Source organism: Pseudoduganella sp. GW821-FHT12E03 (assembly GCF_058807115.1).
This window is the reverse complement of record NZ_JBXAQJ010000014.1, coordinates 141,032-184,807: the sequence shown is the minus strand read 5'-3', so window position 1 is coordinate 184,807 and position 43,776 is coordinate 141,032. Positions and strand designations below refer to the sequence as shown.

The 43,776-nt window shown below is 68.3% G+C and carries 31 protein-coding genes (1 of these 31 running past the window's edge); 20 read left to right on the top strand and 11 right to left on the bottom strand.

The annotated features are described in order from the left end of the window. The 14 genes from AC1RRC_RS29270 to AC1RRC_RS29205 all read left to right on the top strand — a co-directional run. Positions 1-348: hypothetical protein (locus AC1RRC_RS29270; protein ID WP_493059211.1), on the top strand; the 348-nt coding region annotated here is incomplete at its 5' end. Between the two features lie 155 nt (positions 349-503). After that, entirely contained in the window at positions 504-692 is a 189-nt protein-coding gene (locus AC1RRC_RS29265; RefSeq protein ID WP_493059209.1) for a hypothetical protein, read from the top strand. An 8-nt stretch (positions 693-700) separates the two neighbouring features. Further along, positions 701-1,807 carry a phage late control D family protein gene (locus tag AC1RRC_RS29260; protein WP_493059208.1) on the top strand — a complete coding sequence of 369 codons (1,107 nt, stop codon included), beginning with the start codon at positions 701-703 and terminating at the stop codon, positions 1,805-1,807. Continuing rightward, positions 1,804-2,460, top strand: coding sequence for a phage baseplate assembly protein V (locus tag AC1RRC_RS29255; protein ID WP_493059207.1), 657 nt, complete (start codon positions 1,804-1,806; stop codon positions 2,458-2,460). The genes AC1RRC_RS29260 and AC1RRC_RS29255 overlap by 4 nt, the downstream gene beginning before the upstream one ends. Next, positions 2,454-4,256, top strand: a complete 1,803-nt coding sequence (locus tag AC1RRC_RS29250) for a hypothetical protein (protein ID WP_493059206.1) — start codon at positions 2,454-2,456, stop codon at positions 4,254-4,256. Before AC1RRC_RS29255 ends, AC1RRC_RS29250 begins: the two co-directional genes overlap by 7 nt. Then, entirely contained in the window at positions 4,253-4,693 is a 441-nt protein-coding gene (locus AC1RRC_RS29245; RefSeq protein WP_493059205.1) for a GPW/gp25 family protein, read from the top strand. Before AC1RRC_RS29250 ends, AC1RRC_RS29245 begins: the two co-directional genes overlap by 4 nt. A 3-nt stretch (positions 4,694-4,696) precedes the next feature. Further along, complete coding sequence (locus AC1RRC_RS29240) at positions 4,697-6,949, top strand: putative baseplate assembly protein (RefSeq protein ID WP_493059204.1); 2,253 nt, start codon at positions 4,697-4,699, stop codon at positions 6,947-6,949. Between the two features lies 1 nt (position 6,950). After that, entirely contained in the window at positions 6,951-9,167 is a 2,217-nt protein-coding gene (locus AC1RRC_RS29235; protein WP_493059203.1) for a phage tail protein, read from the top strand. After that, positions 9,161-10,690, top strand: a complete 1,530-nt coding sequence (locus tag AC1RRC_RS29230; RefSeq protein WP_493059201.1) for a hypothetical protein — start codon at positions 9,161-9,163, stop codon at positions 10,688-10,690. The genes AC1RRC_RS29235 and AC1RRC_RS29230 overlap by 7 nt, the downstream gene beginning before the upstream one ends. Next, entirely contained in the window at positions 10,683-12,839 is a 2,157-nt protein-coding gene (locus tag AC1RRC_RS29225) for an ATP-binding protein (protein ID WP_493059200.1), read from the top strand. Before AC1RRC_RS29230 ends, AC1RRC_RS29225 begins: the two co-directional genes overlap by 8 nt. Positions 12,840-12,854: 15 nt before the next feature. Beyond that, positions 12,855-14,258: a hypothetical protein gene (locus AC1RRC_RS29220; protein WP_493059198.1), complete on the top strand. Its 1,404-nt coding sequence runs from the start codon at positions 12,855-12,857 to the stop codon at positions 14,256-14,258. Positions 14,259-14,310: 52 nt separating this feature from the next. Then, entirely contained in the window at positions 14,311-15,615 is a 1,305-nt protein-coding gene (locus AC1RRC_RS29215; RefSeq protein WP_493059197.1) for a hypothetical protein, read from the top strand. A 27-nt stretch (positions 15,616-15,642) separates the two neighbouring features. After that, on the top strand, positions 15,643-19,092 hold the full coding sequence (locus tag AC1RRC_RS29210; RefSeq protein ID WP_493059196.1) for a PT domain-containing protein: 3,450 nt from the start codon (positions 15,643-15,645) through the stop codon (positions 19,090-19,092). Between the two features lie 11 nt (positions 19,093-19,103). After that, the gene (locus AC1RRC_RS29205; RefSeq protein ID WP_493059195.1) at positions 19,104-26,435 is read left to right on the top strand and encodes an eCIS core domain-containing protein; all 7,332 of its coding nucleotides are present in this window, start codon (positions 19,104-19,106) and stop codon (positions 26,433-26,435) included. 61 nt (positions 26,436-26,496) lie between these two features. Here AC1RRC_RS29205 and AC1RRC_RS29200 read toward each other — a convergent pair whose 3' ends face one another. The 4 genes from AC1RRC_RS29200 to AC1RRC_RS29185 form a co-directional block, all read right to left on the bottom strand. Further along, positions 26,497-27,177 (bottom strand): hypothetical protein, encoded by a 681-nt coding sequence (locus AC1RRC_RS29200; RefSeq protein ID WP_493059194.1) that lies wholly within the window; start codon positions 27,175-27,177, stop codon positions 26,497-26,499. An 84-nt stretch (positions 27,178-27,261) separates the two neighbouring features. Further along, a complete protein-coding gene (locus tag AC1RRC_RS29195) occupies positions 27,262-28,128 on the bottom strand; it encodes a DMT family transporter (RefSeq protein ID WP_493059193.1) in 867 nt (288 codons plus the stop codon). A gap of 51 nt (positions 28,129-28,179) precedes the next feature. After that, a complete protein-coding gene (locus AC1RRC_RS29190; RefSeq protein ID WP_493059191.1) occupies positions 28,180-29,085 on the bottom strand; it encodes a hypothetical protein in 906 nt (301 codons plus the stop codon). A gap of 17 nt (positions 29,086-29,102) precedes the next feature. After that, entirely contained in the window at positions 29,103-29,924 is an 822-nt protein-coding gene (locus AC1RRC_RS29185) for a substrate-binding periplasmic protein (RefSeq protein WP_493059190.1), read from the bottom strand. 138 nt (positions 29,925-30,062) lie between these two features. On the opposite strand from AC1RRC_RS29185, the gene msbA reads away from it, so the two are divergent. Further along, on the top strand, positions 30,063-31,895 hold the full coding sequence (msbA, locus tag AC1RRC_RS29180) for a lipid A export permease/ATP-binding protein MsbA (protein WP_493059189.1): 1,833 nt from the start codon (positions 30,063-30,065) through the stop codon (positions 31,893-31,895). Here msbA and AC1RRC_RS29175 read toward each other — a convergent pair. Next, entirely contained in the window at positions 31,892-33,016 is a 1,125-nt protein-coding gene (locus tag AC1RRC_RS29175; RefSeq protein ID WP_493059188.1) for an AI-2E family transporter, read from the bottom strand. The genes msbA and AC1RRC_RS29175 overlap by 4 nt on opposite strands. 67 nt (positions 33,017-33,083) lie before the next feature. After that, the gene (locus tag AC1RRC_RS29170) at positions 33,084-33,992 is read right to left on the bottom strand and encodes a c-type cytochrome (RefSeq protein WP_493059186.1); all 909 of its coding nucleotides are present in this window, start codon (positions 33,990-33,992) and stop codon (positions 33,084-33,086) included. 138 nt (positions 33,993-34,130) lie between these two features. Here AC1RRC_RS29170 and AC1RRC_RS29165 point away from each other — a divergent pair, with 138 nt between their 5' ends. Genes AC1RRC_RS29165 through AC1RRC_RS29155 form a run of 3 tightly spaced genes read left to right on the top strand, consistent with a single transcriptional unit; the run spans position 34,131 to position 38,077 of the window. After that, positions 34,131-34,496 carry a c-type cytochrome gene (locus AC1RRC_RS29165; protein WP_493059184.1) on the top strand — a complete coding sequence of 122 codons (366 nt, stop codon included), beginning with the start codon at positions 34,131-34,133 and terminating at the stop codon, positions 34,494-34,496. A 3-nt stretch (positions 34,497-34,499) separates the two neighbouring features. After that, complete coding sequence (locus tag AC1RRC_RS29160; RefSeq protein WP_493059182.1) at positions 34,500-35,516, top strand: cytochrome c oxidase subunit II; 1,017 nt, start codon at positions 34,500-34,502, stop codon at positions 35,514-35,516. Beyond that, entirely contained in the window at positions 35,516-38,077 is a 2,562-nt protein-coding gene (locus AC1RRC_RS29155; RefSeq protein ID WP_493059219.1) for a cbb3-type cytochrome c oxidase subunit I, read from the top strand. Before AC1RRC_RS29160 ends, AC1RRC_RS29155 begins: the two co-directional genes overlap by 1 nt. Here AC1RRC_RS29155 and AC1RRC_RS29150 read toward each other — a convergent pair. Further along, on the bottom strand, positions 38,074-38,817 hold the full coding sequence (locus tag AC1RRC_RS29150) for a DUF481 domain-containing protein (RefSeq protein WP_493059180.1): 744 nt from the start codon (positions 38,815-38,817) through the stop codon (positions 38,074-38,076). The genes AC1RRC_RS29155 and AC1RRC_RS29150 overlap by 4 nt on opposite strands. A gap of 141 nt (positions 38,818-38,958) precedes the next feature. Further along, positions 38,959-39,723 carry an SDR family oxidoreductase gene (locus AC1RRC_RS29145; protein WP_493059179.1) on the bottom strand — a complete coding sequence of 255 codons (765 nt, stop codon included), beginning with the start codon at positions 39,721-39,723 and terminating at the stop codon, positions 38,959-38,961. Between the two features lie 153 nt (positions 39,724-39,876). Here AC1RRC_RS29145 and AC1RRC_RS29140 point away from each other — a divergent pair, with 153 nt between their 5' ends. Beyond that, entirely contained in the window at positions 39,877-40,809 is a 933-nt protein-coding gene (locus tag AC1RRC_RS29140; protein WP_493059177.1) for a LysR family transcriptional regulator, read from the top strand. Between the two features lie 7 nt (positions 40,810-40,816). Here AC1RRC_RS29140 and AC1RRC_RS29135 read toward each other — a convergent pair whose 3' ends face one another. Further along, a complete protein-coding gene (locus tag AC1RRC_RS29135; RefSeq protein WP_493059176.1) occupies positions 40,817-41,296 on the bottom strand; it encodes an Lrp/AsnC family transcriptional regulator in 480 nt (159 codons plus the stop codon). Here AC1RRC_RS29135 and AC1RRC_RS29130 point away from each other — a divergent pair. Continuing rightward, complete coding sequence (locus AC1RRC_RS29130) at positions 41,285-41,704, top strand: hypothetical protein (RefSeq protein ID WP_493059174.1); 420 nt, start codon at positions 41,285-41,287, stop codon at positions 41,702-41,704. The two genes, AC1RRC_RS29135 and AC1RRC_RS29130, sit on opposite strands and share 12 nt — an antisense overlap. 17 nt (positions 41,705-41,721) lie before the next feature. Here AC1RRC_RS29130 and AC1RRC_RS29125 read toward each other — a convergent pair whose 3' ends face one another. Together AC1RRC_RS29125 and AC1RRC_RS29120 are read right to left on the bottom strand one after the other, a co-directional pair. Then, positions 41,722-43,020, bottom strand: coding sequence for an NCS2 family permease (locus AC1RRC_RS29125; RefSeq protein WP_493059172.1), 1,299 nt, complete (start codon positions 43,018-43,020; stop codon positions 41,722-41,724). Between the two features lie 30 nt (positions 43,021-43,050). Beyond that, positions 43,051-43,776, bottom strand: partial view of an ABC-F family ATP-binding cassette domain-containing protein gene (locus AC1RRC_RS29120; RefSeq protein WP_493059218.1) — the final stretch only. Its footprint extends 948 nt past the window's final position; the window shows 726 of its 1,674 coding nt (coding positions 949-1,674); its start codon lies beyond the right edge, outside the window; its stop codon occupies positions 43,051-43,053.

Genomic DNA, 43,776 nt, shown 5'->3' with positions numbered 1-43,776 from the left:
GCGTCGCAGGGGACGGCGCGCGACCCCGTGCGCAATGGCCAGGCGCTGGCGCGGCAGGGCGGTTTGCAGGGGGCGATCGAACAGGTGCACGGCGCCGCGCAGCGCCAGAACGCCGCGGCCGCGCAGGCGGGCTTCGGGCGCGCCGGCAATGGCGCGGCGCTGGAAGGGCGGCCGTATGGCGCCGGGGTGCCGCTGCGGCCCAAGCGCGGCGGCGGCGGGCTGGCGGGAACGGTGGATGCGACGACGCCGGCGTGGCAAGCCTTGCCGGCCAACGTGGGCGGTGGCGCGGTAAAAACATTGGGCCGCCGTACGCCGGGCGGTTGTGGTTGCAATTGCAAGGGAAAGTGATTCCGTAGGGCGGTTTCCGCCCCCGGCGGAAGCCGCCATGCATGCGTTGCCACCAGCGCGCGCTGCGTCGCGGTGCGGGTATGGCGGCTTCCGCCAAGGCGGAAACCGCCCTACGGAGTCGAAGCCAACATTGTTGTTTGGGAGGAGGGGCCACCATGCCAGTCGCAATCGATCACGTTGAATCCGAAGTGGTGGTGGAAGGCGGCCGGGGCCAGGACAGCGCGGCATCCGCGCAGCGCACCTTGCCGGAGCCGCAACCGCTGCAGCGCTGGCGCGCGATCCGGCAGCAAGTGCAATGGGACCACGAGCGCACCAGCGCCATCGATTACGACCACGCCGACTGAGGAGCCCAATGCCGGACACCAGCCAACTGTTAGCCGACTCGGTCCTGCCCCGCTTTTATGTGGGCGGAGAAGAAAAGGGCGACCTCGCACGCGACGTGCTGCGCCTCGACATCGAGGAAGACACGCACGGGATGAAGCGCTTGCGCTGCGTGTTTGCCGCGATCGGTCCGCAGCGCAATGCGCGCGATGAACAGTTGCTGTACCAGGATGGCGCCATCCTGGACTTCGGTGTGCTGCTGGAAGTGGCGATGGGCCCGGCCAGCCTGCCCCGGACCGTGTTCAAAGGGCGGTTGAGCGCGCTGGAACTGGCGATGGAACAAAGCCATGAACCGGAAATCAGGATTTACGCGGAGGACAAGCTGATGCAGCTGCGCATGACACGCCGCTTTAAAACCTACGACAACGCCAGTCCGGCCGATTTGCTGCGCGAGATCGCGTCCGCCCACGGATTGCAGTCCGACGCGCAACTGGACGGCCCATCGATGGCGGCGGTGCAGCAATGGAACCAGAGCGACCTGGCGTTCCTGCGGGCGCAGGCGAAACGGCTGGCGGCCGATGTGTGGATCGACGGCGACACCTTGCACCTGGCGGCGCGCGCGCAGCGCCGGGGCAACCGGCTGACCCTGATCCAGGGCAACGATTTACTGGCGTTCGAAGCCCGCGCCGACCTGGCGCACCAGTGCACCGCCGTCAAGGTGGGCGGCTTCGACGATGCGCAGCAAGACGCCATCGACGAGGAGGCCGGCGCCAGCGCGGCGGCGGCGGAAACCTCGGGCGGGCGCGGCGGCCCGTCGATTATGCGGCAGGCGCTGGGCGAGCGCACCGGCTACCGCGTGCGCGAAGCGCCGTCCACCGATGGCGAGGCGCAGGCCTGGGCCAGGGCCGACATGCAGCGCCGCGCGCGCCGCTTCGTCACGGTGCGCGGCACCACGCTCGGCAGCCCCGGCATGACGGTGGGCAGCCTGGTGAAACTCGAGCGCATCGGCCCCGCCTTCGAGGGCGACGGCTATTACGTGACGCGGGTACAGCACAGTTTTGACCGGGAAAACGGCATGCGCACGCAATTCGAGGCGGAACGCGGCTGGATCGGCAACGGGGCCGGAGGCGCCGCATGAATACCGCCGCCGACAACGAAGAGGGACGCTGGTTCGGCGTCTATCCGGCCATCGTGGCGGACCTGGTGGACCCGCTCGGCACCGGCCGCATCCAGGTGAAATTCCCGTCGTTCGGCCAGGATGGCGAGGCCGTCACGGCGTGGGCGCGGCTGCTGGCGCCCTATGCGGACAATGGCCACGGGCTGCAAATCCTGCCGGAAGTCGAATCCGAAGTGGTGGTGGCGTTCGAGGCGGGCGACCCGCGCCGTCCGTATATCGTCGGCGCATGCTGGAATGGCAAGGCCAGGCCGCCGGAAGCGGCCGACAGCGCCAACAACCTGCGCACGTGGAAGACGCGTTCGGGCAGCCTGCTGCAATTCGATGATACGCAAGGGGGCGCGAAAGTCACCTTGTCGCTGGAAAGCGGGCACCAGGTGGTGCTGGACGACGCGGCCGGCGAAGTCTCGGTGGTGCACAGCAACGGTTGCAAGATCGTGATGGACATGGCGGGCAAGGTCACCGTGACCGCCACCGGCATGGTCGACGTCAATGCGTCGCAAGTCAACCTGCACGCGCCCACCGTCATGTGCGACAACCTGCTGCAATGCCAGACCCTGATCGCCACGTCGGTGGTGTCCACCAGCTATACACCAGGCGCGGGGAACGTATGGTGACTGCGGCGCACCCATGGAAACTGGCCGGCCCGTGGTACCGCTGGGAACATGCGGCGGTGCCGCGCGACGGCCGCAACAGCGTGCCCGCGCTGCAAAAATTCGCCGGCGCCGACTACATCGCCGGCTTCCTCGACAACCCGCAGCATTCGCTGCGCTTCGACGACACCGACGACGTGGTCAGCAACCTCGATTTCGTCAAGGCGGCGCCGGGCGGCGCGCTGCTGAACAAGGTGGCGACGCTGTTCCCGGTCGATGCCAACGGCAAGCCAACCAAGAGCAAGACCGACGCCTACCGTTCGCGGCTGGCGCCCAGCGACTTGCGCAAACTGTATTTGCCCGCGCACGACCGTCATTACCTGGTCACCTGTGAATTGCATTGCGATGTGCCGGGTTTCCCCAGCGTGCCGCGCAAGGAAGTGTGCCAGGCCGGATTTACCGTGCGCCGCCGCAGCGCCGTGGTGCCCAAAGGGCTGGAGGCGCAAGTCGCGGCGCAGGTGCACACGGTGCACACGGCGGAAGCCGATTATGCGGAATTGCTGACGCTCGATGAAACCGCGCGCCTGCACCATCTTGCGCCGGGCGAAGCCACTGCGATTGCCGCGCGCCAGCAGGCGCTGGCGCTGGCCGCCGGTGTGGCGTCGTGGCCGGCGTTGCTGGCGGCGCGGCGCGGCGCCGTGGCCAGCCTGCGCAAGGCGCTGCAGGCGTGGTATGCGCAGCATGGCGTCGATGTGAAGATCGAAGGCTGGTTTCCGCTGCAAGTGGGCGGCAAACCGTCGAAGACGCTGGGGCAGTGGCTGCCGTTGTCCGGCAGCGCGCGCCAGGCCGATCCGGAACTGGCCGGGGAATCTGTGTTTCCCCTGTATGCGCTGGCGCCCGATCCGCGCGATGCGCGGCATGACGCGGCGGGCCGCACCATGTATTACGGCGCCGTGCCGACCGCCAGCCTGACCCACGACACGGCCGGCCATCCGCGTTTCGACGACCAGGCGACCTATGAAATCTGGTGCTTCGTGCGCCGCCACAAGCCGTGCTGCCCGCGCCGCAACGTGACGCCGGACTGCAAGGGCGAGGTGGTGTGGGCGGCGCCGACCGAGGCTTACCGGCTGGCGCCGCCGTTTGACCTGGTGGGCACGTCGAACCGGCCCATCACCATCAAGATGCCGGATTTGCGGGAACTGGCGGCGCAGGCGGCCAGCCGTCCGCGCGGCCGTTTTTCGCCGGTGCGGGTGCTGCAGCCGCAGCACCTGTGCGCCAAGGTCAAGGATGGCGTGCCGCAGCCGTGCGATCCCGGCGGCGAAGCGATCTGCTTCTTTTCCATCCCCTTGATCACGATCGTGGCGCTGTTCGTCCTGAATATCTTCCTGCCGATTGTCGTGTTCATCTTCCAGCTGTGGTTCCTGCTGGTGTTCCGTTTTTGCATCCCGCCGCAAATCGCGCTGGGCGCCGGTGTCGATGCGGCGCTGGCGGCGCAGCCGCCCGGTGTGGACCTCGATGCGGATCTCGGCATCGAAGTCGAGGGCGTGGAAAAAACCGCGGCCGAAATCAATGCGCTGCTCAACACCAGCCTGGGTGGCAGGATTGCCGATGAAACCGGGGAAGACGCCGGTGACATCGAAGGCAAGCTGGCCGGTTTTTCCAACAATGCGCTGGGCGTGCTGTCGCAAAGCATGGAAGACGCGGAACGCTTGCCGGCCGATCCGGCGCAGGCGCCGCCCGATATCGGGGGCGCCGGCGCGCTGGAATATGAACCCCACCGCGACCGTGCGTGGTCGGCCGAGACCGGGAGCCGGGTATGAATGCGCCATTGTCCGGATTGCCGGGTGTCGCCGCCGGCCTTGCCACGGAGGGCGGGCTGCGCTATGAGCGCCTCGGCAAGGGCCAGGGCTTGCCGCTGGCGCCGGTCGATGGCCGCATGGCGTTCGCGTCGGGACCGGAAAAAGTCCGGCAAAGCATTTTCATCATCCTTGACACCGAGCCCGGTGAACGGGTGATGCTGCCGGAATTCGGCTGCGGCTTGCGGCGCTTCCTGATGCACCCGAATAACGGCGCCACCCGCGCGCAAATCGAGCGCGAAGTGGGCCTGGCCTTGCAGCAGTGGGAACCCCGCATCAAGGTCGCGCAAGTGGTGGTATCCGGCGCGGACGATCCGGCGCTACTGCTGGTCGAGATCCATTACCTTCACGCGGTGGACGGACGCAGGGATTCGCTGGTTTATCCGTTTTATCTGGAGTAGGCCATGCCCTTGATCATTCCAGTACTCGATGACCGCGGCTTTGAACAGTTGCGCAAGGAATTGGTGGACCGCATCCGCGTGTTCAATCCGGAGTGGACCGACCATAACCGCAGCGATCCCGCGATCACGCTGCTCGAGCTGTTTGCCTATCTTGGCGAAGGCTTGCAATTCCGCTTCAACCAGGTGCCGGAAGCGACGAGATTGGCGTTCCTGCGCCTGCTCGATGTGCCTTTGGCACCGGCCCGGCCGGCGACCGCGCTGGTGCGCTGCAAGTCGAAAGCGCCGGGCGGCGTGGCCGTGTATGGCGGCGATCAGGTCCGCGCGGGCAAGACCGTGTTTACCGTGCGCCACGATGCGGCACTGTGGCCGCTCGATTGCGTGGCCGTGGCGCGCCAGCGCCTGCTGGCGGAAGACACGGCGGCGGCGTTGCAGCAATTCGTGGCGGGACTGGACGCGGAATTGCACACGGCGGTGCAGGGCAGCATCGATGCGCTGGCGGCGGCGCAACCGCCGGGCGGGCCGGGTTTGCAGATGGTGGCGCCCTACCGCAACGCCGTGCTGGAGCCGGACGCGTCATCGCCGCCGGTGGACTTCGCCAACACGGTCGACGGTTGCGTATGGCTGGCGGTATTGAAGGATTATGACGGCCCCGATGCGCCGGCCGACGTGCTGCAACTGGCGCCGGGCCGCAACCTGGCGCTGTCGCTGGGTTTTGCGCCGGCGCCGGATTATCCAACCCTGGCACAGGTGGAAGCCTGTCCCGGCGCGGGCGGGCGGCGCGGTCCGGCGCTGGAATGGCGCGCCAGCGCGGCCGCGTTGAAAGCCGATGGCACGCCGCGCTACGTGCCGCTGCGGGTGGCGGCCGATACCAGCGCCGGCATGACGCAGGAAGGCGTGTTGCGGCTGGAATTGCCGGCCGACCTGGCGCAACTGGGCGTGCCGGCCGCGCCGCCGGAGCTGGCCGGCAGCGGCGAATTCCCGCCGCTGCTGGACGAGGCGCGCGCCGGCAAGCTGTGGTTCTGGCTGCGCGCCTGGCGCGGCGACGGCAGCCGCATCGGCAAGGTGGCGCTGCTGGCGCTCAATACGCTGGCGGTCGAGCAATCGGTGGCGGGCGCGGCGGAATTGCTGGGCTCCGGCAATGGCCAGCCGGGCCAGCAATTCCAGCTGGCCAACGTGCCGGTGCTGCCCGATGAGCAGCATCCGGTGCGCCTGCAAGTGGAAGAATCCGGCGTCTGGACCGACTGGGCCCGGCGCGGCGACCTCGACGCCAGCGATGCGCTGGACCGGCATTTCGTGGTCGATGCGGAAGCGGGCACGGTGGCCTTTGGTGAACGCTTCCCGCACATCGGCGAGCGGGTGCGGGTGCTCGGCTACCGCCATGGCGGCGGCGCGGCGGGCAATGTGCCGGCCAACGCGATCGCGAAATTCGGCGACCTGTCCGGGCCGCCGCCGTTGCCGCCGATGGGGCGGCCCGACGGCGGCGTCAAGCTGGCCAACCCCTTGCCGGGCCAGGGCGGCGTCGATGGTGAAACGCTGGAAGCGGCGCTGCGCCGCATTCCCGGCGAACTGCGGCGGCGCGGCCGCGCCGTCACCAGCGGCGATTTCCGCGAACTGGCTTTGACAACGCCGGGCGTGGAACTGGGCCGCGCCGAGTGCCTGCCGCTGTTCCATGCGCCGTCGCGGGGCAGTCCGCGCGCCGGGGTGGTCAGCGTCATGGTCTGGCCGGCGCGCGATGCGGCGCATCCAAACGCGCCCTTGCCGGACCGCTATCAATTGCGCCGCGTGTGCGAATGGCTCGATACCAAGCGTCTGGTCACGACCGAACTCTATGTGATTCCGCCGACGTATCGCCGGATTGCCATTGCGCTGGCGGTCAAGGTCAAGGATGGCTATGGCCTGGACGCGGTGCGCGACTGGGTGGAACTGATCTTGCGCCAATACCTGGCGCCATTGCCGCCATTTGGCCCGGAAGGCGAAGGCTGGCCGCTGGGCCGGCGGGTGCTGGACCGCGAACTGGAAGGGGTGGCGATGCAGGTGGAAGGTGTCGAATACGTGGAAGGCTTGCGGCTGGCGGGGTGGCAGGGCGCAACGTGGCAAGAACAGGCCGCCGTCGCCATGGCGCCGTGGGAAGTGCCGGAAGTGGCGGCCATCGCCGTGGTCGATGACCAGACACCGGTGCCGGACCCCGCGCGCGGCATCGAACCGCCGTTGACGGCGCCGGCGGTCCCGGTGCCGGTGTTCCGCGAGGAGTGCTGATATGCGCCTGGTCCCGGACAGCGGTACGGTCTTGATGCGCGGGCAGCCGCACTGGCTGCGTTGCGCGTTCCGCCAGGCGGCGCTGGTGGACGATATCGTCACCCTGGCGCCGCTCGACGAGGGCGAAGGCGGGGGCGGCATTCCGGCGGGCGAACCGTACACCGGCGGCTATGCGGGCATGGCGTTCGACCGCCATTGCCGTTTGTTCCATCCGGTGCCGGAAGAAGCGCGTATCGAGTACGTGTTATGGGGGAAAACCAGCGCGCTGGCGGTGCGCGACAGCACTCCGCACCCGTTCGAGCTGTCGGTGGCCGATGAAGCGCCCGGTGAAACCCTGCCGCAACGGCCGCTGGCGCTGGCCTGCGCGGCCGACTATCTCTATATTGCCGACCCGTTGGAACCCGCCGTGTGGCTGGCCGACAGCTGGCAGCAGGAAGTGGCGCGCCGCATCGCCATGCCGGCGCAGGCGCTCGACCTGGCGCAGGCGGGCGATGCGGTCTATGTCTTGCTGGACGCGGCGGGCGGACCCGGTGCGGCGCAGCAGTGGCTACAACTGGCACCGTGCGCGGAACCGCAGGCGCTGGACTGGCCCGCCGGTGTCATGGGCGCGCAGCGCCTGGCCGTGCTGGGAGATGGCCGCGCCTTTGTGCTGTGCCGCGCGGGGCGGCTTGACGCCACGGTGGTGTGCCTGCAACAGCCGTCAGTGGTGCTCGATGCGCCATACTGCACCGACCTGGCGGTGGCCGAGGAACATGCGGAATTCGGCGTCCTGTTCGTGCTGGCGCGCCGCCCCGCCGAGGCTTTTACCCGCTATCGCCTGCAAGGCAGGCACTGGGCGCCGCAAACCGCCTTGTCCGCCCCGCAGTATGACGGGCGCGGGATCGCGGTGGCGCCCGATGGCCGCATTGCTTATTGGACGGCGCGCGGCTTGCGCCATGCGGCGCCGGCCCGCACCGCCTATGAAGAGCAAGGCTGGCTGTTCGGCTTCGCGCTCGACTCCGGGCTGGACCAGAACCGCTGGGGTGCGCTGACGGTGGAAGCGTGCATTCCCGATGGCGCCAACATCCTCGTCCACGCGCTGACGCGCGACGAACTCGATTTCAGCGATCCGCTGCCACGCACGGCGCCAAGCGGCCAGGTGCAGGCGCCGATCGCCCAGCCGGCGTTGACACCGCTGCCGTCCACGGTGGAGTGGCTGGCGCGGCAGCAAGCGGGCCATCCTTTGTTCCGTCTTGACAGCGGCGGCGCCGACAGCCTGCGCCCGGTATTGGGCACGGCGCCGCAGGAAGGCTATGTCCTGTATGAAGCGCCGGTGCATGCGCCGCCGGGCCGTTATTTGTGGCTGGTGTTTGAATTGCGGGGCACGCGCAGCAAGACGCCGCGCCTGCGCAGCGCGCGGGCCGCCTATCCGGGCCACGGCTTGCTGCGCCATTTGCCGCGCACCCTGTGGCGCGAACCGCGCGCGGAAGACTTCCTGCACCGCTACCTGATGCCGCCCGCGGCCATGCTCGACCTGTGGGGCGCGGTGTCGGAGCAGCGCCAACGCCTGCTCCATCCCCATGCGGCGCCGCCGGAATGGCTGGACTGGCTGGCCTCGTTCATCGGCCTGGGCATGCAGCCGTGCTGGCCGGAAGCGGCGCGGCGGCAAATGATCGCCGAGGGTGCGCGCCTGTTCCGTGGCCGGGGCACGTTGTGGAGCCTGAAACGCATGCTGGAAATCCTGACGGGGGCGCAAGTGCTGATACTGGAGAAATTCCGCAGCCGGGGCGGCGGCGTGATCGGCAACCCGCAGGCGGCGTCGTCGCAGGCGGTGCTGGGTGTGGGTTTCCGCGTCGGCGGCGCCATCGCCAGCGGTGACTATGGGGCTGAGGCCGAGTTTGCTCCGGCCGCCGCGGTGTCTGTCGAACCCACGCTGTTCGACCAGTATGCGCACCGCTTCACCATCACGGTAGTCGCGAAACTCGGCGCCGAACAAATCACATGCGCGCGCCAGTTGGTGGAAACCCACAAACCGGCCCATACGCTGTTTGACCTGTGCACCGCCGATACCGGGGTACGGGTCGGCGTCGGATTGCACGTGGGTCTGGCGTCCGTGATCGGCGCCGGTTCCGGGTTCGACCAGGCCATCGTCGGCGACGCCGTGCTGGGCAAAGGGTATTTGCTGGGCCGGCCCGCGCTGCGGGGCGCGGCCGCGCCGGGGGGAGAGGGCGCATGCTGACTTTTCATATCGGCCGCTGGCAAAACACCTATCGCACCGGTTCGCCGCTGGCGGGCGGCCGCGCGGCCGAATGGGATGCGGGGCTCGGTGCGCTCGACGGCGAGCGGCTGGCGGCGGGGCTCGGCCTGGACGAATGGGTGCTGGTGCGCCGGCTCGACGTCAAGACCCGGCTCGGCGCCGACCATAGCCAGCTGCAGGCCGGCGATGCCTGGGAAAAAGCGCTGGCCGCGTCGCTGAAGGACGCGCTGGCGGCGGGCGGCGCCAACGTGGTGCGTTACCGCGACCGGCGCGACGCCGTGGCGGACATGGTGTACCGCGCGGCGGTGGGCGACGGCACCCGCGCCTGGGCCTGGCGGCGCATGGACTTGCTGCCGCAATGGAGCGGCGCGATGACCTTGACCGCCTTGCGCGAACACGCGTGGTCCGTGCTGGCGGCGGAACGCGAGGGTATCTGGCCCTTGCTGGTGCGCCTGCTGCGGTCGGAAGCGGCCACCGGGGCATTCACCGCGCTGGTGCGGGCGCTGCCGGAACCGCGCTGGCGCGACGTGTTGGCGCGGGCGCCGCAAACCCACCCGTTCATGGCCTGTGCCGGCGAAATCCGGCACGGCGACAGTGGCGGGGCGGCGGTCGCCTTCGATAGCCCGGGCGCCGGGGCGCTGCTGGTGTGGGCGCGCATCCAGCCGGTGCTGGCCAAGCGCCACGCCGGCGTGGTGGCGGTCATGCTGGCGGCGCTGGGCAGGGCGCAGGGCGTGCATGCGGCGCCGGCGCCACGGGCGGTGTTGCGGGCGGCGTACCAGGCGCTCGATGCGCTGTTGCCCGGGGTTGCACCACGGCCGGCGGCGCGTACCGGCGCCGGCCCGGGAGCCCCGGCCGGCGGGGCTGGCGCGGTGGCGGACAAGGCCGATGATGCGGCGGCGCAAAAAACCGGCAACGATGACTCCACGCCGCCAGCCATGGTTGCTTTCGATACGGCGGCCGCCACGCCGGACCAGGATGCCCCGGACGGCGGCGAAGAATTGCCCGCCGCGCCGGCGCTGCCCGATGCCGCCGCCTGGCATCCCACGTCGTGGGCCGGCCTGGTGTTCCTGCTGCAACTGGTGCCGGCCAGCGGCGTGCTGGCCCATCCGCACGCGGCCGCGCAATTGCCGGCTTTCCTGTGGCGCCTGGCCGTGGCGCTGGGCGTCCCCATGGGGGAAGCCGCGGTGCAAGCCTTTTGCGGCGGCTGGCTGCCGGGCGCGGTGGAGCGCGATGCGCCCGCCGCGCTCTGGGGCGAAGCCGACGCCCTGGCGCAGCGCACCGTCGCGGCATGGGAACAATGGCTGGCGCACAACGCGGCGGATTTGCATGTGCCCCGGCTGGCCGCGATTTGCCGGCGTCCCGGACGGATCCGATTTGAACCCGGCTGGATCGAAGTGCATTTGCCGCTGGACGCCGCCGATGCCCGCTTGCGGCGGCTGGCGCTCGATATCGATCCCGGCTGGCTGCCGTGGCTGGGATGCGTGGTGAGGATTTGCTATGACTGAACTGCCCGACCAGACTGAACGCCCTTCGCCCGCCCGGCTGGCGCAGCAGATACGCAAGCGCACGCGGGTGGAAGCGGCCGTGGTGGCGCTGCGGCTGTGCGTGGCGGTGGCGCGCCGCTTGGGCATGGCGCTGCCAGCCGAACTTTCGGCCGAATCTTCGGCTGAACCCTGCGCATCGCCGCTGGCGGACGCCATCGCGTTTGTCTTGCGCGAGGCGGCCAGCCATGAAGTCACCATGGCGTCGCTGCCGGCATGGGAAGCCGAACGCCTGCGCTGGCGCGCGCCGGACGACCTGCATCCGCTCAGCAGGCTGGCCGGGGTGGCGGCCGATACCGCCTGGAGCGGGCTGATTGCCGACCTGGTGCTGCTGGCCGGCCTGCCGGAACTGCACGAGGGGTATGCGGCGCTGTTCCGCCAGTTGCATCCGGATGGCGAACCCTATCCCACCGTGGCGCTGGCGCTGCACTGGCTGGAGGGCGAAACGCCGCACGCCGCCGGCGCCGTGCGCGACGCGGTGGAGGAATTGCTGGTGCATTCGCGCCTGGCGGCGCTCGGCCTGTTGCGGCTGGAGGGACGCGGCCCCTGGCACGGCCGTCTGTTGCGCCCCGGGCCCGGCGTGTGGCAAGCGTTGCAGGCGCGTCCGCCGCTGGCGGGCGACGGCCTGCTGGTGGCCGGGGTGCGGGATGTGCCGGGACTGGACAGCTGGCTGGCGCAGCCTGAGGTGCGGCGCGCGGCCACCGTGCTGGCGCGCGGCGAACCGTGCCTGGTGGCGCTGACCGGCGGCACCAGCGCGATGCGGGCCACGCGGGCCAGGGCCTTGCTGGGCGCGGCGGGCGCCGCCGCCATCCACAGCGTGCTGGCGCTGGCCGCGCCGCTGCAAGAGCGCGAGGAAGCGGCGGTGGCGGCCTACTGCTGCGCCTTCATGCACCGCGCGGCGCCGTGGCTCGATATCGACAGCGATGGCGGCGGCGATGAAAGCTGGGGCCGGGCGCCGCTGCGCCGCATGCGATGGGATATCCCGGTCCTGGCGACGGCGCCGCATGAACGCGCCTTGCCGGATTTACGTTTGCCGCTGCTGGCGCTGTCTGTGCAGCCATTGCCCGCCATGGCGCGGCGCGCCTTGTGGAGCACGCTGTTGCCGGGACTGGCGGCGGAGGCCGGGGCGCTGGCGGCCAGTTATCCGGTTGAGCCGGGCGAAGCGCTGGACGTGGCGGGCGACCTGGCGCTGCGCGGCCAGCTCGACGGGTGGCCGCTGGAATTGGGGGACGTCGGCGCCTGCCTGCGGGCGCGGACGGCTTGGCAGGCCAGGCCTGGCGTGACGCGGGTGGCGCCGCGCGCCGGCTGGGACGCGCTGTTGCTGCCGCCGGCCGCCGAGCGCCAGTTGCAGGAAGCCGTGCTGCGCGTGCGCCAGCAAATGACGGTGCTGGACGACTGGGGGTTCGAGCAGGGGCGCCATGAACGGCGCGGCTTGCGCATGCTGTTTTACGGCCCGCCCGGCACCGGCAAGACGCTGGCGGCGGAAGCCATGGCGCGGGCGCTGGGCGTCGACATGCTGGTGGCCGACATTGCCAGCCTGGTGTCGAAATGGATCGGCGAGACGGAAAAAAACCTGGCGGCCGTATTCGACCTGGCGGAACGGGCCCGCGCGCTGCTGGTGTTCGATGAAGCCGACGCCCTGTTTGGGCAGCGCACGGAAACGTCCGATGCGCACGACCGCTACGCCAACCTGGAAACCGCGTTCCTGCTGCAGCGGCTGGAGCGCTACCAGGGCGCGGCCATCCTCACCACGAATTTGCGCAACAGCCTCGATGCGGCCTTTACGCGCCGCTTTGAATTCATCGTGGAATTCCCCGAACCGGATGAAACGGCGCGCCGCGCGCTGTGGCGCCTGCACCTGCCCGCCGGCGCGCCGCTGGCGCCCGACGTCGACCTGGACCAGCTGGCGCAGTGGTATGCGCTGAGCGGCGCCCAGATCCGCAATGCCGCGCTGGCGGCCGCCTTCCTGGGCGCCGCCGGTGGCGGGGAGTCCGGGAGTCCGCCCTGCATCCGCCGGCGCGATTTTTTGCTGGCGGTCGAACGCGAATACGACAAAGCCGGCAAGGCCCATCCCGGCCACCCGCCGCAGCGCGGCAACGCACCGATTGTTTAACGTTGAGGAGGCCCTATGCCCATGACCCTGATCACCTACTGGACCAATGAAACCGCGGCGCTGGCGGCGGCGCTGGCGGCCACGCGGCTGGAGCTGGACGCCGCCCGCAAGGCGGCAATCGACGCCGGCATTGCGCTGTCTGTGGCCGGCAACGCCGCCCAGCTGGCCAAGGATGCGGTGGCGGCCGCGCGCCGCAGGCTGGCGCTGGCCGCCATGCCGGCCGACGGTGAAGCGCTGCTGGACGACATGCGTTCGGCCATTGCCGCATGGCGGCAGGCGGTGGCCGAGCAGGCGGCGCAGGCATCGGTGGCGCTGACGGCCGACGCGCGCCGCGATGCGCTGGCCGAGCGGGCCGCCATGCAAACCCAGGCATGGCAGGAAGCCGCAGGCGCGCTGTTAAGAGAAACGGAACTGGGCAAGATGCGCGATGCGTGGACACTGGCCGCCACCATGCCGCCCATCAGCGGTTTGCCGGCCGACGCCGATGCGGCATTGGTTGCCAACGAAGCGGCCGCGACGGCCAAAGTCGAAGCCGACTTCCCCAGCCATGCCGATGCGGACAAGGATTTCATCGGGCGGGCCCGCCAGCGCCGGCTGCTGGCGCAAAATGTCGCGGGCGACGCGGCCGACCTGGCCGCCGCTGCGGTCACGGCCACCACGGCGTGGCTGGAGGCATCGACCCGCAAGCAAGACCTGGTGGCGCGCAAGCAGCGTGAATTCGACCAGGCGGTCGGCCACTTGCGCAGCTTCGCCGAATCCAGTCCGCGCACCTTGCAAGCCATCGCCACGCTGGCGCAACTGGCGGCAGGACCGTCGGTGCTGACCGACGCCGAGCGGGCCGAATTGATCACGGCCGATGCGGTGCTGGAAACCGACCGCGAAGATGCGCTGGCGCTGTTGACAGCGCGTGACGCGGCGCAGGAACAGTTGCAGCTGGCACAAGCGGCGTATGCGGCGGCCTTGGCGGCGGCCCGCATCGCGGCGCCGGACAAGACCGATGAACAGTTGCGCAACGCGGACGCGGCGCTGAAAACCAAGTTCGACGCGCTGGCCACCAAGGCCACGGCGCTGGCCGCCGCCGATACGCCGCTGGGCGACGGCAACGCTGGCACGCCGCGCGCGCTGTTGAAGGAATGGTTCGCCGCCGTGCCGGATGCGCTGTGGGAACAGCTGGACAAGCTCGATAACAGCATCGCGATCCTGCAGGCGGCGAAAGGCACGGTGCCGGCCAACCTGGTGGCGGCGGTCGCCACGGCGGAAGATGCGCTGGCGGTGGCGCTGGGCGATGCGCGGCTGGAAGCGCGCCAGGTGGCGGCGCGCAGCCAGGGCCTGGCCAGCCTGCTGGCCACGGCCAACGCCTCGGCCACCTTGTCCGGACGGCGTGAACAGGCGGCGCAGCGCTACCTGGCGCTGGCGTGAGGGCGTTGGCGGTGTGAAGTACATCTGCAATTAACGAACAAGGGAGGGCGGCATGGGGGCAATCGAGTCATGCGGATGCCACGGCGAGACGGAACAGCGCTGCGGCGGCACGTTGCCGGACGATGCGCGCTGCGCCATCCACTATCACTTCGGCATGCTGCTCGGCGTGGAAGACTTCCAGGCCGAGCAGGGATTCCACCTCGGCGGACGGCGCCGCCACCAGCGCGCGCTGCATGGCTGGGGCGTGGTGTGGGGCTATCCGGTGTCATTCGACCCGGCCCGCGCGGAAGTCCGGGTGGGCGCCGGCTACGCGCTCGATGCGGCCGGACGCGACCTGGAACTCCATGAAACCCAGTGCGTCAGCCTGGCCGCATGGTGGCAAAAACACCGGGACGAGGAAACGTTCAGCGATATCACCAACAAGGATGACGTGCTGCTCGACCTCGATGTCATGCTTGGTTACGGCACCTGCCTGTCGCGTCCCGTGCCCGCGCTGGCCGATCCCTGCGCCGACGGCCACGCCGACATTGCCTATGCGCGCATCTGCGAAGCGCCGCAACTGGCGCTGGTGCGCCGCACCGAAGACGCGCCGCGCCCGCCGCCGCCCGCGCCACCGTACCATTTGCTGCGCTTGCTGCTGGGACTGGACCCGGTCTGGAACGACGGTGGCGGCCAGCCGTTGCCGGACGACCAGTGGCTGCTGGACAGCCTGGCGGCGCTGGACACGGCCGCGCCGGATGAACGCGCGGGCGCCGAGCGCGCCTTGTGGCAAGCCACGCTGGCGCACGCCGCCGCGGCCACCACGTCACCCGGACTGCAACCGGCGGCGTTGCAGGATGCCGAGGCACTGGCCTTGCCGCTGGCGCGCCTGTCCGGCGTGCACATCCACCTGGACGCGGATGGCTGGCATGCGGAGGTGGCGCTGGTGCGGATCGACGACCGGCCGACCCTGCTGGCCACCGGCCTGTTGCAGCAGGCGCTGTTGCGGCCCGGCGTGGCGGCGCCGGCCGATGCCGCCGGCCCGCTGGTGGTCAATGGCGGCGCCGTGCTGGCCGGGACCGGTATCACGCTGGCGTTTGACCAGGACCTGGCGCAAGCGAGCATCACGGCGGCCGCCTTTGCGGTCAGTGAATACACGGAAGCGGGCGGCTGGGCGGCGTTTACCGTGACGGCGGCCGCGGCGCCGCCGCGTGGCGTCACCCTGGGACTGGACCGGGCCCCGGTGGCCGGCGCGCTGGTGCGTATTACCGTGGTGGGTACCGGCAATGCGCCGCTGCTGTCGGCCGCACTGATACCGGCCGGTGCGCTGGCGGCCGACGGCGATGGCCGCAATGTCACCACCAGCTTGCGCAATTAAACATCATCGATACAGGCGGGAACCATCATGGCCAACAATATTGACTCTGCCAACCTGGCAGCCACGCTGACATTACAGGATGGGGTCGCGCACATCGAAGCGGGCACGCCGCTGACGCGGCTGCATTATTTCGACGGCAAATTCCTGCGCGCCGATGCGCTGACCCTGGAGCAGGATTACCACCGCAACCTGGTCCGGCTCAGCAACCTGGCCGGTGGCTGGGGCGTGGTGCATGGGCTGGGAATCGCGATGGGCGGCGGCAAGCTGACAGTCAGTCCCGGCCTGGCGATCACGCCGGCCGGCAGCACCGTGTTGTCGGGCGAGCCGTTTTCCGCCACGCTGGCGGAACTGGTCAAGCTGGCCCGGCCGGCACCGCCCGCCGGCAATGCGCAATTCGGCCATTGCGGCGGCGATGCCCCCACGGCGGCGGAAGCGCCCGCCAGCGGCCTGTATGAAATCACGGTGGGGCCGCTGGAGGGGCTGTGCGGCAATGAAGCGGTGTACGGCAAGCTGTGTGAAGACGCTTGCGTGACGGATTCCCAGCGGCCCTACTGGCGCGAGGGACTGGTGCTGCGGCTGCGCCCCATCACATTGAATCTTGCCGACAGCGCGGCTTTCCCGGCGGCCGCCATCCACTTGCGCAACCGCGTGGCATCGGCGTATTTCGCCGCTGAACCGTGGCTGGCCACGCCGCTGCTGAGCGCCGCCGGACTGGCCGGCGGCGTGTGGTGCAATCCGGCGCAACTGTATGGCCGCGATGAAGTGCCGATCGGTTTGCTGGCGCGGGAAGGCGACGGCGTGAAATTCATCGACGCGTGGAGCGCCCGGCGCGAACGCATGGATGCGCAGGCGCGGGGGTATTGGCAGGGCCGCATGGGCATGCGGCCCTGGAACGTTTTCATTGCGCAGATCTTGCAATTCCAGTGCCAGTTGTCCGGCCTGTTCGAAGCGGGGCAGCCGCTGCCGCCGGCCAGCGATTGCGACCAGTTGCGCAAGCTGCTCGACAAGACCCGCAAGGAACTGGAAGGCATGTTGAAGCGTTATGGCGAAAGTACGAAAAAAATCCTGATGCAGGCCGGCAAGCCCAGCGCCAAGGACGTGGAATCCGTGGCCGGCTATGTGAAGTCGTCCTTTGCGGAGCTCGACGGCTTGTCGCTGACATTGGCGGAGGCGGGCTTGGGCCAGGGGGCGTTGCCGAAAAACCGCATGCTGTTGCGCGCGGGCTTCATGGAATTGCCGCCGGCCGGCTATCTGCCGGTCGATCCCCGGATCGCGGTGGAGGACCAGTGCGGCCGCATGTTTGGCGAAGGCGTGCAACTGCACTACCACGCGGTGCGCACCGATGAAATCGGACACCTGGTGGAAGAAGCCCAGCATTTGCGGCGCATTTCACTGACGCGTGGGCTTGATAACCCGGCGGCGCAGGAACAGGTCGAAGTGTTCGTGCCGGACGGGATGGCCGCCGATGCCGCCAATGTGGCGGCCGGCATCTGGTGGCGCGCGCAACTCGATTACCGCGCCATCCTCGCGCTGATGCTGGTGGCGCCCAACGACGGGCAGCAGCCCACCCAGGCGCCGACGTCCGCGCCGACCTTTTCGCCCACCACGGCGCCCGGCTCCGGACCCACGTCGGCGCCGACCACGGCGCCGGTCAACAAACCGAAGCGCGCCAAGGCGGCGGAGCAGGCGGCGGACGGCGCGTCGTTCAGCGCGAACACCCCGCATACCGCAGGCTTCAGCCGGGGCCTGGCAGGCATGACGATGCTGCCGGCGCGCAGCAGCATTGCGTTTGACGGTTTGCTGCGCTCGCACCGTGGCGATGAAGGGGGCTATGCGTTCACGCTGGCCGCCGCGGCCGATATCAAGCAGGATCCGAATGGGCAAGCGTCCGGTTCCCGTGTTTTCCTGTATATCGCGGGTGACATCGGCGCCGATCCGTTTGCGCTGGGGCTGGGCGGTGAAGCGGCCGTGCGGGCGGAATTGCGGATGGCGGCGGGCGGCGACAGTGCGCAAGGCAATGGCATCACCTTGGCCGGGACCTTGACGGTGATTGATGTGCACAGCAATGGCGCCGGCGATGACGCGCGGCTGGTGCAAGTCGATATCCAGTCGGTCGAAGAGGGGGACGGGACGCCATCGGCGGCGCTGCGGCGCCTGAAGCTGGCATTGAAACGCAGCGGCGATGCGACGTCGGGCATGTTGCTGATCGACGATGACAAGCACGACCCGAAATCGAGCCCGGTCTTGTTTGACTGGGACGACCTGCCACGCCATGCGGCGATGTTTATCACGGTGAAGGGCGAGGCGGGCGGCACGGGCATTGCCTCGGGGGCGGCGGCAGGCGACACGGCGGGCAACGCGGCAGGCAACACCGCCGGCAATGCGGCAGACGGGCAGGCACCCTTGCCGGACCAGCAAGTGATGAACCTGACCGGCCTGACGGCCATGCCGCAGCCGTCGTCGGGCGTGGGCGCGGCGGCCATGTCCACCCTGGCGGCGCTGGCGGAAGCGGACGGCGATCCCGCCTTCCTGCTGCGCGCGCGGCGCCGCCTGTTCCCGCTGCTCGATGCGCCGAAAACCCAGACCGTGCGCGCGCTGCACGACTGGGTCATGTTCCGGCGCGCCCGCACCCACCTGTGCGCGCCGGCCTGCACGCCGGCCGCCACCGGATACGAGGGCTTCCTGGTGTGGCATTTGCGGCTGGAAGACGCGGGCCAGGCGCAGGCGCTGGCCGAGGCGCTCGACAAGGGCGATGAGGGGACGGTGGACCAGTTCACCTATAAAAAGGTCGGCATCTTGCGCTACCTGGGGGAAAGCAGCGTGTCGGAAGAAAGCGCGGACGCGGTGCTGGCCATGTGGAAGGCGGCGCAGCCTGGCGGCAAGGTCTTGCTGGGCCGGGTGTGGGAACGCACCCCGACGGCGGGACAGGGCTGGCAAAACCATTTCCGCGTCCGCAATATGCTGGACCAGATTGCCAGCATCACGCAACCGCCGCCACGCGGCGACAGTTCGGTGGCGGCCATCGCCTTGCCGTCGCGGCGGCTCGGGGACAGTGCGTTTGACGGCGGCATGCTGATCGTCACCGGTGGCGGCGAAGCCAAGGTGCGCAAGGCGGTGGTGGTGTTTGCCGGCTACGACGCTCCGAACCATTTCCCGCAACAGGACGATCCCTGGAAACCGTTTGATTTCAGTGGCAACGCGCCGCAGGGAACCGTGGTGGGTGAATTCATCAAGGCGCTGCCGGAAGACTTCCCGCACGGCGTCACGCTGGCCACGGTCAAGGAGGTGGACCAGCCGGGGGCCGCGCAGCGCCTGGCGTCGGTCGTCCAGTTGGTGGAAACCGTGGGCAAGCCGCCCGTGCCGGCGGCACGCCGGCAAGTGGTCCCGCTCAGCACGCAAGACAAGGCGATGTTGCTGCGCACCCTGGCCATCAGGGCCGACGAGTTTGACGATATTGTTTTCCTTGAACGGAATTAGGAGCATGCGCCATGGCCGCCGCCCCACCTGTGGCAGACACGAAAAAGCCGGCGGCGCCCGCCAAGCCGCAGGGTAAGGACAAGGCGGCCGGTCCGGGCGCGGCGAAAGGCGCGCAGCCGGAAGGCAAGGGCGCCGGCGGCCAATCCACGGACAGTCAATCCACCGGCGCGAAGGTGGCCGGCGGCGGCGCCGCGCAGGGCAAGGCGGCTGGCGGCCAGGCGCCAGCAGGAAAAACCGGCGGCGGCAAGGCCGGCGGACAATCCGGCCAGGAAGCTGCCGGAGCCGGGGCGACGGCCACGGCGGGTGGCGCGAAAGGCCCAGCGGCGGACACCCCGGGCCAGCGCTTCGACCGCATGGCGGTGCGCGCCAAACTTGCCGTCAGCGAACCGGGCGACGCGGTCGAGCGTGAAGCGGACGCGGTCGCCGACAAGGTCATGCGCATGCCGGAACCGGCGGCGGCGGGCAAGCAGCCGCAGGCCGCGCCGCAGGGCGGGAGCGGTGTCCAGCGCAAGTCCGCCGAACCCCAGTCCGGCGGCGGTCCCAAACAGCCATCCGCGCCGCCGCAACCGTCGGTGCAGCGCAAAACAGCGGAACAACAGTCGCCGCCCGGCGCCAAACAGCCCGCCGCGCTGGCCGGGCAGTCAAACGTCCAGCGCAAGGCTGCCGAACAGCCGGCAGGCGGCAAGCAGGCGGCAGGGGCGCAAACAACAGTCCAGCGCAAGGCCGATAACGCAGCGCCTGCCGCGCCCGCCGCGCGGGACGGAGCCGGCGCAACGCCCGACAGCACGGAAGGCATCGTCTCCCGCCTCGGCCCGGGCGAAGCATTGGACCCGGATACGCTGGCGTTCTTTGAAAAACGCCTGGGCCACGACCTGGCCCACGTCCGCATCCACACCGACCCGGCCGCCGCGCTGTCGGCGGCACAAATCCAGGCCCGCGCCTTTACTTACGGCAGCCACGTGGCCTTTGCCGCCGGCCAGTACCAGCCGCAGACGGAACCCGGCAAACGCCTGATCGCCCACGAACTGGCGCACGTGCTGCAACAGACCGGCGGCAGCATTTCGCGCATGCTGATGCGCACGCCCGCTGCGGCGCCGGCCGCCGGTGGCGCGGCGGGGGAATTTGAAGTGTCCCATGCGGAACTCGAAGTCCCGCCCATCAAGGCGCGCCACCTGGGCGGCTATGGGGCGCTGGCGACGCCGGGCAAATTGCGGCGCAAGGGCGCCTATGACGCCAGTACCCGGGGCACCAAGCAGATCGGGGTCTGGACCGGGGCGGTCAAGCCGGACCTCAATAAAATCCCCGCCGCGCGCCGGCCCAGCGCGGCGTCCGGTTTCGACCTGCACCTGGAAACCGGTGGCGGCGCCGCCTCGAAAGTCATCAAGGCCGCCAGCCAGGAGGAACTGACCCGGTTGCTGCAAATTCCCACCTGGGATGGCGCCGGCGCCGATATCCAATACCAGGTCGACCACATGGTGGAATTCCAGCTGGGCGGTCCCGATGCGATAGAAAACATGGAATTGCTGAACCAGGCCCACAACGGCAGCGTGGGCAGCTCGTTCAGCCACGGCATCAAGCGCACGGTGCGCGAGGAAATCCAGGCCGAACCCGCGAAACCCGCGCTGGCCGGGTATGCGGGACCGAAAAACAGCGCCGGCGAACCCACCGCCGAAGGCGTGATGGAAGCCATGACCATTGTGTTCAAAAAGGTCAAGGGCCGGGCGCGCGAATCCAAGCGTAAGGAAGGCGGCTCCACCTACTGGAGCAAGGAACAGATCGAAGCGCTGGACCACGTGATTCCGCGCCTGGGGGCCACCGGTGACCTGGCGGGCACGGAAACCAGCTTTGCCTTGCTATCGCCGACCGGCAACCTGCTGGTGGCGCAATTGCCGCACGGGGCCAGCCAGAACAAGATCGCCATCGGTGGCAACCAGTCGGGCGGCATGGCGGGCTTTAAAATGAAGCAGCTGACCCTGGTTGCCGGCTACAAGGACCTGGCGGCGGGCGCCAATGTCGGCACCCTGGAAGGGATATTGGACTTCGGCCCCGCCGTGGCGATCCCGGCGGGCAATGTCAGCGTCGGGGTGTCGCAGCATGCGCCCGGAAAATATGCGGGGCGGCTGGGCACGGCCAGCGGCGACGGCGTGCCGAACCAGGTGGATTTCAAGCCGATGAGTCCCTTGAAACTGTCCGGCATCACCTTTGGCAAGAGCGTGTTTGGCAAGGCGATGCTGGAACCCAGCCATCCGGCCCTGTCCGGATTGCAAATCCCGGCGCAAATCCAGGATGGCAAACTGGGCTTGTTCCACACCATCGACGCCACGGCGCTGGCGGGCAAACTGAAGATCCCCGGCGTGACCATCGATTCGGCCGGCATCACGCTGGGCTATGACGGGTCGGAATTTTCAGTGGCTGGCGGCGCGGAATTCACAATCCAGAAGTTCGGCACCGGCTTCCTCAACGCCTCCGTTGATACCGGCAAGAATTTTGAGCTGGAAGGCGGCTTCCGCGCCGATACGCGGCTGTTCGACAAAGCCGACATGAAGCTGTGGTACCGCAGCAAGGGCGGCTTTGGCGGCGCCGGTACCCTGGCCATCACCAAGCCCGGCAAGATCAAGGGACTGAAAAGCGCCAGCCTGACGGCGAAATATGAAGATTCGGTCTTCACTGCGACGGGCGATGTGCAGCCGGACATTCCCGGCTTGAAGGCCGCCTCGCTCAGTGTGACCTACAAGGACAATGCGCTCGATATCACCGGCAAACTGGCCATCGACGACAAGGTGCCGGGCGTGGAAAAAGCCGACATCACAGTCAACCTCAAACAGGCCGATGCGGGCTGGAAAGTCGGCGCCAGCGGGCTGGTCACGCCCAAGCTGCCGGGCCTGTCGGGCGCGCAGCTGGCGTTCACCTATGATGATGGTGAAGTGCTGCTGGAAGGGGAATTTTCCGTCAAAAAGGGGCCGCTGGACGGCAAGGTCAAGGCCGGCGTCACCAATGCCGAAGTCGATGAGAAGGGCGCACGCAAAGGCAAAGGGTCGGGCGACAAGTTCGTGGTCTATGGCGCGGCGGACATCAAGGCGGAATTTATCAAGGATAAACTGGACGGCACGCTGAAATTGCGGCTGCTGACCGATGGCACGGTGCGCGTGGGGGGCGGCCTGAAATCAAAGGATTTCGAGGTCTTCCCGAAGTACCCGAAAGATGGCGGCGAGTTTTTCAACAAGACCTTTTCAACGCCGCCGGTGCCGTTGCCCGGCCTGGGTTTTTCAGTCGGCAATGTCAGTGTCGGCATCACATTTTCCGCGTCGGTGACGGCCAAGGCCTATGCCAGCATCGGGCCGGGCAAACTGACCGGCGTCGGCGTGGAAGTCGAGGAATTCGATCCGGCCACGGTGGACTTCAATACGTTGAAACTCAAGGGCGGCGCGAAATTCGAAGTATATGGCTCGGCCGGATTTGGCGCGGACGCCAAGATCAACCTGATTTTCGGCGCCGCCGTGGCGGAACTGGTCGGCAGCGTGGGCGTGGAAGCCAAGGCCGGCATCCCGGACGATAAACCGATTTTATCGGCGAAGTCCGATTTCACGTACAGCCAAAATGACGGCCTCGATATCACCAACACGTTTAATGTGAACTTGCAGCCGGAATTGAAATTCCGCCTGTTTGGCCAGGTGGAGGCGCGCCTGAATGTGGTGGTGGACACCATCACGGTCTGGAAAAAGGACTGGACCCTGGCGGAGGCGGCTTACAAGCTGCCGGTCGGGATCAACGCCACCGGGGCCATGGGCTACAACACCAAGACCGGCAAATTGCGCCCCGAAAGTCCGTCCGATGCGATCAAGGTGGAAAAGCCGTCGCTCGACGCGGACACCATGAAGGATGTCGTGCTGGGCAATTCCGCGCCGCCGAAAGTCGCGTCCGACGCCAAGGGCGGCGAAGCGCCGGCCACCAATGTCAACCCGCGCCTCGATCCCGGCAAGGGCGCGCCCGGCGCATCGTCGGCGCCGGTGGGCGACGATATCGTCGAGCGGCTCGGCGCGGGGGCGCCGCTTGACGACGCCACGCGCGGCGAATTCGAACAGCGCTTCAAGACTGATTTAAGCCAGGTGCAAATCCATACCGGGCCCAAGGCCGTGGCGGAAAGCAAGGCGCTGCATGCGCAAGCGTTCACGGTGGGCTCCCATATCGCGTTCAACGATGGCGAGTTCCGGCCCGACACGCCACAGGGCAAGCAATTGCTGGCGCATGAACTGGCGCACGTGCTGCAACAGCAAGGCGGCGCCGCGCGCAAGGTGATGCGCCAGCACCGGGCCGGACCGCCACCGGCGCCGGCGGCGGGCGACACCGCATCGGCCAGCGGTTCCGGCAGCGGCGCGGCGCCAACCACCGGTGGCGCCGGCGGCACGGGCGGAACAGGCGGAACAGGCGGCACGGGCGCCACCGGCGGCGCATCCGGCGCGGGCGGGCGCGGCCAGATCGTCGTGCCGAACATGAAATTGCCCGGCCTGAAATACAGCACGGCCGAGGAAAACAGCCACCGCAAGCTGGCCTACGACACGGCGCTGGGCAACACGCTGGTGCGTCCGGCCGGCTACCGCCGCGCCGACATCGATTCGCGCCAGCGCACCTTCTGGAACCGCGCCACGCCGGCGGCGGACATGCGCGCGGCGCTGGGCGCCAAGGCGCGCAACCTGGACCCCGACAAGGTGTATGTGGCGGTGCCGAAATCGCTGACCCTGGCCAGTGCGGGCCGCCACGTGCTGGTGGGCGCGCCGAACGAACTGGCGCTGGCCCTGCGCCAGCCACGCTGGGACCGTCAGGGCGAGCCCGACCTGCACCCGTTTGAAATCGACCATATTGTGGAATTGCAGGTGGGCGGCGGCGGCTTCGACCGGCTGGACAACCTGGAATTGCTGGAGCGCAGCGCCAACGGCGCCTCCGGCAATGCCGTCGACCGTTTCATGGACGAAGCGCTGGGCGATTACCTGCGTTCGCCGGAAGCGGCGGGCTTGCCGGCGGAAGACCGCCAGCTGGAAGTGCTGAAACGCCAGTACCGCGTACACTTTCAGGCGTTTACGGCGCAGGGCGCGCCGGCCACCGGCAAGCGCTGGACCCTGACCGAAGTGCAGGGCGGCGATCCCGCCGAGGGCTTGCGCATCTATGATCCGTCCGACCTGCTGAGCGGCGCGCCGACCGATCCGAACGCCATCGTGCGCCCGTGGCCACGGGGTGTCGACGCCACCCGCTATACGGGTTCGCCGAACATGCTGGTGCTGTATCCCAGCGTCCGTGGCGGCCAGCCGCGCGATGTGCCGCTGCGCGACGGCCAGCCGGCCGATCCGGCCGGGGTCTTGCGCAGCTGGCTGCCGGGCCTCGATGTCAGCGGCCTGTCGTTGACCCTGGGTGGCGGCGATGGCCTGGTGGGCCGTATCCGTGGCCGCCTGGTGCATGTGCAGCTGGCCGAATCGGCCCGCATCGATGTCGATATCCCGATCCGGCGCCGGCGCGGGCTGGCCAATGCCGGCGTGCTCGACACCGAAGCGCTGCAAAGCCGCTTTGAAAACCTGTTGCGCGAAGGCGGCGTGCGCGGCCTCAGCCCGGTGGTGGTCGATGAAGTCGATGTGATTCCCGGAATCGGCCTGTATATCGGCGGCCGGGTGCAGCCGACCGTGGACCTGATCCGCGATGCGGAACTGGATTTCCAGGTGCGCGGCAGTGAATTGATGGTGTCGAAAACGTTTTATGGCGGCGATATCAACCTGGGCGGGCCGCTGCGCATCGACAGTTCCGACTTGACGGTGGGGATCGGCACCCGCACCGGCCTCAATGTCGGCGGCGGTATCGCGTTTTCCATCGCCCACCTGGGCGAAGGGACGCTGCGCGGCGCGGGCCGCTCCGGCGAATTCGCGGTCGACGGCCAGTTCGCCTTCGACCGTGACCTGTTCGACGCGGACGCGACCATCAATCTGTCGTACCGGCGCGGCGCCGATGCGCCCGACGGCAAGCTGTCCGGCAGCGGCACCGTGCATATCGGCGAAGGCAAGGTGCGCGGCATCCGCAGCGCCACCGTGGAAGCGTCGTTCGATGGCGAACAGCGTTCGCTGCAAGGGACGGCGGAAATGGATATCCCCGGCGTGGAATCGGCTTCGCTCGGCGTCGCATTCTCGCCGGAAGGCGGCACCACCATCACCGGCGACGCCCACTTCCGCGACCAGCCCGGCATCCGCAATGGCCGCATCAGCGCCACCCTGGCGCAGGGCGACCATGGCTGGACCATGTCGGCGCGCGGCAGTGCGGAAGCCACGTTTGCCGGGGTGTCCGCCACCCTGGACGCCAGCTATGACGATGGCTTGTTCAAGTTTTCCGCCGAGGCGCCATTCGAAGCGGGGCCGGCCAGCGGCAGTGTGCTGCTGGGCGTCACCAATGGCGACGTGGACGATGACGGCAATGTCTCGCCGGCGGGCGACGGGGCCGGCGCGACAGAGTTGAAAGGTTTTGGCAACGGCACCGTCAATGTGCGGCTGACCGACGAATTGCAGGGCGGTGTCGGCCTGAAGGTGCGGCCGTCCGGGCAAATCCTGGTGTCGGGCCGGATCGGCATACCGGGGCGGGTGGAATTGTTTGGCCAGTATCCGGCGCCGGAACGGGCGCGGCGCGAACTGTTCCACATGCCGACGGTGTCGGTTCCGCTGCTCGGTTTTGCGGTTGGCGGCAATACCGTGGGCGTGGCGCTGACCATCAATGGCCGCATCACCGGCTATGCGCACGTCGGGCCGGGCGCGCTGACAGAAGCCGAAGTGCTGGTCGATGACTTCGATCCGGCCCAGCCGGAATCGCTGCGCGTGACGGGCGCCGCGACCTTTGATTTGCCGGCCCAGGCGGGTGTGGAAGCCGGGCTCGATGCGGGCGTGTCGCTGGGGGCGGCCGTGGTGCGCGCCACGGCGGGCATCAATGTGTCGGCGGCGGCGGGCGTGGAAGCCCATGTGACGCCGCACGTGGACCTGGACTGGTCGCAGGATGACGGCTTGCACGTGCATGGCGACTTGAACGCGTCGCTGTCGCCGCAATTGCGTTTCAGCTTGAATGGCTACGCGGAACTGGTGGCCGATGCGTTTGTCACCAGTTTCACGCTGTGGCGGCAAGACTGGAACCTGGCCGAACGCACGATCGGCAGTGCGCTGTCGCTGGGCTTGAATGTGCCGGTCGATTACTACAGCGACGACCGGGGTGTCGTGTTCGACCCGGAACAGGTGACGTTCACGGTGCCGGAGTTGGATGCCGATACGCTGGGTGCGCTGCTCGATGAAGGCAGTGCGCATACCGAAGGCAATCCGCCCGCGTGATCGTGGCGCGGCGGCCGGATGGCATGACGCGGAGGCTGCGCGGCCCCATGACAGCCGCGCGCTACCACTTGCAGCCCTGGTCTTTTTTGTCGGTCAGCACCTGCGCCGCGATGAGCAGCGGCGCCAGGATGCCGGAGCCCGCGGCGGACATCAGGCAGCCCGGGCGCGCCGCCTGCTTGATGCCGTTACCGAGTTCGTTTTCAGCGGCCAGGCCGTTGACGGGTTTGTCGCGCAATTGCGCGACGGCGGGATCGTCCTTGCCGGCCTTGGCCACGGCCAGTTTGCGCGCGGATTTCAGCGCGGCCGTGGCGTCAAAGGTACCGGGGGATTTGGACGGCGGTACGGCGAAGGGATCGGGGGCATCGGCGGCAGCATGCGCGGGGGCGGCCGGCATGACGGTGATGGCGGTCGCTTCATGCTGGCGTTCGCGTTCCTTGTCCTCGTCCTGCTTCGGGCGAGGCGCGGGCTGTGCCCGGACCGGCGCCTGCGCCAGGGTGGGGGCCTTGTCGCGCACCTTGGGGGGCGTGACCGGGACGGCAACACGCGGCTGGACCGGTTCAGTGACCGGCTCCGGTTTAGCCGCCGGCGTGGGCACCAGACTGACCGTCAGCCAGCGCACCGGTTGCGCCACCGGCGGCGCGGGCCGCTGGGTCATGAACAGCGCCAGCAATCCCGCGTGGATCAGCAGCGATATGACAAGGCCGGGCGCCAGCGACCGGCTGCGGTACGGTTCAATCTTCACGGCATGTCCTGCCACAGCGAAAAGGTCAGTGTAGCACTGACAATTATCAAGATAGAAAGTTGTTACAATTACTGACAAGCATCCTTACACCGCATGGGGCCGCGCCGGCGACAAGCTGGCCAGCAGCACCGCGCCGATGATCAGCGCACCGCCCAGCACCACTTGCGGCGCGGGCGCCGTGCCAAACGCGAACCACGCCAACATGATCGCATACACGGGTTCCATGCTGATGACGACCGCCACGGTCTGCGCTTTCACGGTGTCCAGCGCTTGCAGGAAAATGGTATAGGCCAGCCCGGTGCAGACCGCGCCCAGCAACGCCAGCAACAGCCAGTCGCGCGCGGCCAGTCCGTCCAGCGCACCGATGCTGAACGGCGCGATGGCAACGCAGGCCGCCAGGCATTGCCACCAGCACGATTGCGCACTGCCCGCCCCAGGGGAATGGTAGCGGTTCACCACCGCGATGCCCGCGTAAATCGCACCCGACAGTATGCCCCACAGCAAGCCAGCGGTGCCGGCGTCGGCCAGCGAAAAGCGCGGCGTGATCAGCGCCATCCCGGCCGTCACCAGCATCAGCACCAGCACGTCGCGCGCCGGGGGACGGCTGCGCAGGATCAGGGCTTCGAGCAGCGCGACAAAGACGGGAAACGATGCGAACCCCAGTGTGGCCAGCGCCACGCCACCGTATTGGACCGCCATGAAAAACGTCACCCAGTGCAGCGCCAGCATCGCGCCCAGTACGCACAGGATCGCGATCCCGCGCGGCGCCAGTCCCCGCCACGGCGCCTGGCGCACCCATGCCGCGACCAGCGACAGGGCCAGCACGGCAAATACCGTGCGCCCGAATACAATCGCGACCGGCCCCACGTGGACGGCTTCGCCGAACAAGGCGGTGCTGCCAAACAGGATGGCGGCAAGGTGCAGGCGGAACAGGGCGCTGGCGCGGGACATGGGCGGCGGTCGAAGGTGGCGGCTGGGACCGCCATTTAACCCGAAGCTTTACTATTTGCCAACCACTTGCGGAACAGGTTGCCCCAGTTTCGCCGCCGCCGACTGATAAGGCTCGGAGACGCGGACCGCGCCGATGGCGTCCCACAGCGCGTCGACCGCCATCGGGTGGGCCTGGTAATACGCTTGCGTCACGATCAGGTAATGGCGGTTTTCGCTGAATGGCGCGGGTAGCGCTTCAATCATGCCGGCATAGCGCGGCTGGCGCAGCAGCGGCGCCACATCGGTGTCGATGCCCACCATGGCGTCGCCCCGGCCCGCCAGCAGTTTTTCCAGGTTTTGCAGGTCGCTGCCCGCCTCATTGTCAAAGTCGACATCGAGCTGGCGCAGGCGGTCGGTGATGGCAACGAAGGCGTGTCCCACCAGCACCGGCTTGGCCAGCCCGGAAAATCGTTCGCCATCCCAGCCGGCGTTGCTGCCGGTGCGCCGGTAGACGACTTGCCGGATGGTGGCGACGGCGCGCGCCGGGTCGGGCGCGCCGGCCGCCATCGGCAGCGCGAATTCACTGGTGACGGTGGGGCCGGGCGCGGCGGCGGCATAGGCATGCACGATGCCGCTGCGCATTTCGGCCAGGCAGCGCCGGGTCGGGGCGCGGTACAGGCGCAGGTTCATTCCGGCCCGCCGGGCGGCCATGCGCATCAGCAGCGGCACCGTGCCACCGCCATTGGCCAGCAGGTGTGGCGGGTGGGGCTGTTCCTCCATGCACACCACCATCGACGGCGCCGCCGGTTTGACCGTGGCCCCGGATTGCGCGGCGCATGGCGGCGCGGCCAGCAGGGCGCCAAGGACGGCCGCGCACGCGGCGGTGTGCCGCGGCGCGCGGTGGGACAGGGTGGCGCGGTACAGGACGGCGCGGAGCGCCGTAACCCCGGGTGCTTGGCGGAAATCGTCAGCGTGCATGGCCGGCCCCGGGCTGCCTAGCGGATCCGCACCGAATCGAGCGGCACGTTCAGCGCGTCGTAGTAATGGCGCTGGATCAGCGTGGCCAAGGTGCCGTCGCGCACCATGCTGTCCATCGCCTGTTCCAGCTTGTCCAGGGTAGCCGCATCGACCGACCGTTTCGACACGCCGACATGGCGCGCGCTGGCGTCGGGCACGCGGTACGCGGCTTTGACGAGTTTGTTGCGCAGCGCCAGGCGCGCCACCTGCGCCTCGCCCTGGTCTTCCGCCACCACCACCGTGTCGAGCCGGCCCAGCGCGAGCTTGCGGAAATTCGCTTCCGTCAGCGGCACTTCTTCCTTGGCCAGCGCCTTGTCGCTGTCAAACGGTTCGAAATACGCGGCGCCGGAGGTGACGCCGATGTGCAGTTGCGCCAGGTCCGCATATTGCCGGATATCGGGGCCCTGGCCGCGCAGCACATAAAACACCTTGTCGGAACTGTGCTCGCGGTACGGGGTTTTCAGGAAATGCAGGTAGCGCCGCCGTTCTTGCGTGTCGCGCACGCCGATGACGATATCGGCCTGGCCCTGTTCCAGCATGAACAGGCAGCGTCTCAGCGGGCAGTTGCGGAATTCCAGCGCCAGGTCCGCACGGCGCGCCAGCTCCCGGATGATTTCCGTGTAGGCGCCGCCATAGACACCCTGGTGACGGGTTTTCCACGGCAGTAACTCTTCAAAGGCAAACACCAGCTTGCCGGCGGCCGTGGCGGGCTGGCACGCCAGGGCCAGCAGGAAGGCGGCCAGCAGCGCGCCGCCGGCGTGCCGGCGGAAGGGAGGGAAAAGGCGGCGAGGGTGGTGCAAATTTCCTCCGGGGCGGGTTGAGGGCGAGTAAAACATGCCGTTTGCGCAAGGTCAATCCCCGGCCTGCGATGCGCTGCCAGTGGGAAGCCCGGGGGAAGGCGGGTACAATGCACACTTTCGTCCCGAACAAGATTCACAGTGCAAAGCCGCCAACTCTATTTCCGCCTGCTGGGCGAGTTCCGTCCTTACCTGGGCGCCGTGATTGCCACCCTGGTGGCGGTGGGGGTTGCCTCCGCCACCGATGTGTTGCTGATCCGCCAGTTGCAAAATGTCGTGGATGCGCTGCGTCCCGGCACCACGGCGTCGCTGGGCGCGGTGGCCGGCCCCGCCACCGGCTTGCTGGCCATGGTGCAGGGCTGGATGGACTGGCTGCTGCCGGGCGATCCGGCGCAGGCGGCGCTGTGGAGCATCCCGCTGGTGATCATGGGGCTGGCGTTCATGCGCATGGTGTCGAGCTTTTCCGGCGACTATGGCTCGTCCTGGCTCAGCAACCGGGTCCAGGCCAATTTGCGTGAAAGCATGTTCGCACGCATCTTGCGCCTGCCGAACCGGTATTACGACCAGGCGTCCACCGGCACCACCCTGTCGCGGGTGGCCTACGATGCCACGCAGGTGGCGCAGGCCGGCCTGTCGGTGGTGAACGTGTTCGTGCGCGATTCGGTGGCGACCATCGGTTACCTGATTTCCCTGTTTACCATCGACTGGCAACTGGCCAGTTTTTGCCTGGGCCTGCTGCCGCTGGTGGCGGCGGTGGTGACGGTCGCGGGGCGCCGCATGCGCCGCTTGGCCGAAGATACCCAGACTTCCATGGGGGAATTGACGCGCGTGCTCGATGAAAGCATCGGTGGCCAGCGCGTCGTGAAGATTTTCGGCGGCCAGCATTTCGAACAGCAGCGTTTTCACAAAGTCGTCAAGCACAACCGCCAGCTGGCCGTCAAACACTCGGCCACCGCGGCGCTGAACTCCGGCATCATCATGATGCTGGTGGGGATGACCTTGTCGGCCGTGATTTACTTTGCGCTGCTGCGCGCGCAGGCCGGCGCGCTGACGCCGGGCGCCTTTGTCGCGTTCATGGGTTCGCTGATGGCAATGCAGTCGCCGATCAAGAATCTCACCAAGATCAACGAACCGCTGCAGCGTGGCCTGGCCGCCGCCAAATCCGTGTATGGCCTGATCGATGCGCCGGCCGAGGTGGACCAGGGCACGCGCGCATTGCAGCGGGCCGAGGGCCGCATTGCCGTGCAGGGCGTGAGCTTCCGCTACAACCCGAACGACCCGGACGCGGCGCCCGCGCTGCGCGGCGTGTCGCTCGACATCGCGGCAGGTGAAACCGTGGCGCTGGTGGGCGGTTCGGGCAGCGGCAAGACCACCCTGGCCGGTTTGCTGCCGCGTTTTTATGACGTGGGCGAGGGCCGCATCCTGCTCGATGGCCACGACGTGCGCGATTACCGTTTGACGGATTTGCGCTCCCAGATCGCGCTGGTCAGCCAGGACGTGGTGCTGTTCAACGATACGCTGGCGGCCAATATCGCCTATGGCGACGCGGCGCCGGACCCGGCCCGCGTGGAAGCGGCCGCGCGCGCGGCCTATGCGCACGATTTCATCATGAAGCAGCCGCAGGGCTATGCCACCGAAGTCGGTGAAAACGGCTTGCGGCTGTCGGGCGGCCAGCGCCAGCGCCTGGCCATTGCGCGCGCGCTGTACAAAGATGCGCCGATCCTGATCCTGGACGAAGCCACCAGCGCGCTCGACACGGAATCGGAACGGCAAGTGCAGGCGGCGCTGGAAGTGCTGATGCGCGGCCGCACCACGCTGGTCATCGCGCACCGCCTGTCCACCATTGAAAAAGCCGACCGGATTGTCGTCATGGAGTCGGGCCGTATCGCGGAAGCGGGGCCGCATGGCGCGCTGCTGGCGCAGGGCGGCCACTATGCGCGGCTGTACCAGACCCAGAAGCAGGTGACGGCCTAGGGATGGCTGTTGTCACCCAGGATATCCTGCACATACAGCATCGTCACCAGCACCATCAGCGCCGCCGTCAGCGGCGTGGCCAGCGCCACGCCGGCCAGCCCGAACACGGCGCCAAACAGTACTTGCATTGCAATCGTCAGCGCGGGCGGCAGGGCCACCGTGCGCTGGTCGATCAGCGGCTCCACCAGGTAACCCTGCACCAGCTGGATGCCGCCAAACAGCAGCGCCACGTACAGCGCCTGTTCCGGGCTGGCGGAAAACGCGATCAGCAACGCCGGCACGCCCGCCATCAGCGGTCCCAGATAGGGTATGAAATCGAGCAGTCCGGCTATGATGCCCAGGATTAGCGCCAGCGGGATGCCCAGCAGCGACAGGCCGACCGCGGTCAGGAGGCCGGCCACCAGCATCGACAGGGCTTTGCCCATCAGCCATTTCGCCAGCGTGCCGCCCAGCTGGTCCAGCACTTCACGGGCGCGCGGGCGGCGCCTGGGCGGCACCAGCCGCACCATGCCGTCGATGTAGAGGCGCGGCCGCGCCGCGAAATAGACCCCGGCAAACAGGATGATCAGGGTATTGCCCAGCGCCCCCAGCACACCGGAAAAGAACAGGCCTGCATTGGGCGCCAGCGCGGCCAGCTGGCTGGCGATCTGTTTATTGCTGGGCAATTCGGCCAGCAGGGATTTCAGGCGCGGATAGCGCGCCAGCGTGGCGCGCACCTGGTCCAGTGACGTCGGCACCACCTGGGCGAGGTGGCTGGCCTGTTCCGACAATTGCGGCGCCATCAGCCAGCCGGCCAGGCCCAGGGTGGCGGCCATCAGGCCGGTGACCAGGGCCAGCGCCGCCGTGTGCGAGCGCAGGCGCAGGCGGCGCTGCACGGCGCTGCTCAATGCGTGCAGCAGGATGGCGAACAGGATGCAGGCAAAGATCAGCAACAGCGCGTCGGCGGCGAACCACAGGCCGGCCAGTGTCAGCAGGAACAGTGCGGCAAGGCCGTCCACCAGCACGACGCGGTGCAGGAAACTGCGTTCGGCCGGGGCGGTAGCGCCGGGCGGCGCCGCGCCCGCGCCGGAAGGCGGCGCCGGGGCATTGTCCTGGGGAGCCTGGTCTGATCGCTGATCCATGCCCCATCATTGCGCATTTCCGCGCCGGGCGACGCACGCTCAGGCAGGCTGTTCAGCAAGCCAGCCCTTAGTCCAGCGTCCGCAGGTAGGCCGCGATGTCGCGTGCGTCGCGCTCCGTGACGCCCATTGCCGGCATCGCGGTGCGCGGATCGACGCCTTGCGGGGTGCGGATCCAGCGCACCATGTTGTCTGGCGTGTTCGGCAACGTGCCTGCTATTAATGTCCGGCTGGCAATGCCGGCCAGGGGCGGGCCGATATGAACCCGGCTGCCGGTAATCCCGGGAATCATGTGGCAGGCATGGCAGGCATATTGCGTTAAGGCTACTTTGCCACGGCGCGCGTCGGGCAATGCCGGCTGGCCGGGTGGCGGCGCCGATGCCGATGCCGCCATGTGCGGCCCGCCCGGCACGGCTGGCAGCGGCGCGGAGTCGTGCTGGTGCGCCGCGCCTGCCGTGTCCAGTGCGGCGGCATACGCGGCGGGCGTCAACCGGGGCAAACGCCCCAGGAAAGCCACGACATCCCACAGGGCTTGTTCGCTCAAATGAAATTCCCACGCCGGCATGCCGCTCATTTTGATGCCATGCCGGGTAATCCAGTACAGCTCGGCGGGTTCCCATTTCCCTGCCGCATCGATCAGGCCCCCTGGCGCCGGCTGCATGCTCATCGCGTATGGTTGCGGCGCGACGCCCGGTGCGCCATGGCAGCCGGCGCAGCGCGCGGCATACACGGCGGCGCCTTGTTGCGCACGCAAGTCGCCGAGTGCGGGCGGCTGGATTGCCGCGGCCTGCCTTCGTACCGACGCGCGCATGGTGGCTTCCAACACGCTGTGGGTCAGCTGGAAATGCTGGTCGGTCGACGCCACGTCATATAGTCCCAGCCCGACCACCGCACCGCCCACCGCCACGGCCGCCAGCGCCAGCGCGGTGGCGGTCAGCGCGGCGCAGCGCAGGGTGTTCCGATTCGTGTATCGAGCCATCGCACGGTTGCACCATCGTTAAGTTGCCATTGTTAAGCTGCCATGGTTTAGTTGTTACTGCGCCGCTGTTGTACGTCAAGCCATGTTGAATCATTGTATGCTGGGTTGGATTTTCATCAGGACACGCCAGGACGCCCCATGCCATTGCGCCACGCGATAGCCATGCTGACCCTGGCGGCCGTGACGGCCGCCCGAGGCGCCCCTGCCAGTGAAGTGTTGCAAAATGGAAATGTCGACCGGGGGCAGCGCTTGCTGGGCCAATACCAGTGCGCCAGCTGCCACCGCATTCCCGGTGTGGAGGGGGCGCAACGCCAGGCCGGTCCGGCGCTGGCTTCCCTCGGGCGCGCCGCCTATCTCGCGGGCCACTTGCCGAACACCCCCGCCATGCTGGCCCGCTTCGTGCAAAACCCGCCGTTGCTCAAGCCGGGTACGATGATGCCGGTGCTGGGCGTCACCCCGGCGGATGCGCGCGACATGGCGGCGTATTTGCTGCGCCTGCGCTGAGCCATGGCCACGCTCTTCGACCCCGCCGGCGCCGATGCCATCGCACTGTCGCGTTTCACGTGGCTGTTGTGCGGCATGGCGGCGCTGGTGTTCGTGCTGGTCATTGCGGTGCTGGGGTGCGCGTTGCGCCGGGGCGGGCGGGCGCTTCGGTGGCGGCGCTGGCTGGCCGTGGCGGTGCTGGCGCCGGGCAGCGCGCTGGCGGGCTTGTTCGGCTATGCCACGTGGGGCGGGGTGCCGTATGACACGGCAGGCGCGGGCGGCCAGTCGGCGGCCATGCCGGCGGGCGCGCTGGTGATCCGCGTGACGGCGCACATGTGGTGGTGGGAAGTGCGCTACCCCGGCCCGGACGGCGGCATCGTGCTGGCCAATGAAGTGCACCTGCCGGCCGGGCGCACCGTGTGGCTGGCGCTGGACAGCGCGGACGTGATCCACACCTTTTGGGCGCCGGCGCTGGCAGGCAAGGTCGATATGTTGCCGGGAAAAGTGCGCCATTTGCCGCTGACCGCCGTGCGGCCCGGCACGTGGCGCGGCCAATGCGCGGAATATTGCGGCTTGCAGCACGCGCGCATGGCGCTGCGGGTGGTGGCGCACGCGGAACCGGACTTCGACAGCTGGCTGGCGCGCCAGGCGCTGCCCGCCGTGGCCGACGGCGGGCGGCATGCGGCGGCCCGGGCGCTGTTTGCCGAACGGTGCGCCGCATGCCATGTGGTGCGCGGCGCGGCAACCGGGACGGCGCCGGATGGGCGGACGGCGCAAATGGCCCGGTTTGGGCTGCCCGGGTCGCCAGGAGGAAGCGGCCTGGCGGGCCGGTTGGGACAGCCCGGGCCGGTCGGCCCCGACCTGACGCACATCGCCAGCCGCAAGACGCTGGGCGCCGGCGCCTTGGCCAACGGCCCGGGCGCGATGGCGGCGTGGCTGGCCGCGCCGCAGCGCCATAAAGCGGGTATCCGCATGCCGGACCCGCAACTGGCGGCCAGTGATGTCCAGGCGCTGGCCGCGTGGCTGGAGACCTTGCGGTGATGGCCGGGAATGACGGCCTGCCCAGCGGCGCTCCGCGTCCGCCGGACGAACTGGCGCGGCTGGAACGGGCCTGGCGGACGCCGCGCGGCTGGCGCTTTATCTCATCGGTCAACAACACCAACATCGGCCGCCTGTATATCGCGACGGCGCTGCTGTTCCTGATCCTGGCCGGGGTGCTGGCGCTGCTGATGCGGCTGCAGCTGGCGGCGCCCGGCAATACCCTGCTGGGACCGGGTACATACAACCAGGTGTTCACCATGCACGGCACCGTGATGATGTTCCTGTTCGCGATCCCGGTGGTGGAAGCGTTTGCCGTCTACCTGCTGCCCAATATGCTGGGCGCGCGGGATTTGCCCTTTCCGCGCCTGTCCGCGTATGCCTACTGGGCTTATGCGATCGGCGGCATCGCGTTCTTTTGCACGCTGTTTGCGGGCCTGGCGCCCGATGGCGGATGGTTCATGTATCCGCCGCTGACCGGCAAGGCGTATTCGCCCGGCCTGGGCGCGGACTTCTGGCTGCTGGGCATCGGTTTCATTGAAATTTCCGCGATCGCCGGCGCCATCGAGCTGGTGGTCGGCATTGCATTGACCCGCGCGCCCGGCATGACGCTGTCGCGCATGCCGGTGTATGCGTGGGCCATGCTGGTGGTGGGCGTCATGATTGTGTTTGCTTTTCCCGCCGTGATTGCCGGCACGGCGCTGCTGGAACTGGAGCGGGCCTGGGACTGGCCGTTTTTTATCGCCGAGCGGGGCGGCGACCCGCTGCTGTGGCAGCACCTGTTCTGGTTTTTCGGGCACCCCGAGGTCTACATCATTTTCCTGCCGGCGGCCGGCATGGTCTCGACCATGCTGCCCGCGTTGACGGGCGTGCGGCTGCCGGGCCGGCGCGCCGTCATTGCCTCGCTGGTGGCCACGGGCGGCGTCAGCTTTGCGTTGTGGGCGCACCATATGTTCGCCGCCGGGCTGGGACCATCGATGGCGGTGCTGGTGTCGGCCGCCAGCATGGTGGTGGCGCTGCCGGCGTCGGTGCAGGTGTGCGCGTGGATTGCCGCGCTGTGGCAGGGGACGCCGCGCTGGAGCGCGCCGCTGCTGTTCGTCGCCGGCTTCCTTTGCCTGTTTACCCTGGGCGGATTGACGGGCGTGATGGTGGCGGCGCTGCCGTTTGACTGGCAGGCGCACGACACTTATTTCATCGTGGCGCACCTGCACTATGTCCTGATCGGCGGCATGCTGTTCCCTGTGTTCGCCGCCATGTATTTCTGGTTTCCCTTGCTGCACGGGCACTGCCTGCCGGAGTGGTCCGCGCGCTGGATCTTTGGCCTGATGTTCGGCGGTGTTAACCTGGCGTTCTTCCCCATGCATATCGCGGGCTTGCTGGGCATGCCGCGCCGTATCTATACCTATGACGGGAACCTGGGCTGGAATGGCTACAACCTGGCATCGACCATCGGCGCGTTCGTGTTTGCCGCCGGCGTGCTGTGGTTCGCGCTGGACGTGGCGCGCACGCTCTGCCGGCCGGGCCGCCCGAAAGGCAATCCGTGGCGCGCCGCCACGCTGGAATGGCTGCCGGCGGAGGATTATGGCACCCGCAGCATCCCGCAAGTCCATGGCGAAGAACCGCTGTGGGAACAGCCTTCGCTGGCGGATGAAGTGGTGCGGGGGCGCCATTGGCTGCCCGGTACGGCCACCGGGCGGCGCGAAACCATCGTCGCCACCTGGCGCGGCGCGCAGCCGTGGTATCTGCTGATCCTGCCCGGGGACAGCTGGTGGCCGCCGCTTGCGGCATTGGGGACCGCCGGGTTTTTCCTGCTGTTGACGGTGCAGCAGGCGCTGGCCGCGTGGCTGTGCGGGGTGGCGGCGGTCGGCGCGGTGCTGGCGTGGCTGTGGCAGCTGGACCGGCCGCCGCGCGTGCCGGCCGCGCTGGTGGCCGATGCGGTGACGCTGCCGGTGGGCGGCGCCAGTACGCCGGCGGGGCGGCGCGCCTGGCATGCGTGGTGGGCCATGGTGATCTTGCTGGTGGTCGATGGCGCGATTTTCGCGTCGTTCGTGTATGCCTACCTGCATGTCGGCATGCTGCTGGACGTGTGTCCGCCGCCCGGCGCCGCGCTGCCGCCGGCCGCCCGGCGCTGGCTATGCTGCGCCTTGCTGGCGGCCGGATCGGCGGCCATGCTGGTGGCGTGCCGGCGCCGGTGCGTGACGGGGGACAATGGCGGAGATGGCGCGGCGGCGGGGGCGGATGCCGCATTCGGGCCGCGCGCGCCATTGGTGCTCTGGATAGCGGTGGCGTCGCTGTGTTCCGTGGCGGGGCTGGCGGCGGGACTGTCCGGGCTGGAGTGGGCGCCGGTGCGCTCCGCATGGCATGCGGCGCTGGCGGTGCTGGCCGCCTATTGCGGCTTGCACGCCGCGCTATTGCCGCTGCTGGCGTGCTACCTGTGGGCGCGCGCCGCGACCGGCTTGCTGACCCCGCACAGCCGCGCGTCGCTCGACTGTTGCGCGCTGTTCTGGCATGCCACCAGCGCGCAGGGGATCGGCCTGATGGTGTTGCTGTCGCTGCGGCTCTAGAACGAGTAAACCAGGGTCAGCGAAGTTTGCGTATCCGTGCTTTTCTTGTCTTCCGGCGCATTGGTGTCATTGCGGGCGCTGAAGGCGGCTTTCATTTGCATGGTGCCGTTGATCTTCGTGCTGAGCGCGGTCTCGGCCTGCGAATGCAGGTTCGACGTGCCTTTTTCCATGCTGATGGTTTGCGTGAACAGGGCGGTCGGGCTGACTTGCCAGCGGTAAGACGCGGCGCCACGCACGGTCATGCCGTTTTCCGTTTCGCCGGTGGCGTTCTTGCCAATGAAATAGCCGGGGCCCAGTTCGACGTCCAGGGTCTTGTCGCGGGAACGGAACCAGCGCGTGCTGTAACCGACCGATAAGGAACTGTAGCGGGCGTACGCGCCAAACTGGTCGTTCACATGCGAACCCAGCACAAACAATTTCTTGTTGTGGTCTTCCAGGTGGTACGCGGCCTTGGCCGAGGCGGCAAAGCGTTCGGCCGAACGGGTGCGGTGTTTTTCACCGAGGTCGTCCACCGTGCGGTCTTCCTTGAAGAAGCCGGAAAACATGTACTGGTTGCTCCAGTCTTCCAGTTCCTGGCGGGCATCGATCTTGCCCGTGATGGAGGTGCCGGACGTGTTGCCGGTGGTGGTGATGGCGCCCAGTTCGGCGGCGGTGGACCAGGTGCGGTCCGGATTGTCGTCGGCGCAGGCGGCGCCTTGCGCGGCGGCCAGCGCCAGCGCGATCAGGAATTTGGTTTTCATCGGCGATGGGCCGGTGCAGCGGGGCCCGGCCGGTAGCGGTAACTGAGGGAAACGCATTGTACCTGATGGGTTCGCCTGCCGCTGCGGGCGTTACAACCTGTAACCAGTGGTGACAGGCTGTAATCCGCCGCCCGCCAGCCGTTACGCGGCAAAGCCGCCATCGATATTCAGGCTGGCGCCGGTGACAAAGGCCGCTTCCGGGCTGGCCAGGTACGCCACCATGCCGGCGATTTCCGCCGCCGTGCCGTGGCGGGCGATGGCCATCAGGCCGTGCAGGTGGGTGGCGAAATCGCCGCTGCCCGGGTTCATTTCCGTGTCGACCGGGCCCGGTTGCACGTTATTGATGGTGATGCCGCGCGGACCGAGGTCGCGGGCAAAGCCTTGCACCAGGCCCAGCAGGGCGGACTTGCTCATCGCGTAGGCGCCGCCGCCGGCGAACGGCATGCGGTGCGCATTGGTGCTGCCGATATTGATGATCCGTCCGCCGGCGCCCATGAACGGCAGCGCGGCCTGGATCGCGATGAACACGGCGCGCACATTGACGGCCCAGGTCTGGTCGAAGTCCGCCAGCGCGAAGGTGGCGACGTCGCCCAGGCGCAGCACGCCGGCATTGTTGACGAGCATGTCGATCTTGCCGAACGCGCGGCCGGCGTGTTCGACGGCGGCGCGCAGCGCTTCGGCGTCGGCGGCATCGGCGCGGATCGGCAGGGCGCGCCCGCCTTGCGCTTCGATTTCGGCGGCCAGCGCGTTGGCTGCGGCGTCGGCCTGCTGGTACGTAAAGGCCACGGTGGCGCCGTCGCGGGCCAGGCGGCGCACGATGCCGGCGCCGATGCCGCGCGAACCGCCGGTGACGAAAGCGACTTTGCCGGCAAACGGGGTGGCGGTGGTGTTGGTGACGGTGGTCATGCTGTTCTCCTTGGGTGGGGTGGGTTGATGGAGTCCAGTATGGTCCGCCGATTCATGTCTCGGTAGCTAGTAATCGGTCAATGCAATTTCAACCGTTGGTATAAGATGAGGACAAGATCCGCACCAAATCAACCTTTTGCAATTAACGAAGATATGGAACCGCTGAATTACCTTGCCTCGTTCATCCAGTCGGCGGACACCGGCAGCTTTTCCGCGGCGGCGCGCCGCCTGGGCCTGACACCGGCCGCCGTCAGCAAGAATGTCGCGCGGCTGGAAACATCGCTGGGGGTACGGCTGTTCCAGCGCAGTACCCGCAGCCTGACCTTGACGTCCGGCGGCGAACGGTTCTTACAGCAGGTGGGCGGCCCGTTTGCCGGGGTGCTGGAAGCCATCGGCGCTGTGCCGCAAGATGACGGGCAGCCGTCGGGCGTGCTGAAAGTCGGCGTGGCGCCTGCTTTCGGACGCGAATACCTGTTGCCGCTGCTCGACGGGTTCCTGGCCCGTTACCCGGCGGTCTTGCCGGAGTGGCACTTTGACAACCGCGCGGTGGACTTGATCGGCGACGGCTTTGACGTGGCCGTGGGCGGCGGCATTCCGCTGTCGCAGGGCGTGATTGCCCGCGAATTGCTGCACACCGACGTGGTGGTGGTGGCGTCACCGGCGTATATGCGGGGGAGGGAGCCACCTCGCCACCCGTCCGAACTGGCGCAAATGGACGGCATCGTGCGGCGCTCGGTGTCCACGGGGCGCGCCAAGGCGTGGACCTTGCGCCATCCGGATGGCGATGAAGGCTTGGCCGTGCTGCGTCCGCGCGTGATTTTTGACGATCCGGACGCCATGGCCCATGCGGCGTTGCGCGGCCATGGGGTGGCGGTGCTGCCGATGGCGCACGCGGCGCCGTGGCTCAAGCAGGGCAAGCTGGTGCGTTTGTTGCCCGGCTGGCGCGGCGATGCGGGGCCGGTGTCGATTTATTACCCCAGCAAAAAGCTGTTGCCCGCGAAAACGCGGGCGTTCGTTGACCACGTGACGGCGCATTTCCGCCAGCCGGAGGTGGCGGCGTGGTTTGACAGTACGCGCTACCCCTGAAAATCGCTTACGGCTCGACCGAATGCGAGCGCTTCATGCAGCGCAGCACAAAGGTCGAGCGGCTGTGGCGCAGGCCGGGCAATTTATACAGTTTGCGGCGCAGGAACTCCTCATAGCCCGCGGTGCCGGCCACCGCCACCTTGATCAGGTAGTCGTATTCGCCGGTCAGCAAATACGCTTCCATCACTTCCGGCAACAGCGCCAGCGCTTCGCCAAACTTTTCCAGCATGTCGTCGTCGTGCCGCTCCAGGGTGACTTCGATCAGGACCGTGTCCGGCAAGCCCAGCGCTTTCTGGTTCAGCAGCGCGGTATACCCCTCGATGACGCCGGATTCCTCCAGCGCCTTAACCCGGTTCCAGCATGGCGTGGTGGACAGGCCGACCTGTTCCGCCAGCTTGGTGTTCGACAGCCGCCCGTCGCGCCGCAGCGCGCGCAAGATGCGGCGGTCGGTTTCATCGAGATGGCTGGGATAAGAATGATCATCCATAATTTACTTAAAATGAAGATGAATATTCTCTATTCTAATGGAAACTCGATAGTCTTTGGATGCCTATTCCCCGGCGGCGAACGCATACTGTTAGTCATCAACACGCCGACCGGGACCATCACCATGTGCCATCAAAAAACCCTGCGCTTCGCCATCGAGGCCGATTGCGCTCTGTCCACCCTTGAAAACGCCCTGGCCATCATTCGCCGCACCGGCCTTACCCTCGACGGGATGCGGATTGCGCCGGGCGCGGACGGGATGGATGTGTGGGTGCGGCTGGCGGCACAGGAAGAAGACGCGCTGACCCTGTGCCGTATGCGCTTGCATAACGTGGTGGGCGTGCTGCCGATCCGGGAATTTCCCCGTCCTGTCATGATGGACCTGGAGGCGGCCGCGCAGGCCGCCTAGCCCGGGCGTGTGCCGGTTCAGCCCGGCAAATACGCGTACTTGAACGCGAACACGATGGCGATCACCCACACCACGGGTTTGACTTCCCGGGCGCGCCCGGTCGCCAGTTTCAGCACCGCGTAGGTGATGAAGCCGAACGCGATGCCGTGCGCGATCGAGTAGGTAAACGGGATCAGCATGGCGGTGATGGCGGCGGGGATGCTTTCTGTGGTTTCCCCCCATTCGAGGTCCGCCAGGTCGCGCAGCATCAGGCACGACACGAACAGCAGCGCCGGCGCCGTCGCATAGGCCGGCACCACCCCGGCCAGCGGTGAAATGAACAGGCAGGCCAGGAACAATATCGCCACCGTCAGCGCGGTCAGCCCGGTGCGTCCGCCGGCCTGCACCCCGGCCGCGCTTTCCACATAGGCGGTGGTGCTGGACGTGCCCAGCAGCGAACCGGCGACAATCGCGCCGGAATCGGCCAGCAGCGCCTTGTTCAGCCGTTCCATCTTGCCCGGCACCAGCAAGCCCGCGCGGTTGGCCACGCCCATCAGGGTGCCGGTGGCGTCAAACAGTTCGACCAGGAAGAACACCAGCACCACGTTGACGATGCCGACCGACAGCGCGCCGCCGATATCGAGTTTCAGGAAGGTCGGGTCGAGCGAGGGCGGCGCGGAAAACAGGCCGTTGAACTGGTTGCCGCCAAACGCAAAGCTGAGCAGGGTGACCGCCACGATGCCGATCAGGATCGCGCCTTTGACCTTCAGGCGGTCCAGCGCGACGATCAGCATGAAGCCGAAAATCGCCATCAGCGCCGGCGGTTTATGCAAGTCGCCAGCGGCGATCATGGTGGCGGGATTGGCCGTCACGATGCCGGCGCTCTTGAGTGCGATCAACCCCAGGAACAGGCCCAGGCCGACCGTGATGGCGGTGCGCAGCGAATGGGGAATGCCGTTGACGATCATGCCCCGCAAGCCCAGCAGGCTGACAATGATGAACAGGCAGCCGGAAATAAACACGGCGCCCAGCGCGGATTGCCACGGCACCCCCATGCCCAGCACCACCGCATAGGCGAAATACGCGTTCAGGCCCATGCCGGGCGCCATGCCGATCGGGTAATTCGCGTACAGCGCCATGATGGTGGTGCCCAGCGCGGCGGCCAGGCAGGTGGCGACAAACACGGCTTCCTTCGGCACGCCGGCGTCGCCTAGGATGGCCGGGTTGACGAAGATGATGTACGCCATGGTGAGGAAGGTGGTGATGCCGGCCACGATTTCCGTGCGGACGTCGGTGCCGTTTTCCTTCAGTTTGAACAGATTCTCCGTGATGGACATGGTTCCCCCGAGGTTTTTCTTGTCAGCATATCACTTCGCGGCCAGCCGCCACACGCCGTTTTGTATCGACAGGGTATGCGTAATCGAGAGCTGGTGCAGGAATCGCGCATCGTGCGACACCACCGCCAGCGCGCCGGGCCAGGCGGCCAGCGCCTGTTCCAGTGCTTCAACCGACGCCAGGTCGAGGTGGTTGGTCGGTTCATCGAGCAACAGCAGGCGGGCCGGTTCGCGCCGCCACAGGGCGCACGCCAGCGCGGCCTTCAGCCGCTCGCCGCCGGACAGGCTGGCGGCCGGCGTGCCCACCTGCGCCGCGCCCAGCCCCAGTAGCGCGAGCCGGCTGCGCAATTCGCCCTCGGCCAGCGGCGTCTCCAGTTCCCGCAAGCGTTGCAGCACGGTCAGGTGCGGCGGCAGCAGCGCCTCCGCCTGCTGGTCCAGCCATGCAAACGGTACGCATGTGCGGCAGGCGCCCGCCGCCGGGGCCACCTGTCCGGCCAGCATCCGCAATAAGGTGGTCTTGCCGCAGCCATTGGGACCGGTGACGGCTATGCGCTGCGGGCCGCCCCAGGTCATCGTGGCATCGGGCCGATCAATGCGCCGCTGGCCGGGCTGCTGGCCGGGCCGGTGATTGGGCCGCTGATCGGGCCGCTCGTCGGCCAGCGCGGGCCAGGGCGCGACCGCGCGCTCGAACACCGCCACCTGTTTGCCGGACGGGACGGCGGAGGCGGGCAGCACCAGCGCCCTGGCGGCCGGGGCGTG

What these genes read in the sequence shown, in the direction of transcription:
- AC1RRC_RS29135 (WP_493059176.1), bottom strand. Translation starts at nt 41,296, where the DNA reads ATGGATGATCATTCTTATCCCAGCCATCTCGATGAAACCGACCGCCGC.
- AC1RRC_RS29165 (WP_493059184.1), top strand. Translation starts at nt 34,131, where the DNA reads ATGCCATTGCGCCACGCGATAGCCATGCTGACCCTGGCGGCCGTGACG.
- AC1RRC_RS29160 (WP_493059182.1), top strand. Translation starts at nt 34,500, where the DNA reads ATGGCCACGCTCTTCGACCCCGCCGGCGCCGATGCCATCGCACTGTCG.
- AC1RRC_RS29210 (WP_493059196.1), top strand. Translation starts at nt 15,643, where the DNA reads ATGGCCAACAATATTGACTCTGCCAACCTGGCAGCCACGCTGACATTA.
- AC1RRC_RS29130 (WP_493059174.1), top strand. Translation starts at nt 41,285, where the DNA reads ATGATCATCCATAATTTACTTAAAATGAAGATGAATATTCTCTATTCT.
- AC1RRC_RS29255 (WP_493059207.1), top strand. Translation starts at nt 1,804, where the DNA reads ATGAATACCGCCGCCGACAACGAAGAGGGACGCTGGTTCGGCGTCTAT.
- AC1RRC_RS29225 (WP_493059200.1), top strand. Translation starts at nt 10,683, where the DNA reads ATGACTGAACTGCCCGACCAGACTGAACGCCCTTCGCCCGCCCGGCTG.
- AC1RRC_RS29125 (WP_493059172.1), bottom strand. Translation starts at nt 43,020, where the DNA reads ATGTCCATCACGGAGAATCTGTTCAAACTGAAGGAAAACGGCACCGAC.
- AC1RRC_RS29215 (WP_493059197.1), top strand. Translation starts at nt 14,311, where the DNA reads ATGGGGGCAATCGAGTCATGCGGATGCCACGGCGAGACGGAACAGCGC.
- AC1RRC_RS29235 (WP_493059203.1), top strand. Translation starts at nt 6,951, where the DNA reads ATGCGCCTGGTCCCGGACAGCGGTACGGTCTTGATGCGCGGGCAGCCG.
- AC1RRC_RS29175 (WP_493059188.1), bottom strand. Translation starts at nt 33,016, where the DNA reads ATGGATCAGCGATCAGACCAGGCTCCCCAGGACAATGCCCCGGCGCCG.
- AC1RRC_RS29140 (WP_493059177.1), top strand. Translation starts at nt 39,877, where the DNA reads ATGGAACCGCTGAATTACCTTGCCTCGTTCATCCAGTCGGCGGACACC.
- AC1RRC_RS29220 (WP_493059198.1), top strand. Translation starts at nt 12,855, where the DNA reads ATGCCCATGACCCTGATCACCTACTGGACCAATGAAACCGCGGCGCTG.
- AC1RRC_RS29155 (WP_493059219.1), top strand. Translation starts at nt 35,516, where the DNA reads ATGGCCGGGAATGACGGCCTGCCCAGCGGCGCTCCGCGTCCGCCGGAC.
- AC1RRC_RS29195 (WP_493059193.1), bottom strand. Translation starts at nt 28,128, where the DNA reads ATGTCCCGCGCCAGCGCCCTGTTCCGCCTGCACCTTGCCGCCATCCTG.
- AC1RRC_RS29145 (WP_493059179.1), bottom strand. Translation starts at nt 39,723, where the DNA reads ATGACCACCGTCACCAACACCACCGCCACCCCGTTTGCCGGCAAAGTC.
- AC1RRC_RS29260 (WP_493059208.1), top strand. Translation starts at nt 701, where the DNA reads ATGCCGGACACCAGCCAACTGTTAGCCGACTCGGTCCTGCCCCGCTTT.
- AC1RRC_RS29245 (WP_493059205.1), top strand. Translation starts at nt 4,253, where the DNA reads ATGAATGCGCCATTGTCCGGATTGCCGGGTGTCGCCGCCGGCCTTGCC.
- AC1RRC_RS29240 (WP_493059204.1), top strand. Translation starts at nt 4,697, where the DNA reads ATGCCCTTGATCATTCCAGTACTCGATGACCGCGGCTTTGAACAGTTG.
- AC1RRC_RS29190 (WP_493059191.1), bottom strand. Translation starts at nt 29,085, where the DNA reads ATGCACGCTGACGATTTCCGCCAAGCACCCGGGGTTACGGCGCTCCGC.
- AC1RRC_RS29150 (WP_493059180.1), bottom strand. Translation starts at nt 38,817, where the DNA reads ATGAAAACCAAATTCCTGATCGCGCTGGCGCTGGCCGCCGCGCAAGGC.
- AC1RRC_RS29265 (WP_493059209.1), top strand. Translation starts at nt 504, where the DNA reads ATGCCAGTCGCAATCGATCACGTTGAATCCGAAGTGGTGGTGGAAGGC.
- AC1RRC_RS29230 (WP_493059201.1), top strand. Translation starts at nt 9,161, where the DNA reads ATGCTGACTTTTCATATCGGCCGCTGGCAAAACACCTATCGCACCGGT.
- AC1RRC_RS29170 (WP_493059186.1), bottom strand. Translation starts at nt 33,992, where the DNA reads ATGGCTCGATACACGAATCGGAACACCCTGCGCTGCGCCGCGCTGACC.
- AC1RRC_RS29205 (WP_493059195.1), top strand. Translation starts at nt 19,104, where the DNA reads ATGGCCGCCGCCCCACCTGTGGCAGACACGAAAAAGCCGGCGGCGCCC.
- AC1RRC_RS29250 (WP_493059206.1), top strand. Translation starts at nt 2,454, where the DNA reads ATGGTGACTGCGGCGCACCCATGGAAACTGGCCGGCCCGTGGTACCGC.